Origin of the sequence: Sphingomonas sp. BT-65 (assembly GCF_026107375.2) — a bacterium.
Classification (GTDB): domain Bacteria; phylum Pseudomonadota; class Alphaproteobacteria; order Sphingomonadales; family Sphingomonadaceae; genus Sphingomonas.
Map to the genome: position 1 here is coordinate 1 of NZ_JAPCIA010000002.1, position 56320 is coordinate 56320.

Annotated in this window: 56 protein-coding genes and 2 tRNA genes (1 of these 58 cut by a window edge); 22 read left to right on the top strand and 36 right to left on the bottom strand. The window is 66.1% G+C overall.

The features are described from left to right. Positions 1–100: 100 nt before the first annotated feature. From hisI to OK349_RS14490, 3 genes are all read right to left on the bottom strand, one after another. Positions 101–460, bottom strand: a complete 360-nt coding sequence (hisI, locus tag OK349_RS14480) for a phosphoribosyl-AMP cyclohydrolase (RefSeq protein ID WP_265118624.1) — start codon at positions 458–460, stop codon at positions 101–103. Positions 461–631: 171 nt separating this feature from the next. After that, the gene (gene katG, locus OK349_RS14485) at positions 632–2830 is read right to left on the bottom strand and encodes a catalase/peroxidase HPI (protein WP_265118625.1); all 2199 of its coding nucleotides are present in this window, start codon (positions 2828–2830) and stop codon (positions 632–634) included. Positions 2831–3192: 362 nt separating this feature from the next. Continuing rightward, positions 3193–3441, bottom strand: a complete 249-nt coding sequence (locus tag OK349_RS14490; RefSeq protein ID WP_265118626.1) for a DUF7218 family protein — start codon at positions 3439–3441, stop codon at positions 3193–3195. Between the two features lie 140 nt (positions 3442–3581). On the opposite strand from OK349_RS14490, the gene purF reads away from it, so the two are divergent. Beyond that, positions 3582–5033, top strand: coding sequence for an amidophosphoribosyltransferase (purF, locus tag OK349_RS14495; protein ID WP_265118627.1), 1452 nt, complete (start codon positions 3582–3584; stop codon positions 5031–5033). 5 nt (positions 5034–5038) lie between these two features. After that, positions 5039–5749 carry an SDR family NAD(P)-dependent oxidoreductase gene (locus OK349_RS14500; RefSeq protein ID WP_265118628.1) on the top strand — a complete coding sequence of 237 codons (711 nt, stop codon included), beginning with the start codon at positions 5039–5041 and terminating at the stop codon, positions 5747–5749. On the opposite strand, the gene OK349_RS14505 is transcribed toward OK349_RS14500, so the two are convergent. The 4 genes from OK349_RS14505 to OK349_RS14520 form a co-directional block, all read right to left on the bottom strand. Then, positions 5746–7641: a DNA/RNA non-specific endonuclease gene (locus OK349_RS14505; protein ID WP_265118629.1), complete on the bottom strand. Its 1896-nt coding sequence runs from the start codon at positions 7639–7641 to the stop codon at positions 5746–5748. The two genes, OK349_RS14500 and OK349_RS14505, sit on opposite strands and share 4 nt — an antisense overlap. Positions 7642–7733: 92 nt before the next feature. Continuing rightward, positions 7734–8624: an alpha/beta fold hydrolase gene (locus OK349_RS14510; RefSeq protein WP_265118630.1), complete on the bottom strand. Its 891-nt coding sequence runs from the start codon at positions 8622–8624 to the stop codon at positions 7734–7736. Between the two features lie 26 nt (positions 8625–8650). Then, entirely contained in the window at positions 8651–9079 is a 429-nt protein-coding gene (locus OK349_RS14515) for a hypothetical protein (RefSeq protein ID WP_265118631.1), read from the bottom strand. Next, complete coding sequence (locus OK349_RS14520) at positions 9076–11052, bottom strand: putative bifunctional diguanylate cyclase/phosphodiesterase (protein ID WP_265118632.1); 1977 nt, start codon at positions 11050–11052, stop codon at positions 9076–9078. The genes OK349_RS14515 and OK349_RS14520 overlap by 4 nt, the downstream gene beginning before the upstream one ends. Before the next feature lie 60 nt (positions 11053–11112). Here OK349_RS14520 and moaA point away from each other — a divergent pair, with 60 nt between their 5' ends. The 3 genes from moaA (at position 11113) to OK349_RS14535 (ending at position 13036) form a co-directional block, all read left to right on the top strand. Further along, the gene (moaA, locus tag OK349_RS14525) at positions 11113–12111 is read left to right on the top strand and encodes a GTP 3',8-cyclase MoaA (protein ID WP_265118633.1); all 999 of its coding nucleotides are present in this window, start codon (positions 11113–11115) and stop codon (positions 12109–12111) included. Beyond that, positions 12108–12881, top strand: coding sequence for an NAD kinase (locus OK349_RS14530; protein ID WP_265118634.1), 774 nt, complete (start codon positions 12108–12110; stop codon positions 12879–12881). The genes moaA and OK349_RS14530 overlap by 4 nt, the downstream gene beginning before the upstream one ends. An 80-nt stretch (positions 12882–12961) precedes the next feature. Continuing rightward, positions 12962–13036: transfer RNA gene (locus OK349_RS14535), tRNA-Asn, on the top strand. 268 nt (positions 13037–13304) lie between these two features. On the opposite strand, the gene OK349_RS14540 is transcribed toward OK349_RS14535, so the two are convergent. The 5 genes from OK349_RS14540 to OK349_RS14560 form a co-directional block, all read right to left on the bottom strand. Continuing rightward, entirely contained in the window at positions 13305–13622 is a 318-nt protein-coding gene (locus OK349_RS14540) for a 2Fe-2S iron-sulfur cluster-binding protein (RefSeq protein ID WP_265118635.1), read from the bottom strand. Positions 13623–13679: 57 nt separating this feature from the next. Continuing rightward, the gene (locus OK349_RS14545) at positions 13680–14273 is read right to left on the bottom strand and encodes a hypothetical protein (RefSeq protein ID WP_265118636.1); all 594 of its coding nucleotides are present in this window, start codon (positions 14271–14273) and stop codon (positions 13680–13682) included. Between the two features lie 86 nt (positions 14274–14359). Next, on the bottom strand, positions 14360–15343 hold the full coding sequence (locus tag OK349_RS14550; RefSeq protein WP_265118637.1) for a sterol desaturase family protein: 984 nt from the start codon (positions 15341–15343) through the stop codon (positions 14360–14362). A 181-nt stretch (positions 15344–15524) separates the two neighbouring features. Next, on the bottom strand, positions 15525–16412 hold the full coding sequence (locus OK349_RS14555) for a hypothetical protein (protein ID WP_265118638.1): 888 nt from the start codon (positions 16410–16412) through the stop codon (positions 15525–15527). Continuing rightward, positions 16409–17413 carry an isopenicillin N synthase family dioxygenase gene (locus OK349_RS14560; RefSeq protein WP_265118639.1) on the bottom strand — a complete coding sequence of 335 codons (1005 nt, stop codon included), beginning with the start codon at positions 17411–17413 and terminating at the stop codon, positions 16409–16411. Before OK349_RS14560 ends, OK349_RS14555 begins: the two co-directional genes overlap by 4 nt. 142 nt (positions 17414–17555) lie before the next feature. On the opposite strand from OK349_RS14560, the gene OK349_RS14565 reads away from it, so the two are divergent. From OK349_RS14565 to OK349_RS14585, 5 genes are all read left to right on the top strand, one after another. Beyond that, positions 17556–18494 carry a LysR family transcriptional regulator gene (locus OK349_RS14565; RefSeq protein WP_265118640.1) on the top strand — a complete coding sequence of 313 codons (939 nt, stop codon included), beginning with the start codon at positions 17556–17558 and terminating at the stop codon, positions 18492–18494. A gap of 87 nt (positions 18495–18581) precedes the next feature. Then, complete coding sequence (locus OK349_RS14570) at positions 18582–19547, top strand: sterol desaturase family protein (protein WP_372340574.1); 966 nt, start codon at positions 18582–18584, stop codon at positions 19545–19547. Further along, positions 19544–21121, top strand: a complete 1578-nt coding sequence (locus tag OK349_RS14575; RefSeq protein ID WP_265118641.1) for a tetratricopeptide repeat-containing sulfotransferase family protein — start codon at positions 19544–19546, stop codon at positions 21119–21121. Before OK349_RS14570 ends, OK349_RS14575 begins: the two co-directional genes overlap by 4 nt. A gap of 15 nt (positions 21122–21136) precedes the next feature. After that, positions 21137–21523 (top strand): hypothetical protein, encoded by a 387-nt coding sequence (locus OK349_RS14580; RefSeq protein WP_265118642.1) that lies wholly within the window; start codon positions 21137–21139, stop codon positions 21521–21523. Between the two features lie 123 nt (positions 21524–21646). Next, on the top strand, positions 21647–21976 hold the full coding sequence (locus OK349_RS14585) for a UrcA family protein (protein ID WP_265118643.1): 330 nt from the start codon (positions 21647–21649) through the stop codon (positions 21974–21976). A gap of 42 nt (positions 21977–22018) precedes the next feature. On the opposite strand, the gene OK349_RS14590 is transcribed toward OK349_RS14585, so the two are convergent. From OK349_RS14590 to OK349_RS14630, 9 genes are read right to left on the bottom strand one after another with little or no spacing between them, the layout of a single operon-like run. Further along, the gene (locus OK349_RS14590; RefSeq protein ID WP_265118644.1) at positions 22019–22948 is read right to left on the bottom strand and encodes a Vgb family protein; all 930 of its coding nucleotides are present in this window, start codon (positions 22946–22948) and stop codon (positions 22019–22021) included. A 2-nt stretch (positions 22949–22950) separates the two neighbouring features. Further along, positions 22951–24720, bottom strand: a complete 1770-nt coding sequence (gene atzF, locus OK349_RS14595) for an allophanate hydrolase (protein WP_265118645.1) — start codon at positions 24718–24720, stop codon at positions 22951–22953. Then, entirely contained in the window at positions 24717–28313 is a 3597-nt protein-coding gene (gene uca, locus OK349_RS14600) for an urea carboxylase (RefSeq protein WP_265118646.1), read from the bottom strand. Before uca ends, atzF begins: the two co-directional genes overlap by 4 nt. Beyond that, complete coding sequence (locus tag OK349_RS14605; RefSeq protein ID WP_265118647.1) at positions 28310–28945, bottom strand: urea amidolyase associated protein UAAP2; 636 nt, start codon at positions 28943–28945, stop codon at positions 28310–28312. Before OK349_RS14605 ends, uca begins: the two co-directional genes overlap by 4 nt. A gap of 17 nt (positions 28946–28962) precedes the next feature. Beyond that, positions 28963–29787, bottom strand: coding sequence for an urea amidolyase associated protein UAAP1 (locus OK349_RS14610; RefSeq protein ID WP_265118648.1), 825 nt, complete (start codon positions 29785–29787; stop codon positions 28963–28965). Beyond that, a complete protein-coding gene (locus tag OK349_RS14615) occupies positions 29784–30260 on the bottom strand; it encodes a CopG family ribbon-helix-helix protein (protein ID WP_265118649.1) in 477 nt (158 codons plus the stop codon). The genes OK349_RS14610 and OK349_RS14615 overlap by 4 nt, the downstream gene beginning before the upstream one ends. Then, positions 30253–31068, bottom strand: a complete 816-nt coding sequence (locus tag OK349_RS14620) for an ABC transporter ATP-binding protein (protein ID WP_265118650.1) — start codon at positions 31066–31068, stop codon at positions 30253–30255. The genes OK349_RS14615 and OK349_RS14620 overlap by 8 nt, the downstream gene beginning before the upstream one ends. Continuing rightward, positions 31065–31880, bottom strand: coding sequence for an ABC transporter permease (locus OK349_RS14625; RefSeq protein WP_265118651.1), 816 nt, complete (start codon positions 31878–31880; stop codon positions 31065–31067). The genes OK349_RS14620 and OK349_RS14625 overlap by 4 nt, the downstream gene beginning before the upstream one ends. Before the next feature lie 38 nt (positions 31881–31918). Continuing rightward, a complete protein-coding gene (locus tag OK349_RS14630; protein ID WP_265118652.1) occupies positions 31919–33001 on the bottom strand; it encodes a putative urea ABC transporter substrate-binding protein in 1083 nt (360 codons plus the stop codon). 783 nt (positions 33002–33784) lie between these two features. On the opposite strand from OK349_RS14630, the gene OK349_RS14635 reads away from it, so the two are divergent. Together OK349_RS14635 and OK349_RS14640 are read left to right on the top strand one after the other, a co-directional pair. Continuing rightward, positions 33785–36190, top strand: a complete 2406-nt coding sequence (locus OK349_RS14635; protein ID WP_265118653.1) for a TonB-dependent receptor — start codon at positions 33785–33787, stop codon at positions 36188–36190. An 84-nt stretch (positions 36191–36274) separates the two neighbouring features. Further along, a complete protein-coding gene (locus OK349_RS14640) occupies positions 36275–37219 on the top strand; it encodes an MBL fold metallo-hydrolase (RefSeq protein WP_372340575.1) in 945 nt (314 codons plus the stop codon). 272 nt (positions 37220–37491) lie between these two features. On the opposite strand, the gene OK349_RS14645 is transcribed toward OK349_RS14640, so the two are convergent. Next, complete coding sequence (locus tag OK349_RS14645) at positions 37492–37872, bottom strand: hypothetical protein (RefSeq protein WP_265118654.1); 381 nt, start codon at positions 37870–37872, stop codon at positions 37492–37494. A 185-nt stretch (positions 37873–38057) separates the two neighbouring features. Here OK349_RS14645 and OK349_RS14650 point away from each other — a divergent pair, with 185 nt between their 5' ends. Then, positions 38058–38645 (top strand): CC0125/CC1285 family lipoprotein, encoded by a 588-nt coding sequence (locus OK349_RS14650; protein ID WP_265118655.1) that lies wholly within the window; start codon positions 38058–38060, stop codon positions 38643–38645. A gap of 206 nt (positions 38646–38851) precedes the next feature. On the opposite strand, the gene secA is transcribed toward OK349_RS14650, so the two are convergent. Both secA and OK349_RS14660 read right to left on the bottom strand, forming a co-directional pair. Then, complete coding sequence (gene secA, locus OK349_RS14655; RefSeq protein ID WP_265118656.1) at positions 38852–41590, bottom strand: preprotein translocase subunit SecA; 2739 nt, start codon at positions 41588–41590, stop codon at positions 38852–38854. A gap of 100 nt (positions 41591–41690) precedes the next feature. Then, entirely contained in the window at positions 41691–41954 is a 264-nt protein-coding gene (locus OK349_RS14660; RefSeq protein WP_265118657.1) for a hypothetical protein, read from the bottom strand. Positions 41955–42143: 189 nt separating this feature from the next. Here OK349_RS14660 and OK349_RS14665 point away from each other — a divergent pair, with 189 nt between their 5' ends. Then, complete coding sequence (locus tag OK349_RS14665) at positions 42144–42377, top strand: antitoxin (RefSeq protein WP_265118658.1); 234 nt, start codon at positions 42144–42146, stop codon at positions 42375–42377. Then, entirely contained in the window at positions 42377–42781 is a 405-nt protein-coding gene (locus OK349_RS14670) for a type II toxin-antitoxin system VapC family toxin (RefSeq protein WP_265118659.1), read from the top strand. The genes OK349_RS14665 and OK349_RS14670 overlap by 1 nt, the downstream gene beginning before the upstream one ends. Before the next feature lie 19 nt (positions 42782–42800). On the opposite strand, the gene OK349_RS14675 is transcribed toward OK349_RS14670, so the two are convergent. Genes OK349_RS14675 through folE form a run of 3 tightly spaced genes read right to left on the bottom strand, consistent with a single transcriptional unit; the run spans position 42801 to position 44523 of the window. After that, entirely contained in the window at positions 42801–43154 is a 354-nt protein-coding gene (locus OK349_RS14675; protein WP_265118660.1) for a dihydroneopterin aldolase, read from the bottom strand. Beyond that, positions 43147–43890, bottom strand: coding sequence for an SDR family oxidoreductase (locus OK349_RS14680; protein WP_265118661.1), 744 nt, complete (start codon positions 43888–43890; stop codon positions 43147–43149). The genes OK349_RS14675 and OK349_RS14680 overlap by 8 nt, the downstream gene beginning before the upstream one ends. A 9-nt stretch (positions 43891–43899) precedes the next feature. Beyond that, positions 43900–44523, bottom strand: a complete 624-nt coding sequence (gene folE / locus OK349_RS14685; RefSeq protein WP_265118662.1) for a GTP cyclohydrolase I FolE — start codon at positions 44521–44523, stop codon at positions 43900–43902. Between the two features lie 220 nt (positions 44524–44743). On the opposite strand from folE, the gene OK349_RS14690 reads away from it, so the two are divergent. From OK349_RS14690 to OK349_RS14700, 3 genes are all read left to right on the top strand, one after another. Then, complete coding sequence (locus tag OK349_RS14690; protein WP_265118663.1) at positions 44744–47347, top strand: TonB-dependent receptor; 2604 nt, start codon at positions 44744–44746, stop codon at positions 47345–47347. Positions 47348–47456: 109 nt separating this feature from the next. Then, positions 47457–47654: a hypervirulence associated TUDOR domain-containing protein gene (locus OK349_RS14695; RefSeq protein ID WP_265118664.1), complete on the top strand. Its 198-nt coding sequence runs from the start codon at positions 47457–47459 to the stop codon at positions 47652–47654. Between the two features lie 40 nt (positions 47655–47694). Then, positions 47695–47964: an SWIB/MDM2 domain-containing protein gene (locus OK349_RS14700; RefSeq protein WP_066574787.1), complete on the top strand. Its 270-nt coding sequence runs from the start codon at positions 47695–47697 to the stop codon at positions 47962–47964. Between the two features lie 135 nt (positions 47965–48099). Here the strand turns inward: OK349_RS14700 and OK349_RS14705 are convergent, their stop codons facing one another. The 6 genes from OK349_RS14705 to OK349_RS14730 form a co-directional block, all read right to left on the bottom strand. Continuing rightward, positions 48100–50412: a TonB-dependent siderophore receptor gene (locus OK349_RS14705; RefSeq protein WP_265118665.1), complete on the bottom strand. Its 2313-nt coding sequence runs from the start codon at positions 50410–50412 to the stop codon at positions 48100–48102. A gap of 129 nt (positions 50413–50541) precedes the next feature. Further along, positions 50542–50618: transfer RNA gene (locus OK349_RS14710), tRNA-Arg, on the bottom strand. A 64-nt stretch (positions 50619–50682) separates the two neighbouring features. Further along, on the bottom strand, positions 50683–51123 hold the full coding sequence (locus tag OK349_RS14715; RefSeq protein WP_265118666.1) for a DUF1178 family protein: 441 nt from the start codon (positions 51121–51123) through the stop codon (positions 50683–50685). Beyond that, positions 51120–51947, bottom strand: a complete 828-nt coding sequence (locus OK349_RS14720; RefSeq protein ID WP_265118667.1) for a carbon-nitrogen hydrolase family protein — start codon at positions 51945–51947, stop codon at positions 51120–51122. The genes OK349_RS14715 and OK349_RS14720 overlap by 4 nt, the downstream gene beginning before the upstream one ends. Next, positions 51944–52201: a glutaredoxin 3 gene (gene grxC / locus OK349_RS14725; protein ID WP_265118668.1), complete on the bottom strand. Its 258-nt coding sequence runs from the start codon at positions 52199–52201 to the stop codon at positions 51944–51946. Before grxC ends, OK349_RS14720 begins: the two co-directional genes overlap by 4 nt. A gap of 33 nt (positions 52202–52234) precedes the next feature. Next, complete coding sequence (locus OK349_RS14730) at positions 52235–52966, bottom strand: ComF family protein (protein ID WP_265118669.1); 732 nt, start codon at positions 52964–52966, stop codon at positions 52235–52237. A 44-nt stretch (positions 52967–53010) separates the two neighbouring features. Between OK349_RS14730 and OK349_RS14735 the strand changes: the two genes are divergently transcribed. Continuing rightward, complete coding sequence (locus tag OK349_RS14735) at positions 53011–53853, top strand: class I SAM-dependent methyltransferase (RefSeq protein WP_265118670.1); 843 nt, start codon at positions 53011–53013, stop codon at positions 53851–53853. Here OK349_RS14735 and OK349_RS14740 read toward each other — a convergent pair. Then, a complete protein-coding gene (locus OK349_RS14740) occupies positions 53850–54236 on the bottom strand; it encodes a (deoxy)nucleoside triphosphate pyrophosphohydrolase (RefSeq protein WP_265119290.1) in 387 nt (128 codons plus the stop codon). The genes OK349_RS14735 and OK349_RS14740 overlap by 4 nt on opposite strands. A gap of 127 nt (positions 54237–54363) precedes the next feature. On the opposite strand from OK349_RS14740, the gene OK349_RS14745 reads away from it, so the two are divergent. The 3 genes from OK349_RS14745 (at position 54364) to OK349_RS14755 (ending at position 55221) form a co-directional block, all read left to right on the top strand. Further along, complete coding sequence (locus OK349_RS14745) at positions 54364–54561, top strand: Flp family type IVb pilin (RefSeq protein WP_265118671.1); 198 nt, start codon at positions 54364–54366, stop codon at positions 54559–54561. Between the two features lie 132 nt (positions 54562–54693). Then, complete coding sequence (locus tag OK349_RS14750; protein WP_265118672.1) at positions 54694–54861, top strand: Flp family type IVb pilin; 168 nt, start codon at positions 54694–54696, stop codon at positions 54859–54861. A gap of 198 nt (positions 54862–55059) precedes the next feature. Continuing rightward, positions 55060–55221: a Flp family type IVb pilin gene (locus OK349_RS14755; RefSeq protein ID WP_372340576.1), complete on the top strand. Its 162-nt coding sequence runs from the start codon at positions 55060–55062 to the stop codon at positions 55219–55221. Positions 55222–55281: 60 nt separating this feature from the next. On the opposite strand, the gene OK349_RS14760 is transcribed toward OK349_RS14755, so the two are convergent. Continuing rightward, positions 55282–56229, bottom strand: a complete 948-nt coding sequence (locus OK349_RS14760; protein WP_265118673.1) for an acetyl-CoA carboxylase carboxyltransferase subunit alpha — start codon at positions 56227–56229, stop codon at positions 55282–55284. Between the two features lie 10 nt (positions 56230–56239). Next, positions 56240–56320, bottom strand: the final stretch of a protein-coding gene (locus OK349_RS14765; RefSeq protein ID WP_265118674.1) for a tyrosine recombinase. 873 nt of this gene lie beyond the right edge of the window; 81 of the gene's 954 nt are visible here — the last part of the coding sequence; its start codon lies beyond the right edge, outside the window; its stop codon occupies positions 56240–56242.

Sequence of the window (56320 nt, forward strand, 5' to 3'; positions counted from 1 at the left end):
CCCCGCCGACGTAGTCGGCGGGCTACGCCCGCCGCCCCTCCACCAGCCTGCGGCTGGTCCCCCTCCCCCGGTGGGGGAGGAACTTGGAAGTCGCCTTGCATCAATCGCGCACCAGCGCGCCATTCTCGATGCGTCGGAAGAAGCAGCTGCGCTCGCCGGTGTGGCAGGCGGGACCCGCGGCCTCGACCTTGAGCCACAGCGCGTCCTGGTCGCAGTCGATCCGCGCCTCGACCACACGCAGCACGTTGCCCGAGCTCTCGCCCTTCTTCCACAGCCGCCCCTTGCTGCGCGACCAGAACCACGCCTCGCCGGTGTCGAGCGTCTTGGCCAGCGCGTCTGCATTCATGTGGGCGAGCATGAGCAGCTCGCCGGTGGCGGCGTCGGTGGCGACGGCGGTGATCAGGCCGTTGGCGTCGTATTTGGGATCGAGGGTCAGGGTGGAGTCGCGCGGGTCGGTCATGGAGCGGTGTTAGCCAACCGCCATAGCTCCGTCATGCTGAACTTGTTTCAGCATCCATCGTGCAACCAGCGGCTCAGTCGCCTGTGGAGAGATGGACCCTGAAACAAGTTCAGGGTGACGGAAGTAGAAATAAGTGGCCGCGGCAAGGTCCCGCCGCGGCCATTTCATTCGTCAGCCGGCCAGGTCGAAGCGGTCGGCGTTCATCACCTTGGTCCAGGCGGCGACGAAGTCCTTGACGAACTTCTCCTCGTGACCCGCCTCGGCATAGACCTCGGCGACCGCGCGCAGCTCGGCATTGGAGCCGAAGATCAGGTCGGCGCGGGTGGCGCGCCAAGTCTCGTGCCCCCCGGCGCGATCGGTGGCGATGTACTCCTGATCGTCCGAGCCTTCGACCGCCTTCCAGACATTGGTCATGTCGAGCAGGTTGACGAAGAAGTCGTTGGTCAGCTGGCCCGAACGCCTGGTGAAGTGGCCGTGGCCACGCTCGCCATGATTGGCGCCGAGCACGCGCAGGCCGCCGACCAGCACCGTCATCTCGGGCACCGACAGGCCGAGGAGCGACGCGCGGTCGAGCATCATTTCCTCGGTCCGCACCGCCAGCTTCTTCTTGCCGAGATAGTTGCGGAAGGCATCGGCTTCCGGCTCCATCACCGCGAAGCTGTCGGCGTCGGTCTGCGCCTCGGTGGCATCGCCGCGGCCGCCGGTGAACGGCACCGCGACGCTGGAGCCCGCATCCTTGATCGCCTTCTCAAGCCCGACCACGCCGCCAAGCACGATCGCGTCGGCCAGCGACAGATTGCCGCGCAGCCCATCGAGCGTGCCGAGCACCTTGGCGAGCATGTTAGGCTCGTTGACCTCCCAGTCCTTCTGCGGCGCGAGGCGGACGCGCGCGCCATTGGCGCCGCCGCGGAAATCGGACTTGCGGAAGGTGCTGGCCGAGGCCCAGGCGGTCTTGATCAGCTGGCTGACCGTGAGGCCGCTTGCAGCGATCGCGTCCTTCACCGCCTTGACGTCGGCGTCGGACGGTGTGGTGCCGGCGGGGATCGGATCCTGCCAGATCAGGTCTTCGGCCGGCACTTCCGGGCCGAGGTAGCGGACCTTGGGGCCCATGTCGCGATGGGTCAGCTTGAACCAGGCGCGGGCAAAAGCGTCCTTGAACGCTGCATGGTCGTTGCGGAACTTCTCCGAGATGACGCGGAATTCCGGATCGACCTTGAGCGCCATGTCGGCGGTGGTCATCATCGTCGGGACCTTCTTGGACGAGTCATGCGCCGCAGGGGCCATGTCCTCTTCCTTCTGGTTCACCGGCTGCCACTGATGCGCACCGGCGGGTGATTTCACCAGCTCGTACTCATAGTCGAGCAGCAGGCGGAAATAATTCTCGCTCCATTGCGTCGGGGTGTTGACCCAGGAGCCTTCGATGCCGCTGGTCACGGCGTGCTCGCCGATACCGCCGCTCTCATGGCCGCTGACCCAGCCAAAGCCCTGCGCGGCGAGGTCGCCGCCCGCGGGCGCGGCGCCGAGCAGCGACGCGTCGCCATTGCCGTGCGCCTTGCCGAAAGTATGACCGCCGGCGGTGAGCGCGACGGTCTCCTCATGGTTCATCGCCATGCGCTCGAACGTTTCCTTGATATCGCGCGCCGACTGGAGCGGGTCGGGATTGCCGCCAGGCCCTTCGGGATTGACGTAGATCAGGCCCATCTGGATCGCGGCGAGCGGCCCTTCGATCTCGTGCAGGCCCTTGTCGGGATCGATGCGGGTCTGCACGCCCTCATTCACCCATTTGTCTTCCGAGCCCCAATAGATGTCGCGCTCGGGCTCGAACACGTCGGCGCGGCCGCCGCCGAAGCCGAACACGGGGCCGCCCATGCTCTCGATCGCGACGTTACCGGTGAGGATGAACAGGTCGGCCCAGCTGATATGCTTGCCGTATTTGCGCTTGATCGGCCACAGCAGGCGGCGCGCCTTGTCGAGATTGCCATTGTCGGGCCAGCTGTCGAGCGGGGCGAAACGCTGCTGCCCGCTATTGGCGCCGCCGCGCCCGTCGGCGGTGCGATAGGTGCCCGCCGCGTGCCACGCCATGCGGATGAAGAACGGGCCGTAATGGCCATAGTCCGCCGGCCACCAGGGCTGGCTGTCGGTCATCAGCGCGGTGAGATCGGCCTTGAGCGCCTGGTAGTCGAGCTTCTTGAACGCCTCGGCATAGTCGAAATCGTCGCCCATCGGGTTCGACGGACCGTTGGGGTTGAGAATCTCGGTGGCCAGCATCTCGGGCCACCAGTCGCGATTAGTGCGGCCCAGCAGGGCGCGGATGCCGCCCGGTTCGTGCATCGGGCAGCCACTGTCGATCGATCCGGTCTTGGCGTCCATGTGCTGATCCCTCCTTATGTGCTTGCTGTCGGGAGGGAGGCTATCGGAACCCGCCGCGGCTCGGTAACGAGATAAACAAGTCAGTGCGAACGAGAGAATCGATCACGTAACTGATGTGTCATCGATTGGGTCGAACGGATGTTTGCCCTCATTGTCACCCCGGCCTCGTGCCGGGGCCCACCGAGGGGAAGGCGATGGACAAGAGGTTCAACCGTATCGCGGGAGGCTGAGTGGACCCCGGCACGGGGCCGGGGTGACGGTTGGGATTTCCCGCTTCGCTGCGAAGTCAGAAAGAAGAAGACCCTCCCCAACCCTCCCGCAAGCGGGAGGGGCTAGAAAGCGGGAGGGGCTTTAAGGCCGTTTCAGCCCTTGCGGATCGCCTTGATCAGCTCGTCCTTGTCCATGTCCGAGCGGCCCTCGATCCCGATCTCCTTCGCCTCGTCGTAAAGCTCGTCCTTGCTGCGGTTCTCGAGATGCGCGCTGTCGTGATCGATCGTGCCGCCGGCATAGGCGTTGGCGATGCGCGCGGCCTTCTCCTTGCTCGCACCGGCCTCGCGCAAATCCTCATAGACCTTGTCGCTCTTGATCGTCGGGCCATGGTCCTTGGCCATCCTTCCTCTCCTTGCCGTTCGGGCAAGCAAACGCATGCGGAAACGCTGGGGTCCCGGGATTGATGTTACAAACAGGCGACAAGTGCGGATCGAACGCCTATATGCCCGCCCATCGACCACGAATCCCCCGCGAAGGGCCGATGCTGACCACAAATCCGTTCGATGACGACAAGCTGCGCGAAGAGTGCGGTATCTTCGGCGTTTCCGGTGCCGACGGCGCAGCTGCGCTCGTCGCGCTGGGGCTCCATGCGCTCCAGCACCGCGGCCAGGAGGCCGCCGGGATCACCAGCTGGGACGGCGCGCATTTCCACACCCATCGCGCGATGGGCCATGTCGCGGGCAATTTCGACCGCGACGAGGTGATCCGCGCGCTGCCGGGCGGTGTCGCCTGCGGGCATGTCCGCTACTCGACCACCGGCGAGACCGCGCTGCGCAACGTCCAGCCGCTCTATGCCGAGCTGGCCAATGGCGGCTTCGCGGTGGCGCACAACGGCAACATCTCCAACGCGATCCACCTGCGCCGCGAGCTGATCCAGCGCGGGTCGATCTTCCAGTCGACCTCGGACACCGAGACGATCATCCACCTCGTCGCGACCAGCGGCTATCGCGACCTGCTCGACCGGTTCATCGATGCGCTGAAGCAGATCGAGGGCGCCTATTCGCTGATCTGCATGACGCCCGAGGGGATGATCGCGTGCCGCGACCCGCTCGGCATCCGCCCGCTGGTGATGGGCAAGCTCGGCGACACCTTCATCTTCGCGTCGGAGACGGTCGCGCTCGACGTGGTCGGCGCCGACTATGTCCGCGACGTCGAGCCGGGCGAACTGGTGATCGTGCAGGACGGCGAGCTGCGCTCGATCCGCCCGTTCACTGCGATCGCGCCGCGGCCGTGCATCTTCGAATGGGTCTATTTCTCGCGCCCCGATTCGATCGCGCAGAACCGCTCGGTCTATGGCGTGCGCAAGGCGATCGGCGCGCAGCTGGCGATCGAATCCGGGATCGATGCCGATCTGGTCGTGCCGGTGCCGGATTCGGGCGTGCCCGCCGCGATCGGCTATGCGCAGGAGTCGGGCATCCCGTTCGAGCTAGGGATCATCCGCTCGCATTATGTCGGCCGTACCTTCATCCAGCCGAGCGCCGAGGTGCGTCGCCTGGGCGTCAAGCTCAAGCACAACGCCAATCGCGATCTGATCCAGGGCAAGCGCATCGTGCTGATCGACGATTCGATCGTGCGCGGCACCACCAGCCTCAAGATCGTCGAGATGCTGCGCGAGGCCGGAGCCGCCGAGGTGCACATGCGCATCGCCAGCCCCCCGACCACGCATAGCTGCTTCTACGGCGTCGATACGCCCGAGCGCTCGAAGCTGCTCGCGGCGAAGATGAACGTGCCGGGCATGGCGCAGTTCATCAAGGCCGACAGCCTAGCCTTCGTGTCGATCGACGGCCTCTATCGCGCGCTGGGCGAAGCCGAGCGCGGCGACGTGCTGCCGCGCTATTGCGACGCCTGCTTCACCGGCGACTATCCCACCTCCCTCACCGACCATAACGAGCAGGGCGCGGACCAGCTCGCGCTGCTCGACGAACCGGCCTGAAATCCATGACCGACAAGCAATTCACCGGGCGCGCCGCGCTCGTCACCGGCGCGAGCCGCGGCATCGGCGCGGCGACCGCCACGGCGCTCGCCGCGCAGGGCGCACACGTCATCCTCACCGCGCGCACTGCAGGCGGGCTCGAGGAAGTCGAGGAGGCGATCCACGCCGCCGGCGGCACCGCGACGATCGCCCCGATGGACCTGCTCGAGACCGACTCGATCCCCCGCCTCGCCGCAGCGGTGGCCGAGCGCTGGGGACAGCTCGACATCCTGGTGCTCAACGCCGCCGCGCTCGGCTCGCTCGCGGCGATCGCCGCGTTCGATCCCAAGGAAGTGGCCAAGACGCTGGCACTCAACGTCAGCGCGCAGGCGGCGCTGCTCGGCGCGTTCGATCCGCTGCTGCGCAAGGCCGAGGCGGGACGCGTGATCGGCCTCACCTCAACCGTCGCGCGCAAGCCGCGCGCCTTCTGGGGCCTCTATGGCGCGACCAAGGCGGCGTTCGAGAATCTGGTGCTGAGCTATGGCGAGGAAGTGCGCAACCTGACCCAGGTGCGCGTCGCCTTGCTCAACCCCGGCGCCACGCGCACCAGGATGCGCGCCCGCGCCTATCCGGGTGAAACACCCGAGAGCGTCAAGCCGCCGGAGGTAGTGGCGGATCGCATCGTCGCGTTGCTCGGCGAGGATTTCGAGACGGGCGCGTTCGAGACGCTCGACTAGCGGATATCGGCGTCGAACAGCGGGCCGAAGTCGAGGCCGGTCAAGCGCGCGATCTCGCGCAGCGGCGTTGGGCCGCTCGACGCGGGGAAGCTGTAGGGCGCCTCCCGGATCACCACCCGTTCCACCTCGCGCGTCTGCCACAGCAGATAGCCGGCCGAACGCAACCGCCCGCCTTGCTCGAACGCGACGATCTTCCAGAACGCGCGCGGGATCTTGACGCCCTTGACCAGCGGGTCGCGCGGATCGAGCACGGGGCCGGTGAACACCGAGACGCGACGGTCCTGCGTATTGGTGGTGTTGAGGACCAGATCCTCGAGATCGCTCCAATTGCTCTGATCGCGGGTGAGCGGGGTGAGGCGATGCCAGCGCTCCTCCTGCGGCGAGCAGTTGGTCATGTAGAAGGTATCGTCATTGGCGATGCGCGGCGTGCGCAGGACATCGCCCGGCGGCGCCCATACCGGATCGAGCCGGCGCACGAGATGACCGAAATCGAACGAGGAGAGGTCGTAGAGGCGCGGGCCGAGCTGGTCGGCCTCGGCGATGCGGTCGTCGAACATCCATTTGTCCGACGCCGCCTCGGGCTGGATGCCGGGTTCGAGCGGGCGATCGGGATCGCGGTCCTTGCGGCCAAGCGCCATCATGCGCGAGCCATCGATGTTGACCGCGGTGAACAGCGCCAGCTTGCGCGACATCGACATCACGATCGAGAAATGCTGATAGTTCAGCACATGGCCCGATCCGTCGAGCAACGGCGTCACATCCGACTCGAGCCAGTCGGGCACGAAATCGTCGATCGGAACGGCAAGGTCACCGCCGCCCAAGAAATCGGCCCGATAGCCCTCGCGCGGGCCGACCGGCTTGACGCGGACATTGGTCCACCGGCTTTCGAGCACCGTCGCGTCGCCGTCGCCATCACCCGCTAGCACAGTCGGCGCCGCGGGACGGCCATTGCCCTGGACGCTCGGACTGTTGAGCAACTCGAGCGCGGCAGCCGCCTGCTCGGCCCCTGCGGACAGTTCGATGCCGGTCTCCAATGCCTTCAGGATCGCGCTGATCCGGATCCCACGGTTGTGCAGTTCCGGCCGGCCCTTGGTCATCCGCCCGGTCTCGATCGCGGCATGGTGCAGCGCGACGAGCTGCCAGTAGCGGTTGAACACCGGCGAGCCCGACGATCCGTAATCGGTGTCGTTGGTGTAGAGGATGTAGGGCGCCTGATCGTCGCGGAACACGCACTGGCTCTCGAACAGGCAGATCAACTTCATCTGGCCGTCGGGATGCTGCAGCACGATCGTCGGCTGGCCCTCGAGGATCTTGTGGCGCTTGGCGTCCATCGGGAGCCAGCCCTGCGCGGCGAGCTCGCCGGGGCCGCCATCCTCGGTCGGACGGACCGCCACGAGCGTGAAGTCACACTGGTCCTGAGGCGAGGTGATGAACAGCCGCTCCGGTTCCAGCAGGAAGCGGCGCTTCGGCAGCGGCTGTTCATCGGCATCGAGCTCATAGCCGAACTCGGCGATCGCCTCGGCCGCGGCATCGGCGCTCGGCAACACGTGATTGTTGGTGATCAGCAGGCCGGGCGCGACGAGGAAGCCGGTGCCGAGATGCCGCGGACCGAAATCCACGAGCCGGCATACGGCGCGCGACGCACGCATGCCGCGCTCCAGGAAGTTGACTGGCGCCTTGTCGTCCGAGCCGACGCTCGCCTCGAACCGCCCTTCCGCGACGGTCGCGTGCCGCGCATGGGCGATGGCTTCCTCGCGCGGCCGGGCCTCGATCGGCCCCTCACGCTCGGCCGCGTCGACCCGTTGCTGGATCTCGTCTGCCTTGTCCTCGATATAGGCGCGCGCCTCGGCGTTCAGTTCGCCCTGCGCATCCTCGACCCGTTTGTTGAGCATCGCGGAGGTCCTCCCCGGCTCATCTCCCTACGCCCCTGCCACGACTCTTCCATGACGCGGGCGGCGAATAGGTCCGGAACGGGTCGATGCGGTCACCCCGCCAGGAACGCCTTCACCTCTGCCTGGAAGAACGGCGCGTTGTCCCACATGATGAAGTGCGCCGAGTTCGGCACGCGCTTCAGCACCGCGCCTTTCAGCGGGGCGTAGGACATCTGGTAATAGCCATCCATCTGCGCATCGGTCACCGGCGCGCCCTTGGGCGAGACGTAGAGCACGACGGTCTTGGCGGTGATCTTCGACAGTTCGGGGATCAGGTTGGTCATCACCAGTTCGCCATAGGCGCGCGCCGAGACGTCGCGGTCGGACTTCATCGCATCGTCGAGCGCGCCGGCGCGCATGTTTTCGGTCGCGACCATGCTGGCGATCGTGCCTTCGAGCTGCTTGGCATAGGCATCGGCCGGTGAGGTGCGCATGCCGTTCATGATCCCGTCGGCGATCGGCTTGAGCGTCGCCGGCGTCGCGTTGGGCCCGCCGAACATCGCGCCCATGAAGGGGAACATGTCGACGATCATCAGCTTGGACACGCTCGCGGGGTGGCGAGCGGCGAGCATCATGCCCATCGTCCCGCCCATCGAATGGCCGATCACTGCGACGGGCCCAAGCTTCTGCTCGGCGATGTAGCGCGCGATCTCCTCGGCCACCGGCGCGGCGACGTCGCCCGCGGTGTTGCCGCCCTTGTCGGTGCCGGCGAACCCATGGACCTGGACCTTGTGCCAGCGATATCCGGGCACCGCCGCGATCATCTCCTTCCACACCCGCGGCGAGGAGGAGAGGCCGGGGATCAGGATCACGTCCTTGCCCTTCCCTTCCACCGTCACGGTGATGCGGGTGGAGGTGAAATCCTTCGCCGTGGCGGGCGCGGGCAATAGCGCTGCAGTCAGCAGCATGGCGAAGAAGGCGAACAGGCCGCGGCGGTGAATCATGGCAATCCTCCCGGTTTCGGCGGAAACTATCGGGGGCGGATCGGCTCGTCCATCTCGATCACGATATCCTCATCGACCGCGGCCTCCTCGTCGAGCTCCTCCACGCTGAACGCCTCGCGGTACATCACGAAGCTGCCGTGATAGCCGGAGAAGCGCCATTCCCCGGACACCTCGGTGCCGTCGGCACTGATCGTCCCCGCATAAGCGACCGAATGGGCGAGCGCGCCCGCCGGGTCGTATTGCTTGGTGAAGCGCAGCTGCGTGCCCGTGCGATCGCCGTCGACAAAGGCGCGGCGGATATCCTCCGCGCCGGTCGTGTCGGGCTCGGTGATCGTGCCGCTGACTGCGCCGCCGGTCTCCTCGAGATGGGCGATGAAGCTGTTCTCCTCAACCTCCCAGGAGGAGGCAAAGTAGCGGCCGTACCAGACGCCGCTGACGTCGCGCGGATCGCTCACCGGCCTTCGACCAGCATGGCCAGTGCATCGACGGTGAGCGGCTCGGCGCAGAGGAAGCCCTGGTAGAACTGGCACCCTTCCTTGGCGAGCAGCTCGAGCTGCTCCCGCGTCTCCACGCCTTCGGCCACCACCGCAAGGCCGAGCGAGCGCGCCATGTCGATCACGCCGCGCACCACCACGCGGTCGCGCGCCGAGCCGGCGATGTCCTGGGTCAGCTTGCGGTCGATCTTGAGATAGTCGAGCGGGAGAGCCTTCAGGTAAGCGAGGCTCGAATAGCCAGTGCCGAAATCGTCGATCGCGACGCGGCAGCCGGCGGTGCGCAGCTCTGCAAGCAGCCGCGCCGCTTCGCTCAGGTCGCCGATCAGCCCGCCTTCGGTGATCTCGACCGTGAGGCGGCCGCGCGGGAAGCCGCTCGCATCCACCCAATCGAGGAACAGATCGGCGAAGTTGCTGCGCGCGACATCCGCGGCGGTGACGTTGACCGACAGGCGCAGGTCGCGCAGCGAGGCGGGCCAGCGCGCCGCCTCGGCCAGCGCGAGCCGCTGGACATGCTCCGACAGCGCGAGCTCGAGCCCCGCGCGTTCGGCGGCGGCGAACAGCATCTCGGCGCCGATCTCGCCGCTCGTATGCCGCCAGCGCGCCAGCGCCTCGGCGCCCGCGACGATGCCGGTGGCGACCGCGACCTGGGGCTGGAAGCGCAGCTCGATCTCGCCCGCGTCGAGCGCACGGCGCAGGTCGACCGCCAGCGCATCGACCGGCACCGTGCCCGGGGGCGCATCGTTCCCGGCAAGCGCATCACTCGCGCGCCGCAGCAGATCGGCCGCGCCATCACCGGGCTCCGCCGCCGCAGTCGCCGTCCGCGCGCCGAGCGGCACGATCTCGTCGCCGATCACGAAGGGACGCGCCAGCGCCTCCTCGATCCGCGCGGCAGTGGCATTGAGCAATTCGGCGGTGACACCCTCTGCTGCGGCGACGAACTCGGCGCCGGCGACCCGCGCCGCGACGAAGCGCCGTCCCAGCACCTCGCGCGCCGCCTCGGTCAAGCGCGCCAGCGCGGCCCGCAGCAGCGCGTCGCCGGCGATGCGGCCATAGGCGGTATTGATCATCTCGAACCGGTTGAGCGCGGCGAGCACCACGCCGACCGGCTGCCCCTCGCTCAGCCGCCGCTCGATCCAGCGCCGCACCCCGGCGCCGTCATTGACGCCGCTGAGCGCATCGCGCACCGCCGCGCCCGCATCGACCTCGCCCAGCCGCTCGATCAGCGCGTGGACGCGGCCGGTTCGCTGATCGAGCTGGAGATGCTCGACGACACGCCCTGCCCCGCTGAGCTCATGCGCGAACGCCGTCGCGGACAGCCCGTCGCGCAGCCGTGCGAACGCCGCGCGCAGCGCCGCGCGATCGGCCGTTTCCACCCGCCGTAGCATCGCGCGCAGCGAAGGCTGCTCGCCCAGCCCGAGCATCGCGGCGAGCGCGGGGGTCACCTGGATCGAGGCGAGCGCCGGATCGTAGCGCCAGCCGAGCGTCTCGCCGGTGCCGGAAAGCGGGATCGCCTCGCCGCTCACCCGCTCGGCATGGCGCGCGGCGAAGCGCAGCGCCTGGACGAACTCGGTCTCGCGCATCGGACTGGCGAGGAAATGCGTGGCGCCGGCGTCGTAGAAGGCGTCGAGCCGCGCCGCATCGCCGCGCGACACCAGGGCGAGCAGTGCGCTGCCCGTGGCCGCCGCCGCGCCCGCGAGCGCGCGGACCGCCGCCAGCCCCTCCTCGACCGCGCCGCGCGCATCGACCACCGCCACCGCCGCACCGCTCGCGAGCAGCCGCCGCTCGGCTCCGTCGGCGCGCCGCGCGGCGACCACGCGCCAGCCTGCACCAGCGGCGAGCCCGGCCAGTTCGTCGCGCTGGCGAAAGGAGAGCAGGAACAACGGCCGCTCGCGCCCGGTCATGGGATTGGCTGACGTGAGCGCGGGATCGTTCATCGGACCCATCCCTAACCCAAGGCTTGCTGCGACGCCATCAACGGCTTAGCTGCTGGTTGCATGGCGATTGCGCCCGCCCTGATCGACCGCCACGGCCGCACGATCCGCTACCTGCGGGTTTCGGTGACGGATCGCTGCGACCTGCGCTGCCGCTATTGCATGGCGGAGAAAATGACCTTCCTGCCGCGTGAGCAACTGCTCGCGCTGGAGGAGATCGCGCTGATCGCCGAGCGCTTCATCGCGCGCGGCGTGACCAAGATCCGGTTGACCGGCGGCGAACCGCTCGTCCGCCGCGACGCGATCGACCTGGTGTGGCGGCTTGGCCGGCAGGTTGGGCACGGTCTCGACGAGCTTACGATGACCACCAACGGCACGCGGCTCGCCGAGCATGCCGGGACGCTCGCCGATGCCGGAGTGCGGCGGATCAACGTCAGCCTCGACAGCCGCGATCCTGCCACCTTCCGCCACATCACACGCCATGGCGATGTCGCCCAGGTGCTCGACGGGATCAGCGCGGCACGCGCCGCCGGGCTCGCGGTCAAGATCAACATGGTCGCGCTCAAGGGGCTGAACGAGCACGAGATTCCATCCATACTCGAATGGGCGGGCACGAACGGCATGGACCTGACCCTGATCGAGACGATGCCGCTCGGCGCGATCGACGAGGACCGCGCCGACCGCTTCCTGCCTTTGACGGAGGTGTTCGAGACGCTGTCGCAGCGCTTCACCCTGATCCGCGACCCGCATTCGAGCGGTGGCCCGGCGCGCTACTGGCGTGTCGCCGAGACCGGCGCACGGCTCGGCCTGATCTCTCCGCTCACCGGCAATTTCTGCGAAAGCTGCAACCGCGTGCGGCTGACCACCGAGGGCAAGCTGTTCACCTGCCTCGGCCATGAAGACCAGGTCGACCTCAAGGCCGCAATCCGCACCGGCGGACTCGCCGCGGTCGATGCGGCGATCGACGCCGCGCTCGCCGCCAAGCCCGCGCGCCACGACTTCAGCGTCGAGCGCGGCGCGGCGCCCGCCGTGGGCCGCCATATGAGCGTGACCGGCGGATGACGACGATCCGCCGGGCGCTCCTCGCCTCGCCCACCAACCCGGCCGAGACCGCCGCGCACGAGTTGATCGCCGCGCACGATTGGGTCGATCTCGACCAGGCCGAGATGCTCGTCGCGCTGGGTGGCGACGGCTTCATGCTCCAGACGCTGCACATGCTGCTCGAGAAGCATCGCAACCTTCCTGTGTTCGGGATGAACCTCGGCACGATCGGCTTCCTGATGAACGAGTGGGAGCCGCATGGCCTCGACGAGCGGCTCGTGCGCGCGCGGCCGTTCAAGGTGACCCCGCTGGTGATGACCGCGACCACCGTCGACGGCGAGACGCATGTCCTGCCCGCGATCAACGAGGTGTCGCTGCTGCGCGAGACGCGCCAGACTGCGAAGCTCGAGGTGACGGTGAACGACCGCATCGTGCTGCCCGAACTGGTGTGCGACGGCATCCTGGTGGCGACCCCGGCGGGATCGACCGCGTACAATCTCTCCGCGCATGGCCCGATCCTGCCGCTGGGTTCGCAGCTGCTCGCGCTCACCCCGATCAGTCCGTTCCGCCCGCGGCGCTGGCGCGGTGCGATCCTGCCCGAAAAGGCGCGCATCTCGCTCCGCGTGCTCGACCCGGGCAAGCGCCCGGTAAGCGCGGTGGCCGACCAGCGCGAGGTACGCGAAGTGGCGCGCGTCGACATCGCGATCGACCACAAGCGCGACCTCACTCTGTTGTTCGATCCCGAGCATGCACTCGACGATCGCATCACGATGGAACAGTTCGTCGCCTAAGAATGGGGCGCGCAAAATTGTTTCCCCCGCGCGCTTGCAATGCGGGAAACCCCTTCGTATAGGCGCGCCCTCGCTGGTGTTCCCTGATAGCTCAGCGGTAGAGCATCCGACTGTTAATCGGACGGTCGTAGGTTCGAATCCTACTCAGGGAGCCATCCTTTCTAAAAGGGAAAATCTTTCCCTATTTTCAAAGGGTTAGAGTAAGAGAGTTACCTCCTCGTTTTGTTGCGGATTCCGCATCTGTCTGTTTTTACAGCATTTTTCATGCATCATCGGTTCGAAGCCGATCCGGGTCAGTATCCCGGAGATTCTAAGGTCGTCGCCAAGCGCCCGCTCGGCGCGCGCGGCGTCAAGCTGGTCGCGGAGTCACCATAGTCGGACGGGCATTCGCGGCCGACCGGCCCCGGTCAGCCGCGCATACGGTCAGTCTTCGGGCGCGATCGTGACCTCGAGGCCGTCCAGCGATGGATCGATGATCAACTGGCAGGACAGGCGCGAACGCGCGTCGCGGTGCGCGGAACTGTCGAGCAGATCATCCTCGTCGCCCGCCATCGGCGGCAGCAGATGCGCAAAATGCGGCGTGACGAACACATGGCAGGTCGCGCACGAACAGCACCCGCCGCACAGCGCGAACAGCTCGTCCACCCCCGATTCCCGGATCGCCTCCATCAGGCTCAGTCCGCTATCGGACTCGATCGAACGCGTTTCGCCCTCGCGGGTGATCACCTTTATCGTCGTCATCAATGCCATCCTGGGAGAGCGGTTTGCGTTGGACTGACGGCACTCGTGCGGACGAGGCTATAGGCCCAGCACTCTTTTTTTGAGCAGCGCCTTGACCAGCCGGTCTTCAAGGATTCGTCCAGCGGCATAGAGAGCGGCGAAGATCGCTGCGAACACATAAGAGGCAGTAGGCGAAGGTTTCTTATCGTCTTCGGCCTTGCCGGGTTTCTTTGGCTTTTCCGGTGCGGGTGCGCCCAAGGCTTTGTCGATCGGGTTTTGCGGCAGTGCCACTTCCTTTTTTTCGGGCTTTTTTGCCTCGGCGGACGGTTTCGCAAGATTGCCGAGCGCAACGGTCAACCCGGCGAAGCTCAGGAATAGGAGTGGCGCCAGAAAGCAGAGCAGCAACGTCCGGCTGGTCAGATGATAGCGCAGCACCGGCCCGCCCTCGCCTTCTTGAATCCGGAGAACGCCACCGTCGAAGATGGACATCTTGTCCTGGGCCGCCTGATCTTTCTTGCGAAAGGTAAGCGTGTCATTCGTCCGGTCATGGCTGGTGCCGGCCTGGCGGAACAGGGGGTCGAGCCTGCTAAAGACTTCGTCGCTCGATTGCCCCGGCGCGAGCGCCAGGCTGCCCCTGATGTTCCAGATCCAGTCGATGAAGCGCGAACTCACGGCATCTCCTTTTGGCAAGGCCCGTTAGATGCCGCGCCGGGCACGACGGATAGGCAGGCGAAGGTTATGCGATCCCAACAGCGGCATCATTCGGCCGGTACCGCCGCCTCGCGCCGGCCAAATCGTTGCCTGAACGTCTTCCAGCCCTCGGTGAAGGGATAGGTCATCGTCTCGCCGACCGACATCCTGCGTCCGCCCTCCATCCCCAGCAGTTCCGCTTCGCCGTCGACGCACGTGCCGAAAATGCGGTCGATGATGATCCAAGTGCCGGCATAATTGCTGCGGGTGGCTTCATAGTCCTGCGAATGGTGCAGGCTGTGATGCTCGGTAGTGTTGAACAAGAAGCGCCACCAGCGGGGCGAGTTGAAGCGGACGTTGATGTGTTGGTAGGTTCCGACCGCCAGACCCAAGGTGCCGGCGAGCAGGGCTGCGCGCGGCAGAAAGTCGAAAAACCCGCCGATGCCCAGACCGATCAGAAAGAGTTCGATCGGGTTGCCGACCGCACCCTTGTTGATGTTCAACTGAGTAATGTAGTGATGCGGTGCGTGCGTCAGCCACAGCGGGTACCAATTGTGCATCCCGCGATGCATCCAATACTGTCCGAAATCGAAGATGAACGAGATCATGAAGGCCTGCACAAGCAGCGGCAGGGCCATGAACCACGCAAACTTTTCCCAGTTCAGCGAGTGCTGGATGGCTTCGATCATGACGCCGTCGCCGATATAGCCTTCGGCCAAGTTGAGCACCGTATAGCCGAGCCCGACATAGAACAGGTCGGTGACCAGTTCCTTCCAGGTCAGGCGCCAGCTGTCGTAACGCGGGTTGACCCATTCGAGTGCCAGCAGCAACACCTTGAAGCCGATGCCGATGCCGATGGCGGTCGATGCCTTGGCGATGGAATTGGGCGCGTAATACCAGAACGCGATCAGTGCGAACAGCATCGTGGGCTGGAACCAGGTGAACACGAACTGCTTCACCGGGCCGCCTTCGACCCGGGGTATGTTTTCCCACCCCACGGTGACCGGCGCCTGGCCGCCTATCAGCCTTTTGCCTACGCGAACTCCGTCCATATGCCCGCCTCGCAATGTCCCGGCACGCCAAGGGATGATCTCCGCAGCCCATTGGTCGCAATTCGGCAAGCATCAGGAAGCTCAAGCCATCACGCCAGATGCCATAATCGTATACGCCCCATAGATGCTACCTATGCCTTGGTGCATTGGGCGACGCTCGGCACGGATTGGCGGCCGGCCGTCAGCGAGCAATCACCGCGTGCCGCGCGAGATGGCCCTTTTCACGCGCCATCCATGCCTGCGCCTCGAGGGTGCTCGTCGTCTGATGGTCGAAAATGAAATCGGGCAGATGAAGATCGAGGACGAAGTGCAGCCGGTACGACCGCCCATCGATGATCTTCGACAGGGTGATGATGCCATCGGGACCAAGACGGAAGTCTCCCGCCGCGACGGCCTGGCCCAGGCGATCCGGGCGCGTGCTGTGCGTGATGGCAGCGCCGTCGGTGGCGATCGAGACCTCGTAGCTTTCGATCTCCCGGTCGGTGACGATGCCTTCGGCGCGTGCCTGCTCGAGGCTGACCGCGCCCTGCAAGGCATCGTCCAACGCCGGCAGTCGCGACTGGGCGTAAGCCGCGTACTCTCCCGCCAGAATGAGGCCGCCCGCCATCGGAAAGCGCTGCCCGCTCGTTTCGTTCAACATGCTCACCAGGCGCAGGCCGAGCAATGTGCCGCGGGACGGTTGCTGTCGCCAGTCCTCGACATAGGCGCCCGAGGGCGCGAATTCGAGGACGCTGTTGCCGATGAAACGGAGGCTCGCGGGCTCCGGCCACTGGTTGCACGGCTGATAATTGCGGCCGATGTTCCAGGAGAGTTGCCGTGTCGCATCGTCCCACAACGTGTCTCCAACCCATCCCTGGCGTTCCGGCACCGGGGTGGCCGCCCCATCGGGCAGGCGCAGGTCGATCGTGAAGGTGCGGGACTGGAACCAGTAGACAATGGTCGTCTCGTCGGTCGTGCCCGTGCAGAAGGTGATGCTCTTGCGGCGGAAGGCGCCGAGGAGGCGCCGGGGAAAGGCGAGGCCGTCGAGACCGGCAATTGGCAGCCGCTCGAGCAGTTCGGCAAGGGTCATGCGCCCGCCGGCGCCGCTTGCAGCCCGAAGGAATCGAGCGGCACGGCGTCGTTCAGGACGAGTTCCCCCTGCGCGATGCGGCGTTTCAGGTAAGCGAAGGTTTGCGCCGTTTGGTTGAACAGATGCTCGCCGCCCCGCAGCGGTGCATATCGGGGCTGCTCGCCGCGCACGATAGGCGCGACGACATGATCATAGTCGCAAGCGTGGAACAGCGGGAAGGAATAGCGCTCTTCGGCAACCTTCTTCACGCGATGTCGCGTCGCAACGTACCGGCCGTTGGACATGATCTCCATCATGTCGCCGATGTTCATGATCATCGCACCTTCGATCAGCGGCACGTCTAGCCATTCGCCCTGCTTGTCGACAATCTGGAGGCCGGGCGCCGTCGCGAAGAGCAGGGTGAAGCATTCATAATCCGTATGCGCGCCGATGCCGGGCCGATCCTCGGCGCAGGCATCGAACGGATAGTGGATCATGCGAAGCTGGCTCGGCGGATGCCGCAGCAGCGCGTCGAAATGATTTTCGTCCAGGCCCAGCGCGAGCGCGAAGCCGCGGAACAACCGGCGCCCGATGCCCGTGACGTGCCGGTAATAGGCCAGCACGTCGTCACGGAAACCCGGCATGTCCGGCCACAGGTTTGGTCCGAGCAGCGGCCTGCGCCCCGCGGTAAGCGCATAGTCGCAATTGATGTCATAGGCTTCCTTGAGGTCGTCGGTCCCGCCGCCGAACTGCTCCTCCCCGACCGGCACATAGCCGCTGTGGTTCTGCGATAGGCCGATATAGCTTTTCATCTTGGTGGCGTGGTCGAGCGCGAAATAGGTCCTGGCTCGCGCGACGAGCCGGTCGAACAGCGCGCCGTCGAGCTGCTCGCCCCTGATATAGAGGAAGCCCGCATCCGCGCAGGCCCGGTCCAGCTCCTGCGCCACGGCCAGCCGATCCTCTAGGCGCTCGCTGTCCAGCAGGGAGATGTCGACGAGCGGGAGAACAAGGGCCTTGGTCATCTCCGCCAGCCTAGCTGGCAGGGGTCATAGCGCCAGATGCGGCGTCTTTATGTTTTTCATCGATCTGATCTATGACCAGCTTAGGCGGGGCGCCTCGGACCGGGCGGGTCCGTCGCTGACCATGGCCTATGGAAAGGGCGACATGACGGATCGACCGCCGTTGATCGACAAGAAATTCGCCAGTCGTGTCGACTGGAACCTGATGCGCACCTTCATCGACATCGTCCGGGCCGGCGGCATCGGCGCCGCCGCGCGCCAGCTCAACCGTCAGCAGCCGAGCATCAGTGCGGCGCTCAAACGGCTTGAGGATCATGTCGGCACCACCCTGCTGCATCGCACTGCCACCGGCGTCGAGATGACCGTCGCGGGCAAGGCGATGATGGCGCTGTGCGAGGACATGCTCGAATCTGCGCGGATGATGCCGCATCAGATCGCGCAGGCGACCAAGCGCGTCGAAGGCTTCGTCCGCATCCAGATCGTGTCCGGCCTCGTCTCGCCCGTGTTCGACGAGGCCATAGCGAGCTTCCATCGTCGCAACCCCGCCATCCATATCGAGATACGCGTCTCGCCGTGGCGCCAGGTGCTCGATGCCCTGGAACAGGGTGAGGTGGAAATCGGCGTGGGTTACGACAACAGCGTTCGCGGCAGCCTGATGTACGAACCGCTGCTCGTCGAGCGCCAGCAGCTCTATTGCTCCCGCAGCAATCCCTATTTCGGCTATCGCATCAGCCGGCTCGGCGAGCTCAAGGACCAGGGCTTCGTGCTCACCGGCGACGACGAGATTGAATTGATCACGCATCTGCGCCGGCGCTATCGACTGGGGACCCGGGTGAACGGCGTGGCGGAGGACATCAACGAGGCGCGGCGCCTGATCACGCACGGCGTCGGCATCGGCTTCCTGCCGATCCTCGCCGCCGAGAGCGAAGTCGCCAGGGGCACGCTCTGGCCGATGCTCCACGCCGATTTCGAACCCTCCTACGACATCTTCCTGCTCGCCCGGATCGAGCCGGCACGGGACACCGCGACGCAGCTTTTCTGGGATGAAGTGATCCGGCGGATCCGCGCACTCCCCAGGTCATAATATAGATCTATGCCTTTCATCGGCAGTTTACGCCTGCCTTCATGACGCGTCGCAGCGCAGTGTTTTCGCACTGGATGGAGCTGCGTCGTGGAAACGAGCCTCAAGAACCGGATCTTCAACTACATCCCGCCCGCGATGATCGCGGCGGTTCTGCTGTTCTGGGCGTTCGGTCCCGAGGCGTTGCTCAAGAACCCCTGGACGCTTGTCGTAGTGTCACCCCTCATCACCGTGACCGTCCTGCTGCTCGAGTGGGTCAACGAGCGTCATGCAGGCTGGCGGATGAACCGGCAGGAGTTCTTCACCGACCTCTTCTACAACATCCTGATCGCCACCGTGATCGCGTGGACCGTGCAGCTTGTCGCCGAGACCCCCCTGACGGCGGCCAAGGCCTCGCTCGGCATCACCACAGCATGGGCGATGAGCTTGCCGTGGATCCTCCAGGTCGTCCTGGTCATCGTCGTGCACGAATTCGGCCAGTACTGGATGCACCGGCTGATGCACAACTCGACGCCGTTCTGGCTGACCCATGCGCCGCACCACCACATCACCCAGCTCAACGCAGGCAAGGGCGCAGTGGGCAACCCGATCGAACTGGTCCTGATCAGCCTCAGCGCGGTGGTGCTGTTCGATCTCGACAAGACCGCGGTGTTCGCCGCATTCGGCGTGCAGAGCGTGATCACCGTCTTCGCCCATGCCAATGTGCGTGCCGATCCGCCGATCTGGTATTCGTTCTTCTTCACGACGATCCGCCACCACAGCCTGCATCACTCGGTCGGTTACGAGGAAACCCGCTGCAACTACGGCAACGCGCTGATCCTGCTCGACCGTATCTTCGGCACTTACCGCGAAGGCGAGGGCGTTCTCGTCGGCCAGGACGACCGCAAGCGCCTGACGATCCGGGAGCAGACGCTGTTCCCGTTCCAGCCGCTGATCGACAGGTACAAGGCCCGCAAGGCTGCGTCGCGCAACAGCGATGAGATCGTCGCCAATGACCAGGGCGAGCATGGCGACGCACCCGCCCGCGAAACCGTGGGAGGTGCAGCCGCGGCATGACGGGGATGCGCGCCGCACGGATCGAGGCAGCCCGCAGCGCGCTTTCCCGCGGCGACCTGAACGCAGCCCACCGGTTCGCCGCGACGCTGGTGGCCGAGAATCCCCGCGATGCCGAAGGCCACTTCCTGCTTGGCGTCGCGGAATCGAGCGCCGGCCGCATTCAGACTGGCATCCGGCATTTGGAGCAGGCGGTGGCGCTCGATCCGCAGGGTGAATATCGCGCGCAGCTCGCCAAGCTGTTCACCCTCGTCCGCCGCGACGGCGACGCCGCGGCGATGCTGCGCGATGCCGAGCAGGCCCCGCCCGCTGACGCGCTCAGCCGCGACACGATGGGCTGCGTCTATGCCCGGCTGGGCGACCACGCTGCCGCCCTTCCCCATTTCGACGAGGCGGTGCGGCGCGATCCGCGCAACACCGAATACCGCTACAATCAGGCGGCAACACTGAACTTCCTGGGGCGGACGGAGGAAGCCGATGCTGCGCTCGAGACGCTGATCGCCCTCGCGCCCGGCAACGCCCGCGCGCATCATCTCCTCGCCAGCCTGCGCAAGCAGAGCACCGAGCGCAACCATGTCGAGCGCCTCGCACGGACGCATGCCGCGGCGCGCGACGGCGGCGACCGGCTGCGTCTGGGCTATGCGCTCGCGAAGGAGCTGGAAGATATCGGCCGGCCAGCCGAAGCGCTGGACTGGTTGTGCGAGGTCAATGCCGAACACCGCGGAACGCTGCCATACACGTTCGCACGCGACGCCGCGGTGTTCGACGCGATCGAGGCGAGCTGGCCGGCGCTGGCAGCGGCGCCGGCGAGTGAGCCGCCGACAGACGCGCCGATCTTCGTCATCGGCGTGCCGCGCACCGGGACCACGCTCGTCGATCGCATCCTGTCTTCGCACCCGGATGTCGAAAGCGCCGGCGAACTGCAGGCCATGCCGATCGCGGTAAAGAAGGCCGCGGGTACGCCCGGCCCCGCGGTGATGGATCCCGAGACGATCGCCGCCGCCGTCGGCCGCGACCTGGGCGACATCGGGCGCGAATATCTGCAAAGGGCGAGCCATCACCGCCGTGATCCGGGCCGGCGCTTCACCGACAAGTTCCCCGGCAACTTCCAATATGCGGGGTTCATCGCACGGGCGCTGCCTTCGGCCAGGATCGTCTGTCTGCGCCGTCACCCGATGGACACGGTGCTCAGCAACTTCCGCAACTTGTTCGCGGTCGGCTCGCGCTATTACGACTATAGCTACGACCTTCTCGACATCGCTGCCTATTACGATCGCTTCGACCGGCTGATGGCCTTCTGGCGCGATGCCCTGCCCGGGCGGGTGCTGGAGGTGCGGTACGAAGACCTGATCGCCGATCAGGAAGGCGAGACCCGCCGGCTGCTGGCGCACTGCGGACTCGCATGGTCGGACGACTGCCTGTCGTTCCACACCAACAGCGCGCCCGTCTCGACCCCAAGCGCCGCCCAGGTCCGCCGGCCGATCTACACCGAATCGGTCGCCCGGTGGAAACGGCACGCGGACGTCCTCGAACCGGTGCAACGCTTCTTCGCGGCTGCCGGCATCGCCATCGATTGAGAGGAACCCAAGGCCATGCCCACGCCTGCAAAGCAAATCCTGGCGCTCGGAGCCGTGCTCGCCGCCGCTCTCGCTTCGCCGGCTTCTGCCGGGGATGGGCCCAAGACGCGGCTGGTCGATTGCGAAGCCGGAAGCTGCCTCCTCGTGACGGGGCGCCGCGCGCATACGGCTTCGACCGTCACCATCAACGGCCATGCGGTTTCGGTCGAAGGGGCGCGCAAATGGCGCGTGCGCCTGCCGGTCGAGACGCTGCGCAAATGGTCCGTCCCATATGCGCGGACGATCACGGTTTCAGTGATCGATGCCAGGATGCGGGCCGAAAGCTCAGCCGAGGCCGATCTGCCGATCGGCTTGCTCGGCCATGTCGAGAATCTCGCGATGCTGGTGGTTAGGGTGAAGTAATAATCAGCAGCCATCAAAGTAATAAAGCGGCAATATACTAATCGTCGATTGAAATTTCATCGTCCGGCACTATGTGAACCGCGGTCGCCGGAGAGCGACGCATGTTCGACTCAGGAGATGACGATGAAGATTGGCCTCATGGCTCTTGCCACTATCGCCCTGGCGACCTCGGCCTCGGCCGCTACCGAGAACCCCTTCGCCAAGGATCAGGCGATCCTGGACCTCAAGGGGCTGGACCTCTCGACCGCCGAAGGCCAGCAGCGCCTTGCCATCCGCATGGACCAGGCCGCGCGCGCCGTGTGCGGCGACCGTGTGGCGGCCGTGCACCTCGCCGTCGAAAGCAAGGCGCGCGAATGCCGCGCTGCGGTCGTGGCCGATGTCCGTTCGCAAATCGAGGCGCGTTCGGCCAATGCGGACAGCCGCGCTCCGGTCCGGCTCGCGGCGCTTCGCTGACGTCCGAACGCTCGTCCGCGGCCCAACCGGGCCGCGGACAGGTCATTTCGCCAGTTTCGCTGGCTTCGGCCACCAGGTCAGGGTGTGCACGTCGTGCGCCGAGGTCCACAGGCCCGCTTTCGTGAAGCGTAGCGCACCGCTGCCTTCCGCCTTCCCCACCCGCGCACGAACCTTCATGGATTTCGGGTCGATCGCGACGAAGGTCTGATCCTCGGTCGTGCGCAGCCATACCATGCCTGCGCCGGTGTCGATGTCGCCATATTTCAGCACCGCGCCGACCTTGACCCGCCCCGTTACGTCGCCGCTTTTCGGATCGATGCGGACGACCGTGCCGTCGCCCTGCTCCTGAACCCAGACCGCCCCTTCGCCCGCGGCGAGGAAGCCGGGCTGCTTGCCCAGGGCGGTGGTCTTGACGACGGCGTTGGTGGCGGGGTCGATGCGCTGGATCGACTGTTTGTCGCTGCTGACGGCCCAGACCGACCCGTATCCGAAGGCCAGATACCAGGTGCCTGGATTCACCGGGATGGTCGCGATCACCGTGTTGGTGGCGGGATCGACGCGCGACACCGCGCCGGCGCTATTGTCGCTCGCCACCCAGATCGATCCGGCCCCTGCGACCACGTTCAGCTCGCCCGTGCTGGCGAGGCCGGTGGGAATCGTCGCGGTCTTGCGTGCTGTCCGCGTGTCGATGCGGACGAGCGCGTTTTCCTTGCAGTCGGCCACCCACAGCGAACCGTTTAGTATCGCCATGGCGCCACAGGGTTTGGACATGGCGACCTCGGCCAGCTTGCCCTTGCGCGACCAGCGCTCCACCCGGCCAGCGTTCGTCGTCCAGACGCTTTCACCGTCGACCGCCAGGAAATCGGCGAAGCCCGGTACCTGGATGACCTGCTCCTCCTGCGCCTGCACCGCAAGCGGGATGGAACCGGCGCTTGCGGCCAATGCAACGACTAGTGTCCGAAGTTTCCGCATGATCAGTCCTTCCGTGCGATGAAGGCGCGCCATCCGCCGAGGCTGGTGATGTCTTCGGCGCCGGTCAGCGCGCGCGGCTCGGCGACGAAGCCCTTGACGCTGCTGCCGTCGGCCAGCGTGACCGTGCCGATCGCCAGCGGCGGAGGAACCTCCACGACAAAGCTGCCGAATTCGGCGACGCCCAACTCATAGACCTCGACCGCGATCGCGCCGCCATCCGTGCTATGCACGAGCGCGGGCTTGGGCGGCACGCTGTCCGCCATGGCGTAGAGCCGGTAGCTGGGCGCGGTCTCGAACGCGCCGACGAACCTGGCATCGCGCGAGGTGAGCTGCCAGTGAAGCGGCATGTCCTTGAGATGGGCGCCGACAACGGCGAGTTTCACGGTCTGCATTCTGCCCTCCAGATCAAGCGGGGGTGGGGAAGGAAGATCGGCGGCCGAGAGATACGCGTCCGTCGCGTCGAGCAGGGCGGCGTCGGTATCGGCCGGGCCGATCAGGGTGATGCCGAAGCCGGTGGCGTTCGAGCGGATGCCGGCGGGAATGGCGACCGCCGCCATGTCCAGCAGGTTCACGAAATTGGTGTAGAAGCCGAGATTGCTGTTGAGCCCGATGGGCGCGGCCAACAGCTCGGCGACGCGATAGGCCGTGCCGGTGGTGGGGAAGGCCAGCATGTCGATATCTGCCCACAGCATGTCCGCATGGCGCTTGAGTTCGGCGAGACGATAGATGCCATTGAACAGCTCGACGGCGCTTATCGACAGGCCCGGTTCGACCACCTGACGCACCGTCGCATCCACGGCATCGGGATCGCCGGCAAGGATGCCCGCCATGGCGGCGGCTCGCTCGGCAACCCAGGGGCCGCCGTAGAGAAGCTGCGCCGCTTCCTGCAGCGGGGCTAGATCGATCTCGACGATCGTGGCGATCTGGGCGAGCGTGCTGATCGCCCGATCGTAGAGATATTCGGATTCGAGGTCGCCGAACCAGACGCGCTGATCGCGGCGTGGCACCCCGAGGGTCTGCCGATTGCGCGGGATGTCGGCGAGCGGCCTGGAATAGGGATCCGCCGGATCGAAGCCCGCCACCGCCCGATCGACAAGCCGCGCGTCGGCCGTATCGTCGACGAACACGGTGATGCAGTCGAGCGTGCGGCACGCCGGCACGAGACCGCGATTGCTCCACCGCCCCTTGCTGGGCTTGAACCCGATCAGGTGCTGGAAGGCGGCCGGAACGCGGCCCGAGCCGGCGGTGTCGGTGCCCAGCGCGAAGGCGACCAGTCCCGCCGCCACGGCGACCGACGAGCCTGAACTCGAGCCGCCGCTGACATAAGCCATGTTATAGGCGTTGCGCGGGCTGCCATAGGGGCTGCGCGTGCCGTTGAGCCCCGTGGCGAACTGGTCGAGATTGGTTTTACCGACGCAGATCGCTCCGGCTGCCAGCAGCCGTTCGACGACCGCGGCCGATGCCGCTGGCCGATAGGCGAAGGCGGGGCAAGCGGCGGTGGTCTCGAACCCCGCGACGTCGATATTGTCCTTCACCGCGAACGGCACGCCCGCCAGCGGTAGGGCTTGACCCGCGGCCACACGGGCATCGACGGCTCGGGCCGCCGCGACGAGGTTCTCCGGGGTGGCCCGGCTGATCCAGATCTGCGGCTCCACGGCATCATAGGCGGCGAGGCGAGCGAGCGTCTCCTCGATCACCGCGACGGCGCTGGTCCGTCCGGCAGCGACGGCGGCGGCGATCTCGGCCGCGGAACGGCGGTTCAGCACCGTCATGCGCGCCTCGTCAGCGCCAGCAGCGGCGAGCCGGGTTGCAGCGACTGCCGCTCCTGCGTGTAGAGCGCAGCGACGGTTCCCGCGCCCGGACTGTCCACACGACATTCCATCTTCATGGCTTCGATGATTGCGATCGTCTCGCCGGCCTGCACCTCGTCGCCGACTGCGACGAGCAGCTTCCAGACGCTGCCGCCGAAGGGCGCCTCGACCAGATCAGCGCCTTCGGGCACGTCGACCGCGGCAGGTTCCGCCGGTCCGGTCTCGGTGAGGTCGGTGACGCGGTCGAACTCGCCGCGCCGCTGCCACTCGTCGCGTTCCTCCTGGAATGCGGCCTGCCGCCGCGTCTCGAACGCGCCGATGGATTCGGCATTGTCGGCCAGGAACGCGCGATAGTCCGCCAGGCGGAATTCGGACTCCTCGATGCGGATCGCGCGCCGCCCGCTCGGGAAATCCCGGCGCCACTCGGCCAGTTCATCGGCGCTCACCGGGTAGAAGCGGATCTGATCGAAGAAGCGCAGCAGCCACGGCTTGCCCTCGGTGAAGGCTTCGGTCTGGCGGTGGGTGTTCCACACCTGGATGGTCCGGCCGAACAGCTGGTAGCCGCCCGGCCCCTCCATGCCGTAGATGCACATATAGGCGCCGCCGATGCCGACGACGTTGGGCGGAGTCCAGGTTCGCGCGGGGTTGTATTTGGTGGTGACCAGGCGGTGCCGGGGATCGACCGGCGTCGCCACGGGCGCGCCAAGATAGACGTCGCCGAGACCAAGGACGAGATAATTGGCCTCGAAGATCAAGCCTTCCACCGCGGCGACATCGGGCAAGCCGTTGATCTTTCGGATGAATTCAATGTTGTCCGGACACCAGGGGGCGTCGGCGCGCACGGCCCCCATATATTTCTCGATCGTCTCGATCGTCGCCGGGTCGCGCCAGCTCAGCGGAAGGTGGACGATGCGCGAGGGGATGGCGAAATCCTCAAGGTCGCCCAGCCGCTCCTCGGCGGCGATCAGCGCAGCAAGCGCGCCGCGCTGGCTCATCGCTTCACCATCGAAATGGAGCTGGAGCGAACGGATTCCGGGGACGATGTCGATGATGCCGGGCAAGGCGAGCCGCTCCAGCTCGGTCATCAGCGCGTGCACCCGGATGCGCAGCTCGATGTCCAGCACGATCGGCCCGTATTCGACCAGGATGTTGCGGTCGCCCTGCTGGCGATAGCAGGTTCGGGGACGGCCCGGCCGTTCCTCCAACTCGGCTAGGATCGGCGAGAGGGTCGAGATGGGCCGCGCCGGACTCGATCCGGGCACGATACCGGTCGCGATCAGTCTGCGCTGCAGGGCGTCCGCGGTGGCCGCATCGGTGACGTTGACTGGCACGAAGCGAAGCTTGTCGCCCGGCGCGAGCTGCCCGACCTTCCAGCGATCGGCGGCAATAACCACGAAGGGGCAGACGAAGCCGCCGAGCGAGGGGCCGTCGGGGCCGAGGATGATCGGCATGTCGCCGGTGAAATCGACCGCGCCGATAGCATAGGGATTGTCGTGGATGTTGGAGGGGTGCAGGCCCGCCTCACCGCCGTCCGCCCGTGCCCAGTGCGGCTTGGGGCCGATCAGGCGCACGCCGGTGCGATTGCTGTTATAATGGACCTGCCATTCGGCGCTGACGATCGTGTCGATGTCCTCGCCGGTGAAGAAATCGGGGGCGCCGTGCGGCCCGTAGAGAACCCGCAGGGTCCATTCGGTCGAGAAGTCCGGCAGGGCGATCGCGGGCAAGGCCGCCTCTACCGCCGCGCCGGCCAGGTGCAGCGTATCGCCGGCGAGCAGCCGGCGCGCGGCGTGGCCACCGAACTGGCCGAGCTCGAACGTGCTGCGGCTGCCGAGATAGGGCGCGATGTCGAACCCGCCGGCAACCAGGATATAGCCCCGCAGGCCACCCCCAGAGGCGCGGCCCAGCGTGAGTGTCTGGCCGGCCCGAACCTCGACCGCCTCACCGCGCCGGACCGGGGCGCCGTCGAGGGTCGCGTCGAAATCGGCGCCCGTCAGGCAGATGCGTGTCGGCGCCGCGAACATGAGCGTCGGCCCCGTGATGGTGACTTCCAGGCCCGCCGTCCCCTCGGGGTTGCCGAGCAGCCGGTTGCCGAGACGGAACGACTGATCGTCCATCGGACCGGACGGCGGCACCCCCACGGCCCACAGCTTCTGCCGCCCGGGCCAGTCCTGCACGGTCGTCGCCGTGCCGCCGCTGATTACCCGGATGCTGTCCGGCTGGTAGGTGATGGCGTCGAGCACCCGGGTCGATACCTCGCCGCGGACGAACGCTTCAGACTGGACCACCTCGCGCAGCCAGCGCAGGTTCGTCTCGATGCCGTCCACCCGGCTTTGCGCGAGCGCCGTCTGCATCGCGGCAACGGCTTCCTCACGGGTCGGCGCATGCACGATCAGCTTGGCCAGCATCGGATCGTACCACGCGCTGACCGCGGTGCCCGCCATGCACCATGTCTCCGCGCGAATGTCGGCGGGAAAATCGACCGCGGTCAGCGTGCCCGAGGTCGGCCGATAGTCGAGTGCCGGGTCCTCGGCATACAGCCGTACCTGGATCGAATGGCCGGACGGACGGGGCATTTCGGCATCGAGGAAGCCGAAATCACCGGCCCCGCCGCGCACCATCCATTCGACGAGGTCGATCCCCATGATCTCCTCGGTGACGCCGTGCTCGACCTGGAGACGCGTATTCATCTCGAGGAAGAAGAATTCTTGCCGCTCGGCGTCGTAGAGAAACTCGACCGTGCCGGCGGACCGATAGTTCGCAGCCTGGCCGAGCCGGACAGAGGCCGCGATGAGATCGCGGCGAACCATGTCGGGCAGCAGCGGCGCCGGCGCTTCCTCGACCACTTTCTGATTGCGCCGCTGCAGCGAGCAGTCGCGTTCCGCCAGCGCCATGACCCGGCCCGCACCATCGCCGAACAGCTGCACCTCGATATGCCGGGCGCGCCGGATATAGCGTTCGAGAAAGACGCCGGCGTCGCCGAAACTGCCCAGGCCCTGCCGGGCGACGGCGGCGAAACCCTCGCGCACCGCGGCCTCGTCTTCGCAGACGCGCATGCCGATGCCGCCGCCGCCGGCCGTCGCCTTCAGGATCACCGGGAAACCGATGGCGCACGCGGCGCGCACGGCTTCGCCTTCGTCGGTCAGCAGGTCCGTGCCCGGCGCCAGCGGGACGTCGTGAGCGGCGGCTAGCGCACGCGCGCTGTGCTTGAGGCCGAAGGTGCGGATGTTGTCCGGGGTGGGGCCGATGAAGACGATCCCCGCTGCCGCGCAAGCCTCCGCGAAGTCTACATTCTCGGCGAGGAAGCCGTAGCCCGGGTGGATGGCCCCGGCCCCAGTCTTGCGTGCCGCCGCCAGAATCGCATCGACGTTGAGATAGCTTTCCGAGGCCGGCGCCGGGCCGATGCACACAGCCTCGTCCGCCTCGGAAACATGAAGCGAGCTCTCGTCCGCTTCCGAATAGACCGCGACGGAGCGCAGGCCCATGCGCCGCAGGGTGCGGATGATCCGGGTGGCGATCGCCCCCCGGTTCGCAATCAGGACGGTATCGAAGCTCATGCGGTCACGATCATCCGCACTGGCGTGGGGTTGAAGCCGTTGCAGGGATTGTTGACCTGCGGGCAGTTGGAGACGACGACGATGACATCCATCTCGGCGCGCAGGTCCACGGTGAGCCCGGGCGCGGAGATCCCATCGACGATGCCGAGCGAGCCGTCTTCCTCCACCGGCACGTTCATGAAGAAGTTGATGTTGGAAACGATGTCACGCTTGCCCCGTCCTTCGCGAAGGTTCGCCTCCAGGAAATTCTCGACGCAGGCATGCTCGGCCTTGGTGTGGTGGCCGTAGCGAAGCGTGTTCGACTCGCACGAGCAAGCGCCGCCGATGGTGTCGTGATAGTCGACCGCGGTGGCGGTGATGGTCATCATCGGCCGCCCCTCGTTCGATCGCAGCACCGTTCCCTGGCGCAGGAACAAATTGCCCTGCGCCGCGACGGTGTCCTGGGCGCTGTAGCGCTCGGCATCGTCGGCGGCGGCGTACAGAAGGAAATCGACGGCCTGATTGCCTTCCAGATCGACGATGCGAAGCGTCTGGCCGGCGGCGATGTGGTGGAGCCACGGCGCGCGCGCTGGCACGATCTCGTCGTGGACGATGGTACCGGACAGACCGGAGAGATGCGGATCGACGCTCATGCGGGCCTGTTCCTTATTCACCGGCGGAAATAGTCTTCGACATTCTCGAAGGCGCGCAGGCCTTCGGGTGTCGCATTGCGGATGGGATCATCCTCGGGCGTGACGGGGCCGCGCCAGGCGGTCGCGCGCAGCGGCGTCACCGTCCACGCCTCACGCGGATCGAGGACGTGCGGGCAGTTCGCGAGCACCACGATCACGTCCATCTCGGCGCGTAGCACGACGCTCCGGCCCGGCGCGAACGGCCCGACCTGCAGCACGATCGTGCCGTCGGGCGTGATCTTCGTGCCCTTGAACAGCGTCATGCACGGATGAACATCGCGGCGCTGCAGCCCGTGCTTGGCGGCGCCGAGCAGGAAGCGGTCGCGCCCATTGGGATAAGGGCCGCTGTTGGCGCCATTGCCATATTTGGCGGCGTTGGTCGCGACGTTGGACGTTCCGCAGAAACTGTCGTGCGTGCCCGCGCCGTCCTCGAGAAAGCTCATCAGCACGCGGCCCATGTCCGACAGCAGCAGCTTGCCTGCGCCGAGATAGGCGTTCCACTGCACCTTGACGGTATCGGCGACATTGAGCCGTTCGGTCGGCATCTCGGCGTTGAAGATCAGGAGGGAGGCGCAGGCGTCGCCCTTGAGGTCGATCAGCCGCAACCGCGCGCCGCGCATCAGCCGTCGCGTGGCGTAGCCGCCCGCCGCGATGGTTTCTTCCCACAGCAGATCGTCCCCCGGCACCCCAGCGGGGAGGTCGTCCGCGACCGGTGGCAGCACCGGCATCGCTTCGACCACGGTGCCCGCCATGCCGCGCGCATGGTCGCGTGCAGCCGATGGATTTGCGAGAATCTGGGTCATGCAACGCTTTCCTTGGGACGGTCGCCGGCTTCCGGCTCGTACAGCGGCGGCAGCAAGGCGGTGGTCGTGACAAGCTGGAGCTGCTGCACGCCGCGGACCCGGCGAAGCGCGTCGCACAGCTCCTTCAGCAGTAAGGCCGGACCCTGCACCAGCAACACCTCGAGCGACTGATCGTCCTCCAGGAAGACATGCTGGGAGGAAATGACCTCCTTGAGATAGTCGGCCTGCGTCTGGGCGAGCTGATGCCGCACGCGGCCCCGATCGCCGCGATAGACGAGCGTGATCGTGCCGGCGAGCATCTCGTCGGGCCGCGTGAAGGCCTCATGCTCGGCAAGCGCGTGGCGGATCAGTTCGGCGATGAGCTGCGAGCGCGACGGCAGGCCGCGTTCCTCCACCATGATGTCGAGCTGCCGGAACAACTCCCCTGGCAGGCTCATGCTGAGCCTGGCCAGGCTCGCGGTTTCGCTAGCCATGTTCAATCCTCTCCTCGTTGCTACGCTGACCTTCGACCGCGACGATGAGGCCCTCCGCGGTCATGCGATCGGTTCGGTTGCGCAAGGGCAGGTCGTAGACCACGGTTGCGCCGAAACGGTGGGGGGCGTGCGGGTCGTGCCTGCGCTTGTCGAGCGCGAGCACCCGCGTGCCGAGGGTGAAGGCTTCCCGGATGTCGTGGGTCACCATGATGATCGTCAGCGCATAGTCGCGCCACAGCCGCGTGATCAGCGCATGCATGTCGGCGCGGATGCCGGGATCGAGCGCGCCGAAAGGCTCGTCGAGCAGCAGGATGCGCGGTCGCTTGATCAGCGCCTGGGCGATCGCCAGCCGCTGCTGCATGCCGCCCGACATCTGCGCGGGGTAGAGGCCCACGCTGTCGCCCAGGCCAACCGCGTTCAGCATCTCGATCGCTTCATCCCTGGCCGCCCGTCGTGCGCTGCCGAGCAGCCGCGCGGTGAACGGCGCCTGTTCGCATTCGAGCCCGAACATCGTGTTGCGCAAGGCCGACAGGTGCGGAAACACCGAATAGCGCTGGAACACGACGCCGCGATCGGGACCGCATTCCGGCGTCAGCGGAGTCCCGTCGAGGAGCAGGGTCCCGCGGGTCGGCATTTCCTGGCCGAGGACGATGCGCAGCAGGCTGCTCTTTCCCGCGCCCGAGGGACCGATGATCGAGACGAAGGAGCCGGCCTCGATATCGAGGCTCAGCTTCTCGAGGACGATCTTGTCGCCATATTCGACCCAGATGTCCTGCAGGCTCAGAAGGGTGTTGGGTCGCGCGCTCAATGGCTGGCTCCATGCGCCCAGGGAAACAGCCGCCGGCTCAGGAAGACGAGTGCCACGTCCATCACGATCGCCAGCACGGCGATCCACGCGACATAGGGGATGATCACGTCCATCGAGAGATAGCGCCGGACGAGGAAGATCCGGTAGCCGAGGCCGACGTCCGACGCGATCGCCTCGGCCGAGATGAGGAACACCCAGGCCGGGCCGAGCGAGAGGCGCACCGCATGGATGAGCCGCGGCATCGCCTGCGGCAGCGCGACGCGGATCATGATCTGCCACGAGCTGGCGCCCAGCGTCTGCGCCTTGACGATCTGCTCCCGTGGCAGATCCGCGACATGGGCGGCGATGTCGCGCACCATGACCGGAGCGATGCCGATGACGATGAGCGCGACCTTCGCGGTCTCCCCCAGTCCCAGCGCGATGAACAGGATGGGTAGCAGTGCGATCGGCGGGATGACCGCGATGGCGGTGACCAGCGGACCGAAGGTCGCGCGCACCGGCGGCAGGACGCCGAGCACGAGCCCGATCAGCAGCGCCGAGAGAGTCGCGATGCCAAGGCCCAGACCCAGCCGTTGGAGGCTCGCCAGCGTGTCCGCCCAGAAGACGAGCTGTCCGGTCAGCTGGTCCGGCTGGAACAGCAGCGCGGCCATGCTCTCGGCCATGCCCGCGGGGAGCGGCAGGATCTTGTCCATCGGATTGGCGGCGTGTCGCTGCGCCGCCACGAACAGGTAGAGCAGCACCAGCAACAGGATCGGCAGCGAACCCAGAATGATATGGTCGCTCCGGCGAACTGAACGGTTCACCCAACGCATATCGTTACCTCACCTTGCGAGAGCCGGAAAAGACGCGCTCAAAGCTTCCCGTCGGCCGCGAGCTTCATGAAGCTCTCGTCGAACCGGAACGTGACGCGCCGTGGATCGCCGAGCGTCTTGCCGCCCGGAAAAGCGATTCCGACGGCGTCGGCTGATGACGCACCCTTGAACAGTCCCTTGGAAAAGCTGAAATCGCGCACCAGCGTCATGGTCTTCACCAGTGCCGGCGCCGAGGTCGCGGCAAGAGCGGCCTTGGGATCGGCATAGAGGAAGGTGGTCTTCAACTGCTTGTCGAAGTCCTCCGGCGTGGTGCCGGCCAGCTTGGCCATTGCGGCGCGTGCCGCCTTGCCCGTCGCGTCCTGGCGCTGCATGAGCGCCAACGTCTCGTACCAGATGCCGGCCAGCGCCTTGCCGAGGTCGGGATTGGCTTTGAGCGTGGCGGTATCGACCACCATGAGGTCGAGGATCTCCCCCGGGATTTTGGCGGAGCTGAAGACCTCCTTGGCGCCCGCCTGTCCTTTCATCACCGAAAGCTGCGGGTTCCAGGCGACGGCCGCAGTGGCGGAGGGGCTGCTGAACGCGCCGACGATGTCCGCGTCGGAGGTATTCACGGTCTTGACGTCGGTGGACTTCAAGCCGGCGGTCTCCAGCCCACGCGCGAGCAGATAGTGGGAGACGGAGAGCTCGACCAGATAGACTTGGCGTCCCTTGATCGCGGCCAGCGTGTCCGCGCCCTTGAGCAGGATGCCGTCATTGCCGTTCGAATAGTCCCCGACGATGATCGCGCTGGTGTCCTTGCCGCCCGCAGCGGGGATGGTCAGGGCGTCCATGTTGGTGACCGTCACACCGTCGAACTTGCCCGCAGTGTACTGGTTGATCGATTCAACATAGTCGTTCACTTGCACGACGTCGATCTTGATGCCGTATTTGTCGCCCCATTTCTTCACGATCCCGGCCTGCTGGGCATAGGGCCAAGGCATCCAGCCGGCGTAGATCGACCAGCCGATGCTGAACGTCTTACGCTGCGTCGTCTGGGGATCCGGCGCCTGCGAACAGGATGCGAGCATGAGCGCTCCGGCGATCAGCGCAACCTTGCCTACCTTGCGAACAAGCTTGATCATGAGTCGATCCCCTTTCGCAGCGCAGCATCGCCACAACCCGCGTCCTTGTCCATCGAAAAATATTACCAGTGCAATAAAATGTAATACGGCGTGGCATGCGATCGGGCGGGCCGGCCCGCTTGGCAAAACGGGATCGCTCCTTGCGCGTTCGGACAGCTCGTTCGCCGGGCGCCACCAAATAACCGCCCAATGCGCGTTGCGGACGCGAAGCGATTGTCACGATTCGGGATTTTCATAACGCGTCTCGATTCGATCGCGTCATAGCCTGCGCCACATTTATTACGCCGCATCAAAGGGGCGAACTCATTTTCTCCGAAAACCCCCATTTTGTGCGCTGCACACAGTTTTCGCGTCATACTGAGCAAGTGCAAAATTATTACGCTTGACGAGCTAAGTAATATCCATACCGTAATGCCCTATCGCTCGATGAAGCGACCGAACGGAAAGGTGGAATCGCCGGGCAATCGCCGGCTCACAAGTGAGGGTTCGTGAATCGAAAGCTGGCCAGCGAAGCAGTTCCTTGGGACGATGTGCCATCGGCCGCCGTCCGCGTTCGCTTCGCAGACGTTTTCGCATTTCCGCCAGGCCTTCGGAATGTTCGAGAAGCGACCAGCGCAGCGTTGTGTCGCAGCTGCAAGCCCGCTGTGAACAGCGGCGTGGACCACGAGATGCGAGGAACGATCCAGCCGCGAACCGGCTGCAAGGTGCCGGCATAGCCAGAGCGCCAAGGGAGCAGGATGTCACTGACGACGGGCCAAACCGAAAAGGGGGGTCGGAGTGACTATGAAAATGTTTCGCAACACATTGCTCGGCGCGACCATGTTGATGGGCGTTGGGGCCACCCCGGTCTGGGCGCAGGATACCGCGCCAGACGAGCCAGTCGCGGGCGGCGATTCCGGCGAGATCGTGGTGACCGCCACCCGCCGCGAGACCTCGCTCCAGGACGTGCCGATCAACATCAGCGCGGTCGGTGCGGAACAGCTCGCCAGGCAGCGTATCGACGACGTGCGCGATCTCGCCGACTTCACGCCCGGCATGACCATTTCGGACACGGGACCCGGCTCGACCGGAACCATCGTGCTTCGCGGTCTGAACGCCTCGGACACGGATGCGAGCGGCGCAAGCTATGACGATGCGCTCGGCGTCTATCTCGGCGAAGTGCCGCTCTATTATGACTTCAAGCTGCTCGACCTCGCGCGAGTCGAAACGCTGCTAGGGCCGCAGGGCACGCTTTACGGCCTTGGCACGCTGGCCGGCGCGATCCGCAATATCCCGAACCGCCCCAACACCGATGCGTTCGAAGCCGAGGTGCACGGCCGCCTCTACGCCAAGGACCATAGCGCCAATTTCGGCCGTCAGGTGGATGGTGTCATCAATATCCCGATCGTGAAGGACCATATCGCCTTCCGCTCGGCCACGGGCTATTTCTATGATCCCGGCTTCATCGACTATCCGCTGCTGCTTCAGGTGCCCGGCGTGTCGCTGCCGCAGCCGAACGGCCCCGTCAGCGTTACACCTGCGGGCTATGCCGCGAACCTGACTCGCCGCAAGGATCTCAACTTCGAGGAAACCATCACCACGCGCAACCAACTGCTCGTCCAGCTGAACGAGGACCTGAAGGTCAACTTCACCTACGCATACCAGCAGACCAGGACCGATGGCGGCCAGTACAACAGCAACGGCGTGCTCGGGACGAGCAGATATGAAAGCGCCGGCCGCTATATCGAGCCGGTGTCGCGTCGCGCACACCTTGCCAGCGTGGAAATCAACGCGAACATCGCAGGTATCGCCGACCTCGTCGCGACCACCGCCTATACCCATGTGAGGAACAGGCAGCAGAGCGACAACACCGATCTGCTGCTCGATCTCGACTATGGCTACGAGACGTTTCCGGCCTTCTCGAGCTACAACGAGAGCCAGAATACCCGCGAGCAATTCAACCAGGAAATCCGCTTCGTCTCGCGTCACGGCGGTCCGTTCAGCTGGGTAATCGGCGGCTTCTACAACGAGCAGAAACGGCAGCAGGATTACCGGGAGATCGTGCCGAACCACCCATGGGTACCGTCCGGAACCCAGCCCAACCCCGACGAGGTCGAATATGCATCATTCGTGAGGTCGAAGGTCACCGAGAAGGCGGTGTTCGGCGAAGGCACGTTCAGGGTGACGCCGGAATGGCAGGTTACCGCGGGCGCGCGCTATTTCGGCTACACCTCGGAAGTCGCGGGCCGCTCGACGCTTCCGCTGCTCGGCGAGCCAGTCAGCCCCTATGATCTGGACGCCGCGGGCGGCACCTCAGAGAAGAGCGGCTGGGTGTGGAAGTTCAACAGCTCCTATGACGTCACGCCCGACATCATGGTCTATGCGACGTACAGCAAGGGCTATCGCATCGGCGGCCCGAACACCGTCGCGCCCTGCGTGCTGCCGCTGGATCCTACCCAGCAAAACGTATGCGCGCTGCCGAACGAAATCCAGTTCGGTCCGGACACCACCAGGAACGCCGAGATCGGCATTCGCGCCCAGCTTTTCGATCGCAAGCTCAGCTTCAACTTCAACGTCTTCCAGATCAAATGGGACGGCATTCAGGTCGATTCCGCGACGCTGAACGGTATCGTCGGCATCACGGTGAACGGCGGAAAGGCAAAGTCGGAGGGCTTCGAAGGATCGTTCCAGCTCCGGCCCATCCCGGGCCTGTCGATCCAGGGCACCTATTCTTACACCGATGCCAAGCTGACCGAGGACGTGCCGGCGATCATCGCCGTCAACAGTCCTGCGGGCACGTATCCGAGCAGTCCGATCCAGCTCGACGCGCTGGCCGGCGACCGCCTTCCCGGCTCGGCCAAGCATAGCGGAAGTCTGGGCGCGGCTTACACCATGCCATTCAAGGATGGCGACCTCGTCGCCGACTGGACGGCCACCTATCGCGGGGATGTCGTGACGCGGCTCGGCTGGGACCGAGCCTTCGGCGACAAGCTTCCCGGCTATGTGCTGCACCGCGCGTCGCTGGTCTATGAAACCGAGCGGTACAGCCTTGGCCTGTTTGCGAACAACATCTTCGACAAATATGCCGTGGCCTCCGTCGCCAATGATCGCTCGCGCGTCGGTCTCAACGATGGCGTGGTGCTGCGTTATTACAAGCAAACGGTCATCAACCCGCGGACCTTCGGCATCGAAGCGCGGTTCAAATACTGATCTGACGAAACAGTCGGGGCGCTATCCGGGAAGGATGGCGCCTCGATCCACAGAGATCGGGGTGTCGCAGCCGGCCTGGCGCAGATGAGGGGCAAGAACGACATGGTATCGGGTGCGCGCGTCTTGGCCGGAACGGCAGTTGGCCTCGGTGCCATGCTCCTGTTCGCGGGCATCGCGGCCGCCGCAGAGCGCGCGCCACTCCCGGAGCTGTTTGCGGAGAAGTGGATCGACGGCACGAGCGCCGATGAGCCGGCAACCCAGGTGCAGGCGCTCGACGCCGACACCTTCGTCATCCGGCAATCGGTCAAGACCAACTTTGAAGCACCGTTCCTCTACCTGGTCTTCGGGCGTGACAAGGTGCTCTTGGTGGATACCGGCGCGGAAGGCGGCCAGATCAGACCAGTGGTCGACAAGCTGATCGATGATTGGCTTACCGCGAACCGGCGCAACCAGATCCCGCTGGTTGTCGCACACAGCCACAGCCACGGCGACCATGTCGCCGGCGACGGCGCGTTTCGGAACCGCCCGAACACGACGCTCGTCGGGTTGAAGCCTGCGGAGGTTGCGGCGTTCTTCGGCGCCGCGAAGTGGCCCGACGAGATCGTTCCGTTCGATCTCGGCGGCCGCGTCCTCAGCGTTATTCCGACACCTGGGCACCAGAAAGCCGCCGTCATGTTCTATGATCCCCGACTGGAGATCCTGCTGTCAGGAGACACGCTCTATCCCGGCCGGCTCTATGTGCCGGTAAACTTCCTGCCGGACAACCGCGCCAGCATCGATCGCCTCGCGAAGTTTGCCGCCGGACATCCCATCCGTGCGGTGCTCGGCGCACATATCGAGATGACGCGCGCGCCCGGACGCGATTATCGCCACGAGGCGGCGACGCATCCCGACGAGCATCGCCTCGAACTGCCGTCCGATACAATCCTCGAACTACAGGCTGGCCTCAAGGCTCCGCTCGATGTTCCCGATCAGCCCCGGATCCACGACCACTTCATCATCTACCCGGTTGCCGCGCGTGAGGATTGATGCCGAGACAGTCGCCTTCAGCCGACGGGCAGCTATTTTGGCTGGCTAGTGGAGAGTGGTTCGCGTCACCCTGACGGCATCCCACCCGCTGCCGACACTAGCGAGGACGTTGGCAACGATGTGCCAGCGGGCCTTTAACCGATTGGGTGTCGCCTACTTCGCATGCTGCAGCTCCATTTACGAAAGCTTAGAATGTCCTGCAGCGTATCCGAACAGTATAGGCGAATTAATATCTTCCACGAAGGGGAGCCAGCGTCTTTCCTACCGCGCGCCTATCGCCAGGGCGCCGAGCCGCGCGCGCAGACCGCCTTCGCGAATTCCTGCATCAAGCCAGCCTTCCGGATGGCGTCGAGCTCCGCATTCGCGCGGCAATTGCCGGCGCGACCCCGGCCCACACATTGCTGCGGCGTCCCATCCGCGGCGCGTGGTATCACGCGCCGCAGCAAATCCTGATGGGTATGGGGGAGCTGATTGCGGAAGCTTTCCTCGGCAGCGAGCAACGCGGCCGGCGTTGCGCGGTGCACCTTTGAGGCCGGACACTTCGATTGCGTCGCGAGCAAAAGCGACTTGAACGACAGGTTCATGGCGAGCTGCGGGGCGGCTCCCGCAGTCAGCGAAACCAGGATCAGCATGAGCGAGGGGATGCGCAGCATGGCCAAGTCTCCGGATGTGCGTCGTGTCGTACAGCACGCCGCGCCCACTCACAATTCCCGTGCGGCGCATATCCCCTTTACGGGTGCGAGCGCATCATTCCGTTCAGGCAATGGACATTTGCGTTATGCTGTTCGTTACAACCACATATCGGCACGAGTCGCCGCAAATGATTAGGAGGAATTCCATGCGCACCAGCCAGTCCCGCCGTTCGCGGGCCGCGGCGCTTGCCTTCGCCCTCGCGTCGGCATCCGTGCTCGCGTCCTGCGCGACGCCCACGCCCTATCAGCCCGCCACCGGCAGCGGTTCCTACCGCACCGGCTATTGGGACGAGCAGATCGAGAGCGACCGCTTCCGTGTCACCTTCGCCGGCAACAGCCTCACCTCGCGCGAGACGGTCGAGCGCTACCTGCTCTATCGCGCCGCGCAGCTGACGGTCGAGCGCGGCTACGACTATTTCACCCTCGCCGACCGCGACACCGAGAAGAAGACGCGGACCTATATCGACCGTCCGTTCCATTCGGGCCCATGGGGCTATTGGGGCCCGTCGTGGCGCTATTACAGCCCGCGCTGGGGCTGGCGGGGCTGGAGCCCCTTCTACGGCGATCCCTTCTGGGACCGCGACATCGATGTGCGCACGGTCGACCGCTACGAGGCGAGCGCCGAGATCGTCGTCGGTCGCGGCCGCAAGCCCGACAATGTCCGCGCGTTCAGCGCGCGCGAGGTGCTCGACAATCTCGGCCCGTCGATCGCGCAGCCGCCGCGCCCGCGCTGAGATCGGCCTAGGCCAAGAAAAAGGGCCGTCCGGGAAACCGGATGGCCCTTTCTTTTGGCTGTGGTGGCGAGCGCCACTTCATCCCTTCTTCCGTCATGCTGAACTTGTTTCGGCATCCATCGTGCAACCAGCGGCTCAGTCGCCTGTGGAAAGATGGACCCTGAAACAAGTTCAGGGTGACGGAGTGTGGGGTACGAGATGCGCCCCTACAGCGCCCCGTGGCAGTGCTTGTACTTGCGGCCTGAACCGCACGGGCACGGCGCATTGCGACTCACCCGGCCGGCCCATTGCGCGGGATCGTCGCCCAGCGCCTCGCCGTCGGGACGCGGGATCTGCATCGCCGGCAGCTCGTTCGAGATCAGCCCCGCCGCGCCCGCATCCCAGTCGCCGCTATTGTCGATGCCGGTCAGCGGATCGATGTGCGTGGTCAGGAAGTCGGGCAGCTCGGGAAGCTCGGGCGGCGGCTGGAACTGGAACTCGGCCCAGGCCAGCGTGCGCGTCACATCCTCGCGGATGTTGGCAAGCATGCGCTCGAACATCGCGAAGGCTTCCTGCTTGTATTCGTTGATCGGCGTCTTCTGCGCATAAGCACGCAAGTGGACGACCTGGCGCAGTGCGTCGAGCAGCCCGAGATGCTCCTTCCAGTGATGGTCGAGATTCTGCAGCAGGATCGATTTCTCGATCTGCATCCAGGTCTCGGGATCGAGATCGTCGGACTTGGCCTTGACCTTGGCGTCGGCGAGCTCGCGGACCTTGTTCTCGACATCCTCGGGCTCGATGCCGTCCTGCTCGGCGATCCATTGCTCGATCGGCGCCTCGACACCGAGCGTTTTCTGGACATTCTCCTTAAGGCCCTCGATGTCCCATTGCTCGGGATAGGTCTCGGGCGGGCAGGCCTGGCCGACGATGTCGTTGACCGTCTCGGCGCGCATGTCCTCGACCACGTCGCCGACCGTTTCGGCGTCCATGATGTCGGCGCGCTGCTCGTACACCACCTTGCGCTGGTCGTTCATGACGTCGTCATATTCGACGACCTGCTTGCGGATATCGTAGTTGCGCGCCTCGACCTTCTTCTGCGCGGTCTCGATCGCCTTGGTCAGCCACTTGCTGCCGATCGCCTCGCCGTCGGCGATGTTGTTGCGCATCATCTTGGCGAACAAAGTGTCGGGGCCGAAGATGCGCAGCAGGTCGTCGTCGAGGCTCAAATAGAAGCGCGACAGGCCGGGGTCGCCCTGGCGGCCCGAACGGCCGCGCAGCTGGTTGTCGATGCGGCGGCTCTCGTGACGCTCGGTGCCGAGCACGAACAGGCCGCCGGCTTCGAGTACCTTGGCCTTTTCGGCGGCGACCTCGTCCTTGATCTGCTGGACCGCAGCGTCGCGCTCGGGACCCTCCGCCATGTCCTTGAGCTCGTCATTGATGCGGAACTCGACATTGCCGCCGAGCTGGATGTCGGTGCCGCGGCCCGCCATGTTGGTGGCGATCGTCACCGCGCCGAGCCGGCCCGCCTGCGCCACGATATGCGCCTCGTTCTCGTGCTGGCGCGCGTTGAGCACCGAGTGGTCGACGCCCTCCTTGGCGAGATAGTCCGAGAGCAGCTCCGACTTCTCGATCGAGACCGTGCCGACCAGCACCGGCTGACCCTTGGCCGCATGTTCCTTGATCGTCCGCGCGATGGCGATGAACTTGTCCTGCTGCGTCTTGTAGAACTCGTCGTCCTGGTCGATCCGCTGCACCGGCACGTTGGTGGGGATGCTCACCACGTTCATCTTGTAGATGTCGAAGAATTCGGGCGCCTCGGTCGCGGCGGTGCCGGTCATCCCTGAGAGCTTGGGATACATGCGGAAATAGTTCTGGAAGGTGATCGAGGCGAGCGTCTGGTTCTCGGGCTCGATGTTGACGCCTTCCTTGGCCTCGACTGCCTGGTGCAGGCCGTCCGACCAGCGCCGGCCGTCCATCATGCGGCCGGTGAACTCGTCGATGATGATGACCTTGTCGTCCTTGACGATATAGTCGATGTCGCGCTTGCGCATCACGTTGGCCTGCAGCGCCTGGTTGAGGTGGTGCACCACCTGCGTATTCTCGAAATCGTAGAGATTGTCGCCCTGGAGCAGCCCCGCCGATTCGAGCATGCGCTCGACGGTTTCGGTGCCGTCCTCGGTCAGGATGACGCTCTTCTGCTTCTCGTCCTTCTCGTACAGGCTCTCGTCGAGCTGCTTCACGATCGCGTCGACGCTGATGTAGAGCTCGGACTTGTCGTCGGTCGGGCCGGAGATGATCAGCGGCGTGCGCGCCTCGTCGATCAGCACCGAGTCGACCTCGTCGACGATCGCCATCTTGAAGGGACGCTGCACCATCGACGCGCGGTCGTACTTCATGTTGTCGCGCAGATAGTCGAAGCCGAACTCGTTGTTGGTGCCGTAGGTGATGTCGGCGCCATAGGCCTCGCGGCGCTGGTGATCGGCGAGGTTGGGCACGATCACGCCGACGGTGAGCCCGAGGAACTTGTAGATCTGCCCCATCCACTCGGCGTCGCGGCGGGCGAGATAGTCGTTGACGGTGATGACGTGGACGCCCTCGCCCGGCAGCGCGTTCAGATAGACCGCGAGCGTCGCCACCAGCGTCTTGCCCTCGCCGGTGCGCATCTCGGCGATCTCGCCGCGATGGAGCACGATGCCGCCGATCATCTGCACGTCGAAATGGCGCATGCCGAGCACGCGGCGCGACGCCTCGCGCACTGTGGCGAAGGCTTCGGGCAGGATCGAATCAAGCTTCTCGCCCTCGGCGAGCCGCGCGCGGAACTTCACGGTCTGCGCCGCAAGCTCCTCGTCCGAAAGCGCTTCGAGCGCCGGCTCGAACGCGTTGATCTTCTGCACGATGACCCCGAGGCCTTTGACGTAACGGTCGTTGGACGAGCCGAACAGGGATTTGGCCAAACCGCCGAACATGATGGATTCCAGTCTTGTGAAATTGCGGGATGCGCGCCCGCCAGGCGAGCGCAATTCGTCTGAAGCGAAGGAGGCCGCCCCGGGCGGGGCGGCGGCGCGGCTATTCGAACCGGCGTTCGCTCGACAGGCGCGCCGGGCGGAGCACCGGCGCGGCATGGATGGCGAAGGCCGCCGCAACGGGACGCTGCGGCGACGCGGCGGGGACGATGCTGCGGGCGGCCGTGGTGGCGGCGACCGTCTCGGCCACCGTCTCGGCGGCACGGGTGATCGCCGTCTCGCTCTGTCGCTGCGCCGCGCGCAGGTCGCGGTCGCCGGTGAAGGCACCCGTCAGACCCGCCAGCAGCGCGGAAAGAAACAGCAGCAATTGCACGATTCTAGCCTGTAACATCCCCATGTTGCCCACCGCTGAACGGCGGACGGTGCGGACATAGGGCGGGAGTCGGCTTCCTCCAAGTCCTAAAGAGAGGGTGACGCCTCAGCGACAAGCCAAGATACGCGCGTGGACAAAGCGGCAGCTTTGGCATATGCCATGTCATATGCAAGGAGCACCGCGATGAATGCCGAACGCCATGTGAGATTGTTCCGCAACGGACGCAGCCAGGCTGTGCGCATCCCCCGAGAGTTCGAACTGCCGGGAACGGACGCCGTAATGCGCAAGGAGGGCGGGAAGCTCATCATCGAGGCGGCACCGCCCAAATCGCTCCTTGCGCTGCTGGCGGAGTTGGAACCGGTCGAAGAGGATTTCGCACCGATCGACGATCTGCCGGCTGAGCCGGTCGATATCTGATGCGCTACCTGCTCGACACCAACATCGTTTCGGACCTTATTCGTAACCCCCAGGGAGGGGTTACGAGGCGGATCACCGATGTCGGGGAGGCGTTAGTCTGCACAAGCGTCGTCGTTGCGGCCGAGTTGCGATTTGGAGCGGCGAAGCTCGGATCGGCGCGCCTTACAAAGCAAATGGCGCTGGTGCTGGATCGGCTCGACGTGCTGCCGCTCGATGCGCCGGCCGACGAACTCTACGGCGATTTGCGCGCGCGGCTCGAGGCTGCCGGCACGCCGATCGGCGCCAATGACATGCTGATCGCTGCGCACGCCATGTCGCTCGAATGCACGATCGTCACAGACAATATGCGCGAATTTTCCCGGATCGATGGCCTCGCTTGCGAAAACTGGCTGCGTCCGGATTGAGGCGGGCTTTTCGGAGTCGCTAACGCCGGCGCACGACCTCGCACCCCACCCGCGCGTCGGGATAGACGTCGAGCTTCATCGAGCGGACCTTGACCTCGCGCACCCGCGGGTCGGCGGCGAGCGCCAGCCGGGCCACCTCCTCACACAGCGTCTCCTGCAGCTCGATATGCCGCGCTTCGCCCAATGCGCGGATGCCCTCGCGCAGATAGTCATAGTCGACCACCGCCTCGATCCGGTCATCGGGCACGCCGTCATAGACGCAGGTCAGCCATACGCTCACCGCCACGCGCTGCGGCGCCGCACGCTCATGGTCATGGATGCCGAGACCGATCACGACCTCGAGCCCCTCGAGCAGGATCGTATACTCAGCCACGCGGCCGCTCCCGCGTCTCGAACATCACGTCGCCGTCGCGGCGCACGAAGCGCTGGCCGCAATCGACGAAGACGTTCTGCCCGGTAATGCTGCGCGTCGTGAGCAGCTGCTCGACGGTGCGCGCGATATCCTCGATCTCCACCACCCGCTCGAGCAGATTGGCGGCCGACACTTGCGCGAACTCATCCTCGCTCTGGTCGAGCGAGGGCAAGGTCAGCCCCGGCGACACCGCGTTCACGCGGATGCGCGGGGCGAGCGCCATCGCCAGCAGCCGCGTCGCCTCGGCGAGCGCCGCCTTGCTCAGCGTATAGGTCAGGAAATCGGGGTTGGGATTGGCGACCTTCTGGTCGAGCAGATTGACCACCGCTCCGTCGCCAAGCGCGGTCTGCGCGGCGAGCGCCGAGGCGAGCACCAGCGGCGCGCCGAGGTTGACATGCATGTGCCGATCGAGCCCGGCATAGTCGGCCACCGGCACCGCATCCCAGCTGAACAGCGAGGCGTTGTTGACCAGCCCCTCGACCGGCCCGCCCAGCGCCGCCGCCGCCGCCTGCACCAGCCCGCGCGTGTCCGCCGCGTCGGCGAGGTCGGCGATGACCAGCGCGACGCCGAGCTCCGCCGCCAGTGCTTCGGCCTCGTCATGCGAATCGTGATGATGCACCGCGACCCGGTGCCCCGCGCCAACCAAGTGCCGCACGATCGCGGCGCCGATCCGCCGCGCGCCGCCGGTGACGAGCACCCGCACCGGTCAATAGCCCATCAGCGCCAGCACTTCCTTGCGGCTGCGCTCGTCCTCGCGGAACACGCCCATCATGCGGCTGGTGACCATGCCGACGCCTGGCGTGCGCACCCCGCGCGCGGTCATGCAGGCGTGGGTCGCGTCGATCACCACGGCCACGCCCCGCGGGTGGAGATGGTTCCAGATGCAGTCGGCGACCTCTGCGGTCAGCCGCTCCTGCACCTGCAGCCGCCGCGCATAGGCGTGGAGCACGCGCGCGAGCTTGGAGATGCCGACGACATGGTCCTGCGGCAGATAGGCGATCGAGGCGCGGCCGATGATCGGCGCCATGTGATGCTCGCAATGCGACTGGAACGGGATGTCCTTGAGCAGCACGATCTCGTCATAGCCGCCCACTTCCTCGAACACGCGACTCAGATGATGCGCCGGATCCTCGCCATAGCCCTGGCAATATTCCTTCCATGCCCGCGCGACGCGCGTCGGCGTGTCGAGCAGCCCTTCGCGATTCGGGTCGTCGCCAGTCCAGCGCAGCAGCGTGCGCACCGCCTCGGCGACCTCGTCCGGTACCGCGATCTTGGGCAGCGGGGCGACGATATCGCCGTCATCGGGTTCGTCGTGATCGTGAACGCTCATGGCCGTGGCCGCCTCATCCTTGGTACCTGACGCTACGGCAAGCGCACTTGCCTGTGTTGCGCTTGAGCAACAACCCGTCCCGAACCGGAATAGCAAGCATTTCCGCGGGATTCCTAGCGTGATTTGACGTTGACGTAAGGATTCCCGGGACGGTAGCTTCCGCGACAACTTAGACAGGTGACCGCCAAAGCAGCGGCGCCGCCCAGAGAGGAGGCCTTTCATGCGGAAGTTCCAACTGCTCACCGCGTCCGCCATCGCGCTGATGGCAACCACCCCAGCCTTTGCGCAGGAAACCCCTGCCCCCACCCCGGAGGAAACGAGCCCGGCCGACGAGGGTGAGGTCGTCGTCACCGCCACCGGCCGTGCGCAGGTCGCGCAGGACGTGCCGATCGCGGTCAGCGTGGTCGGCGCCGAGCAGCTCGAGAATACCGGCGCCAGCGACATTCGCGGACTGCGCCAGGTGACGCCGAGCCTTCAGGTGACCACCGGCCAGTCGGCCGCGACCGGCGTGGTGCTGCGCATCCGCGGCATCGGCACCGCGGGCGACAACCCCGGCTTCGAGCCGGCGGTGGGCGTGTTCATCGACGGCGTGTTCCGGGCCCGCGCCGGCGTCGCGCTGGCCGACCTGCCCCCGATCGACCGGGTCGAGGTGCTGCGCGGCCCGCAGGGCACTTTGTTCGGCCGCAACACCTCGGCCGGCGCGCTCAGCATCACCACCCAGGGCCCCTCGTTCGACCTCGGCGGCTATGTCGAGGGCAGCTACGGCAATTATAACGAGATCGAGGTCAAGGCCGGTCTCACCGGCGGGGTGAGCGAGCAGCTCGCGCTGCGCGTCGATGGCGGCTATCACAAGCGCGACGGCTACATCACCGATCCCAACACCGGCCGCGACTTCAACAATGTCGATCGCTGGTTCGTGCGCGGCCAGGCCAAGTTCGAGACGACCGACGTCGTCTTCCGCCTGATCGGCGACTATGCCGAGACCGACGAGGCGTGCTGCGCCGCGCTCAACACCGGATCGGGCTTCGTGCTCTATCCCTCGGGCCGCGACACGACCACCGCGGGCGGCCTGCTCGGGCTCATCACCAGCAATCTGATCGAGGCGCTTTCCGCCAACCCGCTCGCCGGCGGCGCGGCGGGCCGCGACGGCATCGTCCGTCCGTTCGATCCCGAAGGGCGCCGGATGGCGACCTCGCCCAACCGCGACCTGACCGAGCGCGTCAAGGAATGGGGCGTCTCGGGCCAGCTCGACTGGGATCTCGGCGACGTCTCACTCACATCGATCACCTCGTGGCGCGACTGGAAGGCGACACGCAGCCAGGACATCGACTTCTCCGGCCTCGATCGCGCCTATCGCGACGGCTATCGTACCGGCCTCCGCGACTTCACGCAGGAGATCCGCCTCAAGGGCAGCGCGTTCGACGGCAAGCTCGACTGGCTGGTCGGCGGCTTCTACCTGAACGAGAAGCTGACGCTGACCGACACCGTCCGGTTCGGCACCCAGACCGACCAGTTCGTCGACGGTATCGTCAACCAGCTGACCCGCAGCGCGGCACTGCCGACGGGCGCGCAGCTGTTCGGCACATTGCCCGGCGTGCCGCTGATGGGCCAGGTGCTGCTCGCCAGCAATCCCACGCTCGCCGCCGCAGCAGCAGCCGGCGGGCCGGCGGTGCTCGCGACGTTCCTCCAGCCGATCCCGCGCACGCCCGACGGCGCGGGCCAGCAGGCCGACCGCTACACGGTGGATACCGAGGCGTTCGCGATCTTCACGCACAACATCATCAACATCACCGACAATGTCTCGCTCACGCTGGGCGTGCGCTGGAACCACGAGACGAAGGACATCAACGCCAACCTCAACGCCGCGGTCCCGGCATGCTCCTTCTGGCTCAACCCGAACGCCGCGCTCTATCGCCAGGCGCTCAACGCCGCGGGCCTGTTCAGCCTCGCGCACCTCTACACCTGCAACCCGACGATCAACTCGGAGTTCAACGGCACCTATAACGGCGACCGCAGCGAGAATGAGTTCACCGGCACCGCCAAGCTCGCGTTCAAGATCAGCGACGACGTGCTGTTCTATGGCGGCTATGACCGCGGCTACAAATCGGGCGGTTTCAATCTCGACCGCGGCTCGTTCGACTCGGTGCTGCTCGGCGGAAACGGCGCGCAGATCGCCGATCTGGAGTTCGACAACGAGACCGTCGACGCCTTCGAGGTCGGCTTCAAGACCAACCCGCTGCGCGGCTTCCAGTTCAACGCCGCGGCCTTCTACCAGGAGTTCAAGGGCTATCAGAACAACCAGTTCGAAGGGACGCGCTTCGTGGTGCGCAACTTCGACAAGGTGATCTCGAAGGGCATCGAGCTTGAATCGGTGATCCGTCCGACCTCGGACCTCACCTTCGCGCTCAACTACACGCTGCTCGAGACCGAGGTGCGCGATCCGCTCGCCGGTTCGGACAATGGCAAGCCGCTGACCAACTCGCCGCGCAACGTGATCACCGGCGCCATCACCTGGACGCCCCAGATCACCAACAATGTCGGCGCGCTGTTCCATGTCGACTGGCGCACCAACAGCGATTCCAACACGATCAACAACCCGATCGCCCGGCCGTTCACCACCAATGACGGCTACAGCATCGTCAATGCCCGCGTCGGCCTCAATTTCGGCGAAGGCGGCCGGTTCGGGATCGAGGCCTATGTCGAGAATCTGTTCGACACCTATTACAACATCACGTCTTTCCCGGTTCCCGAGCAGGGCAGCAGCTTCGCGGTCTACCCCTCGCCGCCGCGCTTCTATGGCGTGAAGGCGCGCGCCCGCTTCTAAAGCGGCGAAACGCGGCGAGCCGGGTCATAACGGCGACAGGAGGGCGCGTCCGGGAAACCGGGCGCGCCCTTGCCGATTATCCTCTCCTAGGAGAATCGGTACGGTCGGAATGCTCAGTGCGGGCGACCGCGTGTCGTGGAAATCGCCAGGAGGCACCGGAAAGAGCGAAGTTCTCCACAAACAAACGTCGGATATGGTCTTGAAAGGCCATCAAGTACGTGCATCGCGTGAAGAACCACAGTACATCGTTCGCAGCGACAACGGAGGGAAAGCAGCCCACACGCCGTCGGCGCTGACCAAGATTTGAGCCGGGGGCTAATTCACCGGTTCGCAGAGGAGAAAAAAATATGGCGGAAAAGAAGGCATCCGGCGGGGCCCGTGGCGGCATCGCGAAGCCCGTCACCCCCTCGGCCGACCTGGCCGCGATCGTTGGCGCCGGCCCGCTGCCGCGCAGCGAGATCGTCAGCAAGATGTGGGACCACATCAAGAAGAACAATCTCCAGAACCCCGCCAACAAGCGCGAGATCCTGGCCGACGACAAGCTGAAGAAGGTCTTCGGCGGCGACAAGGCGACGATGTTCGAACTGAACAAGCACATCGCCAAGCACGTCAGCTGACCGGTTCCGGCGGATGCGCCGGATCGACATGCAAGAAGCCCCCGAAGCAGCACGCTTCGGGGGCTTTTCTCTTGGATGGGGTGGCGCCCCGTCCCCCTGTTCAACGTCATCCGTAGCCGGGCGAGCTAGCCCCTCTCACCAGTTGAACCGCACCGAGCCGACCACGGTGCGCCCCGCGCCGAAATAGCAGCTGTTGTTGAACGGGCACGCGGTGACGTGGCGCGCGTCGAGCAGGTTGGCCGCGTTGACCGCCAGACTGATCCCCTCCAGCGCGCCGCTCGCCTTGCCGAGATCATAGCCGATCACCGCATCGACCAGCGTGAACGAGTCCGTGGTGAAGCGCTGGAAGGTCGCGAGGCCGTTGATCACGGCATATTGGGTGGTCCCGTCCGATCCGCCGACATAGCGCACCCCGCCGCCGAGCTTGAGGCCGCCGAGCGGGCCGGTGACCGCGGCGTTACGCCCGAAATCATAGGACACGAAGCTCGAGGCGAGCCATTCGGGCGTGCCGAGCTGGCGTGTGCCCGTCGTGGTCGGGACGGCGCCGGTGGTGGCGTTCGCGGGGATCGCCGGCACGCCCTGCGTGATGATCGCATCGGTGTAGCTGCCCGCCAGCACCACATCGAGACCGCGGACGATCTCGCCCCGCCCTTCCAGCTCTACGCCGCGCACGCGTACCTCGCCGATCTGGATCTGCGAATTGGCGGGGATGCCGTTGGTACCCGCCGCGGGGTCGCTCACCGGTACATTCTGCCGTCGCAGGTCGTAGACCGAGGCGGTAAAGATCGCATTGGTCCCTTGCGGCTGGAACTTGAGCCCCGCTTCATACTGGCGGCCGGTGACTGGCTCGAACGGCCGGCCGTCCCAGGTCGTGCCGGCCTGCGGCTCGAACGATTCCGAATAGCTGAAGAAGGGCGAGAGGCCGAACTCGAACTCATAGAGCGCACCGAGGCGCGCGGTAAAGGCGCTCTGCGAGAGGAAGGTCGCCGCACCGTTCGCACCCACCGCGAGCTTCTTGTTGCGCGTCGTCTGGTCGTACCAGTCGAACCGCCCGCTGGCGATCAGCTGGAGCCGGCCGATCGCGATCTGGTCCTGCAGATAGACGCCGACCTGCGTCCGCTTGCCATAGGTGTTGACATAGGCCGGCGACAGCACCGTCAGGTCGAAGCTCGGCAGCGTGCCGCCATAGACCGGGTTGAACAGGCTGAGATTGGGGATGCTGGTCAGCGGGTTGGCGCTGACCCCGGTGTTGAACTGCTGGAAATTCTCGCCGGTGATGTTCTGATAGTCGATGCCGGCCAGCACGTTATGCTGTATCGGACCGGTCGCGAACTTGGCGGCGAAATGGTTGTCGAGCGTCAGCATGTCGAAATCCTCATCCGCGCCGCCGCCGCCGCGGATGATCGTCGAATAGTCGCTGCTGAGGCCGTCAGCGGTCTTCGCGAAGCCCTGAACGTAGAGCTGGCGGTAGCTCAGCTCGTTATTCTGGAAGCGAAAGTTCGAGCGGAAGCTCAGACTGTCGTTGAACTCGTGGCGGAAGAAGACGGCGATCGCCTTCTGCTTGTGGTTGTAGCGCTCATAGCCGGGATCGCCGGTATTGATGTCGCGCGGCAGCTCGCCGAGCGGGTTGGGCAGCACCGAGCCATAGGCGGGAACGCCCGAATAGCCGCCGCCCGAGGGCGAATGCTGATAGGCCGCGAGCAAGGTCAGGCTGGTGCGGTCGGTCGGCGCGAAGGTCAGCATCGGGCTGACATGATAGCGCTCGGAGAAGGTGCCCTCGGTCAGCCCGTCGCTCTGCTGCCAGCCGCCGACGACGCGGAACAGCAGCCGGCCGTCCTTGTCGAGCGGCTGGTTGACATCCGCCACTGCGCGCAGCGTGTCGTAATTGCCCGCCTGCAGCTCGACCCGGCCGAACGCGGTCGCCTCGGGCAGCTTGCTGACCAGGTTGACGAGGCCGCCCGGGGTCGAGTTGCCATAGAGCACCGAGGCCGGGCCCTTGACGATGTCGATCCGCTCGATGCGGTTGAAGTCGATCTGCGGCATCGAATAGGGGCCGGCGAGCAGTCGCATGCCATCCTGGTACACGCCGGGCGCAAAGCCGCGCAGGATGAGCTGGTCGTAGCGCGTCACCATGCCGCCGCGCTGGTTGGGCGAGACGCCCGCGACATAGCCCAGCGCCTGGTTGATCGACTGGGCGTTGCGCAGTTCGAGCTCGGCGCCGTCGATCACGGTGATGCTCTGCGGGGTTTCCATCAACGGCGTGTCGGTCTTGGTGCCCGAGCCGGTGCCCTTGGTGTTGACGCCGGTGATGACGACCGTGTTGCCATCCTGCGCGGCGGCATCCTCGCCCTCGTTCGCCGCCACGATCGCCGGCACCGCCAGCGCGCATGCGATCAGCGCCGCGCGCGACAGACCCGTCGAAAACTTCCCATGGCGGCGAACGAACATCTGACACCCCTGCTATTGATAGTGATTCGCATGAGCCGTTAGGGGCCGTACGCGTTTGTTGCAAGCGCGAAAGGACGGCGCGGCGAGCTGGTGCGCTGGCCGGACGGTGGAATATCATGTCGGGAAAAGTGGTGACCCCGGCGCGATTCGAACGCGCGGCCCTCAGATTAGGAATCTGATGCTCTATCCTGCTGAGCTACGGAGTCACTCGCGCCCCAATAACCGGGTTTGGGAGGCGTGGCCAACCCCTGTTTACAGGGGCAGCAAGCGTCAGTTGCGCTGCTCGGGCGGCACCACGGGCAAGGGCAATGGCGCGACCGGCACGCCCTCCTCGATCAGCGCCTTGGCCTCCGCGACGCTGGCCTGGCCGTGGATCGGGGCATGCGCCTCGTCGCCGAGATGCATCGCGCGCGCCTTGTCGGCAAAGGCGAGGCCGACCCATTTCGAGCCTTCGAGCATTTTCGCCTGCGCCTCGGCCAACGCGGCCATCACCTGCCGCGGGTCGGGCTTGCCGGGCGTCGGCGGCGCATCGGCGCGGCGGTTGCCCTTGGCGGCGACGTTGGGCGCCATCACCGCCTTGTCGATCGCGGTGTCGCCGCACAGGGGGCAGGCTACCAGCGCCTGCTCGCGCTGGCGTTCATAGTCGGCGCTCGATCCGAACCACGCTTCGAACACATGGCCGGTGGTGCAGCGCAGATCGAAGACGATCATCGCACCACCTCCACCGCAGGGATCGCGCGGCGGTGCGCGATCGCGGGCACGCGCGAACGCACCTCCACAACCCGCGCCGGATCGATCTCGGTAACGCCCAGCCCAGCCCCCTCGCCCATGTCGAGCAGCACCTCACCCCAGGGATCGACTGCCAGGCTGTGGCCATAGGTCGCGCGGCCGTCTTCATGCTCGCCCGCCTGCGCCGCGGCGATCAGATGGACGCCGGCCTCGATCGCCCGCGCGCGCAACAGGACATGCCAATGCGCCGCGCCGGTCGGGCGGGTGAACGCCGCCGGCACCGACAGCAGGGTCGCGCCGGCATCGGTCAGCGCGCGGAACAGGTCGGGGAAGCGCAGGTCGTAGCAGATCGCCAGGCCAAGCGTGCCGAGTGGGGTCGCCACCACCACGGCGCCCGTCCCGGGCGCATAGGCATCGGATTCGCGCCAACGCTCGCCGGTCGGCAGATCGACGTCGAACAAATGCAGCTTGTCATAGCGCGCGCGGATCGCACCGTTGCCGTCGATCACGAAGCCGCGGTTGACGAAGCGGTCGTCCGTTTCCCCTCTGAGCGCCAGCGACCCGAGATGCACCCAGATGCCGTGCTTCGCCGCGGCCTCGCGCACTGCGGCAAGCACGCGATCGTCCGTCTCGGTCATGATGTTCCCCGCCGCCCGCTCGCGATCGCGATCGACCAGCCCCGACATCTCGGGCGTGAACAGCATCGTCGCGCCGCCCGCCGCCGCCTGTGCGACGCCGTCTGCCAGCGTGCGCGCATTGGCGAGCGGATCGATCCCGCTCGTCATCTGAAGGATCGCGGCCTTCATTGCCCGAGCAGCGCGTCCAGCCTGCCCTCGCGTTCGAGCGCGACGAGATCGTCCGACCCGCCGATATGCGCGCCATCGATGAAAATCTGCGGCACGGTGGTGCGGCCACTGGCACGCTGGATCATCTCCTGCCGCCTGGGCCCGCCCATCGTCAGGTCGAACTCCTCATAGTCGGCGCCCTTGCTGTCGAGCAGCGCCTTGGCCCGCGCGCAGAAGCCGCAGAACGCCTTGGTATAGATTTCGATCTTCGCCATCACCCTCTGAGGTGAGAGCCCGGCCCGCGCTTGTCAATCGGCCGCATTGGGATCGAGCACGCGCGCCCAGCACAGGACCGCCACCCGCGCCGCGCCCGCGCGCTTGAGCACGCGCACGCAGGCGTCGGTGGTCGCGCCGCTGGTGAAGACATCGTCGACCAGCACGACCGACCGGCCCTTCACCCGCTCCCGCACACCGGGCGCGGCCGCGAAGGCGCCAGCGACCGCCTTCGCCCGTCCCCGCGCGCCGAGCCCGCGCAGCACCGGCGTTGCCTTCACCCGGCGTAGCAGATCCAGTTCGGCGGGGATGCCGCGCAGCCGCGAAAGCTCGCGCGCGATCAGCGCCGCCTGGTTGAAGCCGCGCCCCCAGATGCGCCAGCGGTGGAGCGGCACCGGCACCAGCAACTCGGCGCCCTCGGGCATCAGCCGCGCCATCAGCCGTGCGGCGGTGGCGGCATAGGCGGTGCGTCCGCCATATTTGAGCTTGAGAACGAGCGTGCGTGTGGCCGGGCCGTACGCCACCGCGGCGCGGATGCCGTCGTGCACCGGCGGCTCGGCGAGGCATGGGCCGCAGAGTGCCTCCGCGCCGCGATCGAACTCGAACGGCAGGTTGCACGCAGTGCACCAGGGCGGCGCGATCAGCGTGAATTGTCCCCAGCATCGCGCACAGAAGCGGTGGTCGGCCTCGACCACCTCGCTACAGCCCGGACAGCGCGGCGGGAGCGCCAGCGCGATGAGCTTCAGGATCGGTTCGCGTGCCCCCACGGCGCTTCTTGTCGCGCGGCGACGAAACCGGCACAAGCCGCCCCGTGACCTCCGCCGTAATCCCGCCCGAAATCTTCGACCGCGTCCGCCGCCACGCCCGTCGCGACCGCGCCGCCCCGCACTTCGCCGACGCCGCGTTCATACGCGACTGGATGCTGGAGGGGATCACCGAACGGCTCGACGCGGTGCGCCGCGACTTCACCGAGGTGCTCGACCTCGGCTGCTTCGACGGCGGTTTCATCCCGCCACCCGGTGCACGGGTGACGCGGATCGACGCGGGCGCGCGCTTCGCCGCGATGGCTGGCGGCATCCAGGGCGAGGAGGACCAGCCGCATTTCCCCGACGCCAGCTTCGATCTCGTCGTCGCCGCGGGCAGCCTCGACACCGTCAACGACCTGCCCGGCGCATTGGCGCTAATCCGCCGCGCGTTGCGGCCCGACGGGCTGTTCCTCGGCGCATTCCTCGGCGGTTCGACCCTTTCGACTCTGCGCGCCGTGCTGCTCGAGGCCGAGGCCGACCGCCCGGCAGCGCGCGTCCATCCGCAGATCGACGTGCGCGCCGCGGGCGACCTGCTGATGCGCGCCGGCTTCGCGCTGCCCGTCGCGGACGTCGAGACCCTCGACGTCCGCTATGCAAGTCTATTCGACCTGGTCCGCGACCTGCGCGGCATGGCGGGCACGAGCCTGCTGCCATCCTCGCCCCCGCTGTCCCGCGCCATCGTGGCGCGCGCCGCCGCGGCATTCGGCGCGCGCGCCGATGCAGAAGGACGGACGACCGAGCGCTTCGACGCGATCTTCGTGACCGGCTGGGCGCCCGATCCCTCGCAGCCGCAGCCGGCACGCCGCGGCTCCGCGACCGCCTCGCTCGCCGCCGCGCTGAAACCCTAGATCAGCGCCTCGAGCAGGCCGATCAGCGGCATGTCCGCAGGCGGCATCTCCAGCCGGTGCAGCTCGAGCGGGCGCACCCATTTGAGCGCCGTCGCGTGTTGCGGCTGCGGCACCCCGCTCCATTTGCGTAGCGCGTAGAGGAGAAGCAGCAAATGCCGCTCGCCCAGCGCCTCGCTGGCGAAGGTCGCGGGGGCGAGGCAGGCGCGCTCGACGCCGATGCCGAGCTCCTCCTCCAGCTCGCGGCACAGCGCGGCTTCGGGCAGCTCGCCGGGATCGACCTTGCCGCCGGGGAATTCCCACAGCCCGGCCATCGGTTTGCCTGGCGGCCGCTGCTGCACCAGCACGCGGCCGTCGCCGTCGACCAGCGCTGCCGCGACCACCATCAACAGTCCGGGCTTGGGCAGACCCGATCTCAATGTCTCCGAATCGGAGCTTCCAGTTTGCAACATCGACATTTCGTTAATCTTGAATCCCTAGATTCCGGTAATCCCGATTGGAGAAGATGCGTCCATGCGTGCGCTGAAGACATTGCCTGGACGCCTTGTGCGCTGTCCGCTGGTCCGTTGCCAGCGCGCCGCGACCGCGGTCGAATATGGCCTGATCCTCGCGCTCATCGTCCTCGCCATGATGCTGGCGCTGATCGAACTCGCCGGCACCACCACGGGCATGTGGAACAACGTCAGCGCCGCGGTGCAAGGCGCCCGCTGATTCCCCTGCACGTCCCGGCGCATCTAAGTCCTTTGTTAACTTCCGCCCCGTAATTTCCGTGGTTGCTGGACCGGGGGGCTTCATCCCGCGTGCAGCCGGGTAACTGAAGTTGTGAACAGGATGGAGACCGGTATGAACACGATTCGCAAGATTTTCGGCAACAAGAAGGGCGCGACCGCCATCGAGTACGGCCTCATCGCCGCGCTCATCGCCGTCGCCGCGATTGCCGCGATGCAGGGCCTGGGCAACCAGCTCAAGACCACTTTCGGCAACGTTTCGTCGAACATGAAGGCGTCGTAAGACCCTTTCGACAAAACCAAAGACCGGGGCGGCGGGACGAGAGTTCCGCCGCCCCATCTATTTTCGACTTCATTGTTACTTGAGCGTAACGATATTACCAATCGATTTAGGATGCGTGTTTAGCACCCCGCAAGCCGCACCGTGCAAGATTGTCGTGCCAGCGCCGTAATGACACGTGCGCTCAGCGGGGGAATGTCGATGGTTCGCGCACTTTTCCGTAGTCGCAAGGGAGCGACTGCAATCGAGTATGGACTGATTGCGGCGCTTATCGCCGTCGCCGCGATCGCGGCGATGCAGGGGCTGGGCAATCAGCTCACCACGACCTTCAGCAACGTCTCGTCGAACATGAAGGCGTCGTAAGGCCGTTCAGGTTCCGAAATCGGGGGGCGGCGAGCTTGGGTTCGCCGCCCCTTTTCCTTGTCAGGCGCGGCCCATCGCCAGGAACTTGACGCGGCGGCTCTGGCGCAGCGCCGTGGCGCCCTGCCCGGCAAGCTCGCCGAGCGCCGCCTCGATCGCGTCGCCGAGCGAATCGATCGCGGCATCACGGTCGCGATGCGCCCCGCCCAGCGGCTCGGGCACGATCGTGTCGATCACGCCCAGTTCCTTGAGGTGCTGCGCAGTCACCTTCATCGCCTCGGCCGCCTCGGGCGCCTTGTCCGCGGTGCGCCACAGGATCGAGGCGCAGCCCTCGGGCGAGATCACCGAATAGACCGCATGCTCCATCATCAGCACGCGATTGCCTGCGGCGAGCGCCACCGCGCCGCCCGAACCGCCCTCGCCCAGGATTGACGCGACCAGCGGCACGCCCGCGTTGAGGCACGCCTCGGTCGAGCGGGCGATCGCCTCAGCCTGGCCGCGCTCCTCGGCCTCCATCCCCGGGAAGGCGCCCGAAGTGTCGACCAGCGTGATCACCGGGATGCCGAACTTGTCGGCGAGTTCGACCAGGCGGATCGCCTTGCGATAGCCCTCGGGCTTGCCCATGCCGAAATTGTGCTTGAGGCGGCTGGCGGTGTCGTCGCCCTTCTCGTGCCCGATCACCATCACGCGCCGCCCGCGGAACCGGCCGAGCCCGCCCTGGATCGCGGCGTCGTCGGCAAAGGCGCGATCGCCGCCCAATGGCATGAAATCGCTGATCAGCCGTGCGACATAATGTTTGAAGTGCGGGCGCTCGGGGTGCCGCGCGACCAAAGTCTTTTGCCACGGGGTCAGCCGCGAATACGCGTCGCGCAGGAACCTGTCCGACTTGGCCTGGAGCCTTGCGACTTCGCTGTCGATATCGACCTCGCCACCGGCCGCGGCTTCGCGCAGCTCGTCGATGCGGGCCTGAAGCTCGGCAATCGGCTTCTCGAATTCGAGGAAAGTAGCCATCGGCGCGGCCCTATGCCCCCTCTTTGCTCACGTCAACGCGCCCAGTGACTCGGGCCTTGATCTTGGGTTTGTCAGCAAGCGGGTGCCGCTC

Coding starts and splice junctions, on each gene's coding strand:
- secA (WP_265118656.1), bottom strand. CDS start 41,590: ATGTTCGGCGGTTTGGCCAAATCCCTGTTCGGCTCGTCCAACGACCGT.
- OK349_RS14630 (WP_265118652.1), bottom strand. CDS start 33,001: ATGATCAAGCTTGTTCGCAAGGTAGGCAAGGTTGCGCTGATCGCCGGA.
- OK349_RS14505 (WP_265118629.1), bottom strand. CDS start 7,641: ATGCTCAACAAACGGGTCGAGGATGCGCAGGGCGAACTGAACGCCGAG.
- OK349_RS14565 (WP_265118640.1), top strand. CDS start 17,556: ATGACGGATCGACCGCCGTTGATCGACAAGAAATTCGCCAGTCGTGTC.
- OK349_RS14720 (WP_265118667.1), bottom strand. CDS start 51,947: ATGAAGGCCGCGATCCTTCAGATGACGAGCGGGATCGATCCGCTCGCC.
- OK349_RS14580 (WP_265118642.1), top strand. CDS start 21,137: ATGCCCACGCCTGCAAAGCAAATCCTGGCGCTCGGAGCCGTGCTCGCC.
- moaA (WP_265118633.1), top strand. CDS start 11,113: ATGGCGATTGCGCCCGCCCTGATCGACCGCCACGGCCGCACGATCCGC.
- OK349_RS14550 (WP_265118637.1), bottom strand. CDS start 15,343: ATGGACGGAGTTCGCGTAGGCAAAAGGCTGATAGGCGGCCAGGCGCCG.
- OK349_RS14520 (WP_265118632.1), bottom strand. CDS start 11,052: ATGAACGATCCCGCGCTCACGTCAGCCAATCCCATGACCGGGCGCGAG.
- hisI (WP_265118624.1), bottom strand. CDS start 460: ATGACCGACCCGCGCGACTCCACCCTGACCCTCGATCCCAAATACGAC.
- OK349_RS14530 (WP_265118634.1), top strand. CDS start 12,108: ATGACGACGATCCGCCGGGCGCTCCTCGCCTCGCCCACCAACCCGGCC.
- OK349_RS14650 (WP_265118655.1), top strand. CDS start 38,058: ATGCGCACCAGCCAGTCCCGCCGTTCGCGGGCCGCGGCGCTTGCCTTC.
- OK349_RS14540 (WP_265118635.1), bottom strand. CDS start 13,622: ATGACGACGATAAAGGTGATCACCCGCGAGGGCGAAACGCGTTCGATC.
- OK349_RS14555 (WP_265118638.1), bottom strand. CDS start 16,412: ATGACCCTTGCCGAACTGCTCGAGCGGCTGCCAATTGCCGGTCTCGAC.
- OK349_RS14715 (WP_265118666.1), bottom strand. CDS start 51,123: ATGATCGTCTTCGATCTGCGCTGCACCACCGGCCATGTGTTCGAAGCG.
- OK349_RS14560 (WP_265118639.1), bottom strand. CDS start 17,413: ATGACCAAGGCCCTTGTTCTCCCGCTCGTCGACATCTCCCTGCTGGAC.
- OK349_RS14610 (WP_265118648.1), bottom strand. CDS start 29,787: ATGACCCAGATTCTCGCAAATCCATCGGCTGCACGCGACCATGCGCGC.
- OK349_RS14740 (WP_265119290.1), bottom strand. CDS start 54,236: ATGGTGGTCGCGGCAGCGCTGGTCGACGGCGACGGCCGCGTGCTGGTG.
- OK349_RS14500 (WP_265118628.1), top strand. CDS start 5,039: ATGACCGACAAGCAATTCACCGGGCGCGCCGCGCTCGTCACCGGCGCG.
- OK349_RS14490 (WP_265118626.1), bottom strand. CDS start 3,441: ATGGCCAAGGACCATGGCCCGACGATCAAGAGCGACAAGGTCTATGAG.
- OK349_RS14590 (WP_265118644.1), bottom strand. CDS start 22,948: ATGCGGAAACTTCGGACACTAGTCGTTGCATTGGCCGCAAGCGCCGGT.
- OK349_RS14745 (WP_265118671.1), top strand. CDS start 54,364: ATGCGTGCGCTGAAGACATTGCCTGGACGCCTTGTGCGCTGTCCGCTG.
- OK349_RS14575 (WP_265118641.1), top strand. CDS start 19,544: ATGACGGGGATGCGCGCCGCACGGATCGAGGCAGCCCGCAGCGCGCTT.
- OK349_RS14635 (WP_265118653.1), top strand. CDS start 33,785: ATGAAAATGTTTCGCAACACATTGCTCGGCGCGACCATGTTGATGGGC.
- OK349_RS14640 (WP_372340575.1), top strand. CDS start 36,275: ATGAGGGGCAAGAACGACATGGTATCGGGTGCGCGCGTCTTGGCCGGA.
- purF (WP_265118627.1), top strand. CDS start 3,582: ATGCTGACCACAAATCCGTTCGATGACGACAAGCTGCGCGAAGAGTGC.
- OK349_RS14605 (WP_265118647.1), bottom strand. CDS start 28,945: ATGAGCGTCGATCCGCATCTCTCCGGTCTGTCCGGTACCATCGTCCAC.
- OK349_RS14615 (WP_265118649.1), bottom strand. CDS start 30,260: ATGGCTAGCGAAACCGCGAGCCTGGCCAGGCTCAGCATGAGCCTGCCA.
- uca (WP_265118646.1), bottom strand. CDS start 28,313: ATGAGCTTCGATACCGTCCTGATTGCGAACCGGGGGGCGATCGCCACC.
- OK349_RS14755 (WP_372340576.1), top strand. CDS start 55,060: ATGGTTCGCGCACTTTTCCGTAGTCGCAAGGGAGCGACTGCAATCGAG.
- OK349_RS14645 (WP_265118654.1), bottom strand. CDS start 37,872: ATGCTGCGCATCCCCTCGCTCATGCTGATCCTGGTTTCGCTGACTGCG.
- OK349_RS14670 (WP_265118659.1), top strand. CDS start 42,377: ATGCGCTACCTGCTCGACACCAACATCGTTTCGGACCTTATTCGTAAC.
- OK349_RS14585 (WP_265118643.1), top strand. CDS start 21,647: ATGAAGATTGGCCTCATGGCTCTTGCCACTATCGCCCTGGCGACCTCG.
- folE (WP_265118662.1), bottom strand. CDS start 44,523: ATGAGCGTTCACGATCACGACGAACCCGATGACGGCGATATCGTCGCC.
- OK349_RS14665 (WP_265118658.1), top strand. CDS start 42,144: ATGAATGCCGAACGCCATGTGAGATTGTTCCGCAACGGACGCAGCCAG.
- OK349_RS14510 (WP_265118630.1), bottom strand. CDS start 8,624: ATGATTCACCGCCGCGGCCTGTTCGCCTTCTTCGCCATGCTGCTGACT.
- OK349_RS14700 (WP_066574787.1), top strand. CDS start 47,695: ATGGCGGAAAAGAAGGCATCCGGCGGGGCCCGTGGCGGCATCGCGAAG.
- OK349_RS14695 (WP_265118664.1), top strand. CDS start 47,457: ATGCTCAGTGCGGGCGACCGCGTGTCGTGGAAATCGCCAGGAGGCACC.
- grxC (WP_265118668.1), bottom strand. CDS start 52,201: ATGGCGAAGATCGAAATCTATACCAAGGCGTTCTGCGGCTTCTGCGCG.
- OK349_RS14705 (WP_265118665.1), bottom strand. CDS start 50,412: ATGTTCGTTCGCCGCCATGGGAAGTTTTCGACGGGTCTGTCGCGCGCG.
- atzF (WP_265118645.1), bottom strand. CDS start 24,720: ATGACGGTGCTGAACCGCCGTTCCGCGGCCGAGATCGCCGCCGCCGTC.
- OK349_RS14690 (WP_265118663.1), top strand. CDS start 44,744: ATGCGGAAGTTCCAACTGCTCACCGCGTCCGCCATCGCGCTGATGGCA.
- OK349_RS14760 (WP_265118673.1), bottom strand. CDS start 56,229: ATGGCTACTTTCCTCGAATTCGAGAAGCCGATTGCCGAGCTTCAGGCC.
- katG (WP_265118625.1), bottom strand. CDS start 2,830: ATGGACGCCAAGACCGGATCGATCGACAGTGGCTGCCCGATGCACGAA.
- OK349_RS14750 (WP_265118672.1), top strand. CDS start 54,694: ATGAACACGATTCGCAAGATTTTCGGCAACAAGAAGGGCGCGACCGCC.
- OK349_RS14625 (WP_265118651.1), bottom strand. CDS start 31,880: ATGCGTTGGGTGAACCGTTCAGTTCGCCGGAGCGACCATATCATTCTG.